Origin of the sequence: Bacillus sp. MUM 13, assembly GCF_001866725.1 — a bacterium.
GTDB lineage: Bacteria > Bacillota > Bacilli > Bacillales > DSM-1321 > Peribacillus.
Genome location: NZ_MLYQ01000083.1, coordinates 1 through 47,975, shown reverse-complemented (window position 1 = coordinate 47,975; position 47,975 = coordinate 1). Strand labels below are relative to the sequence as shown.

Below are 47,975 nucleotides of genomic sequence, written 5' to 3'. Positions count from 1 at the left end.
TACTGCAGATTAAAAAATAAACTAAAAGTAAGATATAAAAAATTTAAAGAAATACTTGAAAAGCGCTTACATTAACTATATAATTCAAATAAATCGATTTACTAAACCGGTTTATAAAAATGCAAAGGGGCAGATCAAATGAGCAATATTATTGTTCCGCTGAATGCATTTGAACAGTCAGATGTACAGAAGCTGGGACAGCAAGCTTTTATTGAATTTATTGCTGATGCAGGAGCAGATGGAGTGGAAATACGCAGAGAGTTATTGAATTTTGAAAAAGAACCACCTTTAAAAGAACTCCAGCAGGTAATAAACAAAAGAAAGCTGATTGCTGTTTATTCAGCTCCAACTTACTTATGGAATGAAGATCAGATGTTAAATAAGGAACTTTTGACACAAGTATTTAACGAAGCAGCTGACTTGAATGCAAAATTTTTAAAGGTTTCGCTGGGGCGTTTTAAACCAAGTACATCAGATTTTCAAAAATTAAATGAAGTGGCGTCAAAGTATAGTCCAATTCAACTGCTTATCGAAAATGATCAAACCCTTTATGGAGGGAGAAAGGATTTGTTAGTCCATTTTTTTGAAAGCGCTTCTCAATATAATGTTCCTGTCAGAATGACATTTGATACAGGAAATTGGCGTTACACGGGAGAAGATGCCGAAGCCGCGTTTAACGAGCTAGCCCCGTATGTGTCTTATCTGCATCTTAAATCGGTTGCAGAAAGAAATGGAATGCTGATAGCGGAACCAATTTCTTTGGAAGGAAAAGAATATTGGAATATCTTAAGGCAATTACCGCAAGACGTACCCATTGCCCTTGAATTTCCCATACAGCCAAAAGAAAGAACGAAGGTTTATGTAGATTTTATGAAAAAATCCAACAAAGAAAGCTGGTCATTAGCATGAAGGAATTAGATGTAGTTACCTTTGGAGAAGCTATGGCGATGTTTATAGCGGCAGAAAAAGGCCCATTGCATGAAGTAAAACAGTTTAATCGTGAACTGGCAGGAGCTGAGACAAATGTAGCTATAGGGCTTGCAAAGCTCGGCCTTCGTGCAGGATGGGCAAGCAAGGTGGGAAGAGATGCCTTCGGGGACTTTATCATTCAGAGGCTTAATAGTGAAAGCGTTGACATCAGCCGTGTACTGGCAGATAAAGATCATCCAACTGGATTTCAGATTAAATCCAAGGTTGATAAGGGAGATCCGGAAGTTCAATATTTTAGAAAAGGCTCTGCTGCCAGTTTTCTGGAAAAGTCCGACTTTTCCGAAGAGTACTTTAGCAAAGCCAGGCATTTGCATTTGACTGGAATACCGTTAGCCATATCACTAAGCGCCAGGGAATTTTCACATGAAGCTTTATCTTTTATGAAAAAAGAGAAAAATACCATTTCCTTTGATCCTAATCTTCGTCCTGGTTTGTGGAATTCAAAGCAGGAAATGATTGAAGAAATAAATAGGATGGCCGTACAAGCGGATTACTTTCTTCCGGGAATTGAAGAAGGGGAAGTATTGACAGGATTCAAGGATCCCTGCGATATTGCAAGCTTTTACTTAGAAAAAGGCGTTAAGCTTGTTGTCATTAAATTAGGCGAAAATGGGGCCTATTATGAATCACTGAAAGAAAAAGGGACCATCCCATCTTTCAAGGCTGATAAGGTGATAGATACAGTGGGTGCGGGAGATGGGTTTGCAGTCGGTGTAATTAGCGGCATTTTAGAAAATCTATCTGTTTATGAATCTGTATTAAGAGGCAATGCAATTGGCTCGCTTGCTGTGCAATCTCCTGGTGATAATGACGGATATCCCACAAAGGATGAGCTGCAGGATTTATTAAATAATTCATTAATAGGAGGAAGATGAAATGATGCAAAAACAGACTCTTTCTAAAAAAAGATGGCTGCGCCTTATTCCGATTGCTTTTATTACATACAGCCTGGCTTATTTGGATAGGGCCAATTATGGCTTCGGAGCTGCCTCTGGCCTGGCAGCAGATTTGCATATCACCCCAGGCATCTCGTCTTTATTGGGTTCTCTGTTTTTTCTGGGATATTTCTTTTTCCAGGTCCCAGGTGCCTATTATGCTGATAATAAAAGTGCAAAAAAACTTATCTTTTGGTCATTAATTTTATGGGGCGGATTAGCAACCGCAACAGGACTCATAACAAATATTAAGCTCTTATTCGGAATCCGTTTTATGCTGGGAGTGGTGGAAAGTGCGGTAATGCCTTCCATGCTCATATTTTTAAGCCATTGGTTTACAAAAGCAGAAAGATCGCGTGCTAATACGTTTTTGATTTTGGGTAATCCTGCAACTGTTTTATGGATGAGTATCTTATCCGGATATTTACTAAATTCCTTTGGCTGGAGATGGATGTTCATCTTCGAAGGGTTTCCAGCAATGATTTGGGCTTTTATATGGTGGAAGGTTGTCCAGGATGATCCGAAAGATGCAAAGTGGCTTTCAAGCCAAGAAAAACTGCACCTTGAAGAGGAGCTGTTAAAAGAACAGCAGGGAATGCAGGAAGTTAAAAATTACCGTGATGCATTCAAATCAAAAACGGTGATACTGCTCAGTCTGCAATATGCTTTGTGGAGCATTGGTGTTTATGGTTTTGTTATGTGGCTGCCGTCCATCATTAAAGCGGCTCCCAATATGGATATCGTCACAACCGGCTGGTTATCATCCATTCCTTATATCCTGGCTGTGTTATTAATGCTTGGAACATCTTATTTCTCTGACAAAACACTTAATCGCAAAGCTTTTGTATGGCCATTTTTATTAATCGGGGCAATTGCGTTTTATGGTTCTTATCTCATCGGAACAAGCAACTTCTGGCTTTCATTTATATTATTAATAATTGCAGGAGGTGCCATGTACGCTCCTTATGGCCCGTTTTTTGCCATCATTCCTGAAATTCTTCCGAGGAATGTTGCCGGAGGTGCTATGGCTTTAATCAACAGCATGGGTGCATTAGGCTCATTTCTTGGTTCTTATATTGTGGGATTTCTTAATGGAAGAACCGGGGGATTCGGAGCATCATATGTCTTTATGGCCGGCTCCTTGTTTTTATCGGCTTTGCTGACTATCTGGGCACTAAGGGAAGCTAAAACACCCTCAAAGAAGAAGGATTTTAAAGTAAGCGCTTAATATAAGCGATGCTGCAATATTTAAAATCAATAAGGAGGCGCAAGAAATGGGAGCAGAGGAAATACGTAAAAGAGCAGTAGTAGCAGTTATAAGAGGTGCTAAAACCGAAACCATTTTACCGATAGCTTCAGCATTGGAGGCTGGGGGAGTTACGGCTCTGGAAATCACAATGGAAATACCAAAAGCACTAAAAATAATTGAAAAGCTTTGTGAGGAATTCGGCAATAAGCTGCTGATAGGAGCGGGTACAGTCCTTGATGCTTATACAGCCAGAGAAGCCATTATGGCAGGGTCGCAATTTGTCTTTTCTCCTTCTTTAAAAAAAGAAACGATTGAAATGGCAAAAAGGTATGGAGTGATCAGTGTGCCAGGTGCATTTACTCCAACGGAAATTCTTAGCGCCTATGAATATGGGGCCGATTTAGTTAAGGTTTTCCCCGCAAATGTTGGGGGGCCAGAATATTTAAAGAGCCTTGCAGGCCCGCTTCCGCATATCCCGCTGATGCCTACAGGAGGGATAAATCTCCAAAATGCAAGTGAATTCATCAAAGCCGGGGCAGCTGCAATTGGAGCCGGCAGCACATTAGTGGATCCAAAAAATGAGATGACCGATAGATACTTAGAACAAATTTGCCTGAATGCCAAGAGATTTATGCAGGCTGCAAAAAGTGAACCAATTTTTCAGGAAGCTCCTCTAACTTAGGTTTCAATTTTTTAGTATCTTACTTTTTATGTCCGTTTTGCCGGTCAAGCCAGGAAAACGAGACAATTACCGGAATAAGTAAAAAGTGAAACTTCCAATGCGGGGGTTTCACTGCCGGTCAAAGTGGGATAAAATGTAACCAGGGATTAATGGAAGAGGAAGATGCAATGAAAAAATCTACCATGGCCGATGTTGCCAAAGAAGCTGGTGTTTCCAAAAGCACTGTTTCACAGTTTTTAAATAAGCGCTATGAATATATGGGAACTGAAACAAAGAAAAAAATTGAGCTGGCTATTGAAAAATTAGACTATCAGCCTAATTATTTAGCAAGGAGTCTCAAACAAAAAAGAACGTCTATGATCGGAATTATTGTTGCGAATATTGTACATCGTTTTTCTACGGAAGTGAGCCGTTCGATTGAAGATTATTTTCATGTACATGATATCCATGCAATAGTATGCAATGCAGATGATGATCCGGTAAAAGAAAAAAATTATATAGAAATGCTGCGCGCAAAACAAGTGGATGGGCTGATTATCTTTCCTACTGGACAAAATGCCGATCTTTACAAAACGATGGAGAAAGAAAGCTACCCGGTAGTCTTTATGGATAGATCAGCAGGAGAAATTAATGTGCCGGCTATTGTGACAGATAACAAAAAATCCTCGTATGAAGCAATCAGGCATTTTATACAAAGCGGACACCTTAAAATAGCTACAGCCTTTCAGCCATTAACAATCAGCCCGAGAATAGAGCGGCTGGCTGGTTATAAACAAGCCTTACTGGAAGCAGATATTGCTATTAAAGATGAATATATAATAAATGCTCCAGTACAGGAACTTAAGAAACATTTATCTCTAATGTTTGATCTGCCAGAACCGCCGACAGCTTTATTTGCCGGCAATGATTTAGTTTTCCTTGAAGTGCTTGAATTCCTTCAGGAAAGACGTATTAAAATAGGAAAGGATTTATCACTCATTGTTTTTGATAATATTCCATTTGCCCATTTGGCAGATCCTCCAGTAACAACAATTGCCCAGCCTGCTTATGAAATGGGAAAAAAGGCTGCAGAAATATTATATAAACAGATTAATAAGGAAGATGTAGATTCTGAAACCGTCATTTTCCCAAGCAACATTATATGGAGGGAATCATCTAAATAGGCAAATGATAGCATTTGCCTGTTTAGGAGCTTTAGGAACCTCCCTGCCTTTTTACTAAACCGGTTTACTTTAAAATCAAAGGGGTTATTGATAATGAAACTGCAACTGGCTTTAGACAGACTAACCATCCAGGAAGCTATCCGAATTACCAGGTTAGCAGAGGATTATGTCGATTGGATCGAGGTTGGCACATCTTTAATTAAGGAATTTGGAATGAACAGTGTAAAACAGCTGAAAGAAGCTTTCCCCCAGAAAATCATTGTTGCAGACTGTAAAACCATAGATAATGCCAGATATGAGTTTGAAATGTGTTTTGAGGCAGGTGCGGATGTGGCTACTGTAATGGGAGTATCGCCGCTGGTTACCCTTGATGCCTGCTTTGATGCAGCTGGAAAAATGAACAAGAGTGTAATGATTGACCTATTAAATACTTCCGCAGAACAAAAAGCAAATTTGATGAAATATCAAGATGGGATCTTCTGTCATCATACGAGCCGGGATGAGCTGGAAGAAGGCGCCATCATAAATCAGCGGCCACAGCTTGCAGAGTCTTCTGCTGTTACAATTGCTGCTGCAGGCGGCATTACCCCCGACTCGCTGCCAGCCTTAATGAGAAATCTGAATCCAGCAGTGGCCATTATTGGTTCTGCCATAACCAAGGCAGAAGATCCCGCAGCTGCTGCAAGACAGTTCAAACGCATTATTGAATCAATGGAGGGTAATGGAAATGAATAAAACAACTATCATATTAAATGAAATGGATGGAGTGCTTACACAGGTTGATCAGCATAATTTATCTGAAATTGCCCAACTATTAAAGCGCTCGAACCGGATTTTTGTCATTGGCGAAGGACGTTCGGGATTAATGGCAAAATCGTTTGCCATGAGATTAATGCATTTAGGCGCTTCTGCTTTTGTTGTTGGAGAAACGATTACACCTTCCATTGGTACAGGAGATACACTTGTAGCCGTTTCCGGTTCAGGCACTACTAAAAGTGTAGTATGGACTGCCGAAAAAGCAAAATCAATAAACTGCGAGGTTGTTGGCATATCAACCGAAAAAGAATCAGGATTAGGGTTATCTTCAAGCTATCTTGTCCATATCCCAGCTGCGACTAAATTCCGCCGTGAAGGTGAAACCGAAACCATACAGCCTCTTGGTTCATTGTTTGATCAATGTGCTCATATTGTGTTTGATACCATTTGCCTTTTGTATGCAGAATTAAATCACGTCGATAACAGTCAGGCTTTTAAACAGCACAGCAATTTGGAATAAAGGTTTTACATGATTAATATAAACGGGTTACAGGAGGGATGGAAATCATTCCTCTTTTTAAATTTTCAAGTCCATTTTCAGCTGTCCATCACTAATAGCCAGAGTGAAAACAATTTTAAAAGGAAAAAGAAAATATGAATCAGATGAATTAATTCTGGCAATGGTTTTTTTAAATAAATTTAGAGATAACAATCCATAGATAAAAGAGTTATTTAAATAGAAGAGTAAGTATTAAACTCACCAAAGGGCTTGTGAAAGGTGGGGGAGGTTCTCCGTTTTATTATCTTCGAAAAGATGAGATTCCAGCGCACGCCCCGCGGAAAGCGGAGCATCCTGTAGCGGAAATCAACCCCTTTTTTCCATAGCAAGAAAGTTTACGAAAACAGCCTAATTTTAAAAAAAGGAGGGCCTAGAATGGAAAACAGATGAAACGAAAGCTCTTGACAAATAAGGGATTGTAAATAGTAAAAAGTAAGGAATACTATTAAAAAAAGAACCAAGCCTGTGTACAAGTGTATGGTCATCTTCTAGAAAAATCAGAAGAATACGGTCTAGAACGATAAAATCCTACTTCCCTAAGTATGACAGGAAGTAGGATTTTTCGATTTTAATACCCTTAGTACAATAATTAAATCAAAACTTGAAGTAGTCTGGGGAAATCGCATAATGTAATTATGTTAAAAATACTTAAGGTGCGCCAACGCTTTATGATTCTATCAACTTCTTACCAGACCATGAGGATCGATAACGAATTTTTTTGATGCCCCGTTATCAAATTCCGCATAGCCGCTCGGTGCTTCATCCAAAGAGATTAATGTCGCGTTAACCGCTTTGGCGATCTGCGCCCTGCCGCTCAAAATGGAATTCATCAGTTCCCTGTGATAGCTCATGACAGGTGTCTGCCCGGTAACAAATGTATGAGCCTTTGCCCAGCCTAAACCCAAACGAATCTTTAAGGTTCCATGTTTGGCATCATCGTCAACCGCTCCCGGGTCTCCCGTTACATACAGTCCGGGAATTCCAAGTCTTCCGCCTGCTCTAGTGACATCCATTATAGAGTTCAATACGGCAGCTGGAGCCTCCTCGCCTGATCCTGCACCATGTCCATGTGCTTCGAAACCGACACAGTCCACAGCACAGTCCACTTCAGGTGCTCCCAGCAGCTGATCAATCTGCTCACCAAGATTGGCATGTTCACGTAAATTGACGGTTTCACAGCCAAAGCTGCGGGCCTGGGCCAAACGTTCTTCTATCAGATCCCCTACAATCACTCTGGATGCCCCTAATAGCTGGGCGGAATGGGCTGCTGCTAATCCAACAGGGCCGGCACCTGCTATGTAAACCGTAGATCCTGTCTTTACTCCAGCAGAAACCGCACCATGATAGCCTGTCGGGAATATATCAGACAGCATGGTCAAATCCAGGATCTTTTCCATAGCCTGATCTTTATCCGGAAACTTCAACAGCTGGAAATCTGCATATGGGACCATTACATATTCTGATTGTCCGCCAACCCAGCCTCCCATATCTACATATCCATAGGCTGAACCTGCCCGGTCCGGATTCACATTTTCACATACATGGGTATTCCGTTCTTTACAGCTTCTACAGCGTCCGCAAGCAATGTTAAAAGGAACAGAAACTAAATCTCCCTTTTTAATGAATTCAACATCACTTCCTACCTCAATTACTTCTCCCGTGATTTCATGGCCTAGTACCAAGCCGCTTGGTGCTGTCGTTCTTCCCCTAACCATGTGCTGGTCGCTTCCACAGATGTTTGTTGTAACGACCTTTAAAATAACACCATGATTACACTTCCTGCCCACGTTTAACGGGTTCACTCCGGGGCCGTCCTGCAGAACCAAATCCGGATAGCTTATATCCCTTACTCCCACCTCTCCTGGTTTCACATAGACTACCGCACGATTTCCAGCCATACAAAATCACACTCCCAAAATGTATTGGTAAAGCCACATTTGTAAACGCTATCATGTAGTCCCTATTATACTATTTATTTAGAGTTTATCAAATTAGAAGGTTTAGAACTGAATTGAGACATAGTCTATCATTTTAGGAGGAATTTAGAGTTTATATCAATAAAAAGGACCGTACATATTATCCATATCAAATATGTACGGTCCTTTTACTAAACAAAAATAATATGGCCCTGATATTGGCAGTTATTGATTTAAAGTACCTATTATTTGGTTGTCTTGCAGCCTTTGTTTTTTAGCTTTCCGAAAGTGGAACAATTCACAGAACGTTGGTATGGCAATCATCCCAGGCAAATTATCAAGCTTGCTGGCTTAAGCTTAAAAGAAAATACATCGGGCAAGCACAAAGGAAAAACGACCATCACAAAAAGAGGGCGGAAGAAACTGAGAGCTCTGTTCTTCAGGGTTTGTATGATTTTCTTTGCCAAGAATTCCGCATTTAAGGCGTTATATGCTTACTCAACGTCCAGACAATCCTTTAAAGAAGATGCAGTCTCTAATCGCTTTATGTAATAAACTGATTCGAATTTTCTTTAGTATAGGTAAAAAGCAATTTGTATTTAATGAAGAAAAGATGTTAAAGGACATCCCTCATTTGGCAGTAACAAAGAAGATGGAAATGGCAGATTAACTTTGGTATAGATTAGATAAGTAGTAGTTCTTGATTTTATAGTTTTGGAGACATTTGAAGCACGGATTAGTCGGCAAAGCACTAAATTACGGCTTGGACCCTATAATAAGTTAAAATAAAAAGTGGCTTATTTCTTATTAGAAGCGTAGATAGGAGGCGTGTTATGAAGAATAAACGGAATATAGTATTGTTTATTGCTCAAAGTCTGGATGGGTATATTGCAACAAAAGAAGACTCATTAGATTGGTTATTTAAGGTTGATGGTGAAGGGGATAATGGCTACTCGGAATTTTTTGAAACGATTGACACAATCTTAATTGGAAAAAGAACATATGATTGGATAATGAAATACGAAAAAGGTCAATTCCCATATAAAAATAAAGATTGTTACGTTTTTTCTAGGTCCCAATTTGAAGATACAAATGATGTTAAATTTGTAAATGAAGGCATTGTTAACTTTACTAATAACTTAAAAAAAGAAGAAGGAAAAAATATTTGGATAGTTGGTGGTGGAGACTTATTACATACGTTTTTAAAAGAAAAATTAGTCGATGAACTGTTTTTGACAATTGCTCCATCTATTATTGGTGAAGGAATTCCTTTATTTAAAGCTGGTGATTATCAGCTTGACCTATATCTAAAAGGAACCAGAACCTTTAATCAATTTGTTGAATTGCATTATATAGTAAAAAAATGACCAAAAATACTCTAAATCTGTAAGGTGTGATGCTTTAAGATTGCAACTCGTATTAATAAAGACTTTGGAAAAATAGCCTATCATCTAACGAAAACCATATAATCGTCTAAAATCAATTGGGAAATATGGAAAACCCATTAATCCATCGGAAACATACAAGAGCCTTCATAAGAATAATTTCAAAACATATAAAATTGCTGGTTTGTATTTATTTCCACTAGGAGATACACAAACAAGCAATGCTATGAACTTCAGTCAGAGGGGAAAAGGTGGAGATTACATCAAAGTCTTACCTATTGCTATGAAAGTAACTGAGTGCGTTTGTTAAGAAGATTGAGCTGATTTCGGCAACCTATTTTGTTTTATCCATACCAAATGCAGGCGGCTTTAATTTTATAATTAATATCATAATGCTATAATAATTCTGTTAAGTAAACCAAATATATTACAGGAGATTTTTAAATGAATCATAATACTAACATTAATATTGGCGGGCTAGACTTTGGCTGGGATTTAGATAAAGGGAAATTTATTTTTGAGGGAGAAGACGCGGTCTTATTTTGGATTTCAAGTGCAATGAAAACCTTTTTTGATACCATTGAGGAAATTTCGGGAGAAGAGGCTACACAACTTGTATTTGAGACTACTGGTTATCGCCAGGGGCTTGTGGTTGGTGAATATTTTGAAAAGATGAAGCAATTAAGCGTAATTGAAGCAGCAAAAAGGATTACCAATACATATGCGTCAGCAGGATGGGGAAGAACAGAAATCAGGGAACTTGATTTTCAATCCAAAACGCTTATTGCTGAGATTAAAGACAGCTGGGAATATAAGATTAACTTAGCTCAGGGGAAAAAACAGAGCGGTTTATATTTAGCGGCTCATTATGCGGGGATTTTCACTGGTTTATTTGGTACGAGAATCTGGTACAGAATTGTGCAAGACCAACTGGAGGGGCATGAATACAGCATAATTGAATATTACCCATCCGATATAAAAGTATCAGATAATATCCATGAATTATCGAGGAAGAAAGAATCAGAACAGATAAAGCAGCTTGAAGTAATGGTCGAACAAAAGACCAAGGAATTAAGGGATTTAGTTAAACAATTATCTTCACCGGTTATCCCTGTATTAGAAGGGATTGTGGTTGTTCCTCTTCTTGGGAAATATGATGAAGAACGATCTGAAGATTTAATAGCTAATACTCTGTTTAACCTCCCTCAACACCAAGCAAACTTTTTAGTACTAGATCTAACTGGTTTAGATATGGAAGTAAGTCAGTATACTGCCAACTTTATCGAAAAAATTGGAGCAGCTGCTTCTTTAATTGGTATTAAGACTATATTGGTAGGGATTTCTGCAGAATTGGGAATCACCCTAACTCAATCCGGAATTAACCTTTCAAAATTTGAATGCTTCAGAACCCTCCAGCATGGGATTCATCATGCTTTAGCTGAGGCAGGAAAATCTATTGTATAAAGTAATTAAGACAAGTGGAAACCTCTTGTTGCTTGTGGAGAAAGCCCTTATTTTTTTCTCCACAAGCTTTTTTATTCTGACTGTCTAAGGTGAGTTAGTGTGACGGTAAATGGAAAGAAGGCCAATCGAAGAACCGGCAAAAATAATGCTCTAGAAATATTACCAGATATTTTAAATAAATCGTTAGAATTAACACAATGAGTATATAGCTTAGTAAAGAATTGAACTTTGTCTATTAGATATTTACTTACAGTGTTTAGAGAAATCCCAAGTTTTTTCGCAATTTGCCTTTGGGATAGCCCTTCAACCTCTTTTTAAGAATTTGATATTGTAGAATGCGCCATTTTGATCATCCTGTTCTTTCTCCTCAAATGTAGGAAGTTTGGTCACTTCCAATCATAAGAGAGCTTAATAAAATTGGGAGAATCAGCTTGACCTGCAGAATTTCCTTTTAATCTATCTCCACAAGTGAACGAACCCTCACCCATTGGTACATTCAATGTTTCCTTTAGATGAAAAATATTAGGTACCGCTAAAGAGTGTCCTAAATCCTTATACTCTAAAAGACTATATTTATATCTATACTGGTGCTGCTTCAAGATATTTATATTTCAACACATGCATCGTAGGTATTACACACATTGTCCCTTTGACCTGAAATATATAATATATCAGCATGGTCATTTTCAATTTTTTATTGTTTGCTAATACCAGTCTCTTTTTATAAGTCGTAATATGCCGCTGATGCTCAAAAAAATGTTGTTATGAACCCTGATTAAAAGGCAATGATGTTTGACGGAAATTAAGCGATTAGCTGAGCAAAACTCGTAAAATAGGAAGCAGCTATTGGCTTGGATATTCACATCTTCCCACTTGTATAGATTTCTTTTTTTTGTCAAGTGAATATATAAGTGCAGACCCGAGTAGTACGTACAAAGTAATAAAGATTAAAATAAAAAAATTACCTTGACCTGAAACTGGTTCCATAAATTATGGTAAATACATAAAGGTTGTAAGCCTTTTCAATTATCGAAATATTATAAGAAAGGGAGTATTAATTATGAGTATGGATGTTAAAAACAAGGGTAATCATGATTCTTTGAAAATTACTCAGCCGCTAAACACTCGGCCGAACAACGAGCCGCTGCGCGTATTAAGCGAAGAGGACTGGAGATTTTGGAGAGAAAACGGATATGTTATTATTCGGAATGCGATTCCTAAAGAAAATATTGAAAGGTTAAAGAGCTTAATATGGGAGTTTGAGGAAAAGGATCCTAATGACCCATCCAGCTGGTATACCCCTCCACGTACAGAAATGAAAATGAAGGAACTTCAAGGGACTGGAATGGTAGAGTTATATAATCATCAATATTTATGGGATAACCGAATGTATACGCAAGTCTATGATGCTTTTGTAGACATCTGGGGAATCGAAGAGTTATGGACTAGCATTGATCGGTGTAACTTGAATATGCCCAAAAAAGATAAAAATTCATCCGGGGGTTTTATCCATTGGGATGTAGATACTAGCCAGACTCCACTTCCACAAAACGTTCAGGGAGTTTTATCCTTAGTGGATACCACAGAAGAAATGGGAGGGTTCCAATGTATTCCGGAACTGTACCGCGATTTTCCTGAATGGGTAAAATCTCAACCTGCGGATCGAGATCCTTATCACCCAGACATAGCTGGGTATGAGCCAACCAGAATCGTGCAAAAAGCCGGGGATTTGTTAATCTTTAATTCGATGCAGCCGCACGGTATACGTCCGAATTTTTCTGACAGGCCAAGAATAGCGCAATATATTTCAATGTTTCCCGCTCAAGAGGATAATGAAGAGCTTCGTGAAGAACGTATTGCTTCTTGGAGGGATCGTATACCGCCAAAAGGGGATGCCTTCCCAGGAGATCCTCGCAAGTTGGAACAGCTAAAATATCCAAGAGCCGAGCTGACTGAATTAGGTGAGAAGCTGCTTGGACTTAAGAAATGGTAATTTGAAGAATTTGTAGTATACAGTCTGGGTCTCTTACCGATATGACCCAAAATCGGTAAGAGATCGTAATCCAAAACAAAAGAAAGGTTATAACCGTATGGAAATATGTAATCCTTCGAAGGTCCCTGTTGATGGACGATAAACCCTGGTAAACCAATGCCACTGCTTTATTTGGTCCCCTGCTTGAGCCAATGATTTCGCGCTTAAAGAGATCAACAAAGGATGTACTGCCATGCCATTTCCCATTGACTCTTACATAGGTTAAATCACTTACTGCGACCGCCAAGTTCTTCTGCCTGGTCGAATTCCCGATTGACTTCGTTTTTTTGCTTGGATTCATTACAGATCTTGCTATGCGGTTTGAATTGGGCGACAGTGTACGCTGAGACAAGTCCCTGTGCTTCTAGAAAATCTGCAGGACTTTGCACATTGCTGATCGAGTATTTGTGCTGGTTATTTTTGATCACATTTACTTTCGTCCTAGTATTGCGCGGCTTGCTTTAAAATGTCTTTCTCCATATGAAAGAGCTGCTTGTTTTCCTGCGTAATTGAATCCGCTCTTTCATGTGGAGAAAGGTTGTCTTTTTCCTTGATTGAACCGGTATGTCGAAACCCATGAGGCATAATTGTTTTTAATCCTGTTTTTAGATGATTCGTTCGAAGTAATACTTTAATGTGTTTCCCCCATTAGGGCACATATAGACGGTATAGCACTACAGCAGATCAAAATTCACCGCCGTTTTTTTTACAGCGACGCCGTCATTAATCCTGCAGGAATCGAATCGGTAAAGTTGCACATGTTCGGTTTGCCCTTACTACAATTGGGAACAATAAATTGGCATGCTATTCGAATGGAGGGATTTAACATGGACAAAACAATTTTCATTACTGGTGCAGGCACCGGGCTGGGCAGAGGCGCAGCAATTGGTCTCGCCAAAAAAGGTCATCATGTAATTGCCACTACAGAGCTTACTTCTCAAAAAACAGACCTTCTGCGGGAAGCAAATGACCTAGAACTGGATATTGAGGTGATTAAAGTCGATATTACGAATCCTTTGGATCTGGAACAGATAGAGAAGTATGATTTTGACGTATTTGTCGCAAATGCTGCCATTAATGAACGGGGGCCACTCGGGGAAGTGCCGATGAACCGATTTCGGGCACTCTTTGAGGTAAATGTTTTCGCAACCTTGGAAACAGTACAGATAGCTGCACGTAAGATGGTTCAAAAGGGAAGCGGAAAAATCGTCTTTATGAGTTCAGAATCTGGAATTTTGGCATCTCCATATGGCGGTCCATATGCCGCTACAAAGCACGCGATTGAAGCAATTGCCCATACCCTTCAGTTGGAACTTCAAGGATTTGGAGTAAAAGTTGCCACCATTAACCCTGGTTCCTTCAAGACCGGTTTTAATGATCGCGCGGCAGAAGAGCTATGGAAATGGTACGATGAAGAGAAAAACTTCACGAGAAAAGAGGATATAAAAAAGGCGGAAGAGGGCTTAAACAACCAGTTTGACCCGGAAGATATGATTGCAAAAATGGTAGAAATCATCCCAGCTGACCATCATAAATTCCGGACCGCCTATCCAGAGCAAACCGAGAAACAGATGAAGCAAGAAGAACAAAAATGGTGGGAGATGGACATATAAGGCGCTTCATCCAGTTGTGGTTAAGCGGGGGCAGCTCCCAAAAGGCATCAACAGCATATCAGTTAGCAAAAATGGGTGCTGAGGTTCTAATTATTGATCGCAGAGATGAAGGACAAGCTACAGATGCAGCTGCAGCTAGTGCTGGGGGCAGTTCTCCTGAGTTATTTGAAATACCCCGAAGCATTGTAAAAGAGGGGGATGTAACTCATCCGGTATATCCCTGGTTTGAAAATCTCGGGCTGAAAGGGTATGGAGTCCGATCATTTCCGATTTGCGCCTTGAAAAAGGCGGCATTTCTTACCTGGCCGCTCCTTTTAATGGCTGGTACTTGGTAACGTAAATAGTGGCAAGTAATCTGGCTGACGAGGAGAGGTATAATTTGCTGCCTCGAGCCGCGGCTATTATAATGGTACTTGGCACAAAACGGAAAAGCTCTCTTTGGATGAATCGTGCCCTAATTGAATTGAATGAAGCTTTTTGCATTCTTATAAAAAATGCAGGAGTTTCAATCGTCAATCACCATACAGCGGCCAATCAGCTTTTTTGAAGAATGAGAAAAGGCGGAAGAAAGGGAAGTTACCGGAGACTGGACATGGCTCATTCCGCCGATTTCTCCTGCCGCAACCCACATTTTTCGTGATCATATAAAAATGAAATCAAAACACCAAAATATTTTTATCGAAGCAAACCTGATTTATAACATAAGGGCCTGCTTAGGATTGTATGTATGTAAACTTAGTGAAAATTCTGGATAAAAGGAGGGTCACCATGGCTTCAATTACGATTAATGCGATTTTAAAAGCAAAACCAGGAAAAGAACAGGTTCTTCGGGAAGAATTAGAAAAAGTGATTCAACCTACACGTGCCGAAAAAGGGTGTATTGAATATACGTTACATGAATCGCTGGAAGATAAGGGAGTATTCGTATTTTATGAAACATGGAAGGACGAAGAATCACTTAAGCTTCATATGGAATCGAATCATTATCAGGAATACCGACAAAACATAGCTCCTATAATTGATAAACGTGAAGTCTATCGCTTACAAAAGATCTTTCAATAAAGTAATTTGAGCACCGTTCAGCAAATGAGCGGTGCTTCATTTATCATTCATTTAGTAAGGAGAGATTGTATGATGAATTTTGGTTCAAATAACCGTTGTAACGACAACGACATTAAATTTTAATTCAAGATTCGTATTGGCGCACCTGCTGAGTATTTTGTTCAAAAAGTATTGGATATGTTTTGGGCAACGGGAACAAACATTGGGCTTACTAAGATGGAGGAAGCAACACAAGGAGTTTCTTATAGGTAAATGTTCACAGCCTCACAGTGGCGGTTAACTGAAGATGTCATGAAGATAGCCAAGCCGTTCTGGTAAATTTTCAGCATCAGTTAAGTTTGTCATCGTACTGGAGAGATGTACAACTATTTTTCGGTTTTTCAGTGACCAATTTTCTAGCTTCTATACGAAAGTGATTAACACCGACGCAAGAGATGCTGTACATGTTATAGGTGGTTTATTACATTTGATTTAAAAATTTGCTAATATCATCCACATGTTGATCTTTTAGATAGTTTCTGTATAAACTGCTGGATAATCGGATGGGATCACCAAAAAAGTATCTTTCATATTGAGTTTGCCTTGTACCAAATGAACTCATCGTAAGATCCCATGCCAAACGGAATAGTTTTACTCGTTCCTCAGCACTCATACCATATGCTTGAAGATATTGGTCTAGTTCTACCCTGATTTCAGAATCAAAGTCTCTTTCGGTTGGCAATGAAACCATTCCACTAGCTCCAATTAGTTGTATAATTTCGCAGAAACGGGGATAAATTCTCGGAAAAACGTTACTGGCAACTTGTAATGGTATCATACTAGGACGCATGCATCCCCATTCATCTAATACTGCATCATTTTCTGACTTCTCTAATAGTGCTTTCATAGTTTCAAGACCTATGATGATTTCTGAAAGTTTTTCTTGTATATGCTGATACTCTCCAACATTTATTGTCTCAACGATGAGTTGTGCAACCCCAAGCATAAATTCTGCTTTTACAATTTGTCTGTTCACTACTTGATGGTACGCAAAAGTGTAAAAAGAGCTCCGATTCATAAAGTCAGTAGCTGCTTCGACATTATTATAAAAAAATACACGGTCCCATGGCACTAATACGTTGTCAAAGACAACAATTGAATCCATCTCTTCATATCTTGAGCTTAGGGGATGATTAAAAGAAGATTCTCCTCCCACAAAGGATTCTCTACAAATAAATTTTATTCCTTTTGTGTTAGAAGGGATGGAAAAGGCGAACGCTTCATCTCTATCAAAGAGTCTTGGAGCAGAAATAACCAATACTTCATCCGTTAAACCGCCCTGAGTAGCGAGGAGGCGAGCACCTTTTATAATCAATCCTTTTTCATTTCGTTCAATAACCTTTGCGGAGATAGGGTTCTTAGCCATTTCCAAATAGAACTCAGAACGATTCACCTGGGGAGTAATAAATGTATGTGTAAACGAGAGGTCGTGCTCCATCGCCCTTCCGTATAAGGATTGAATATTTTCAGGGAAACAATTTTCCTTGCCGTTTAAAATGACGGAGGAAGAAGCAAAGCTCATTACTGCTGTATTCATATAGTCAGGACTTCTACCCATCAAACCATGAGTGAATCTTGCCCATTGTTCCATCATCTTTCTTCTTCTCTTTAAATCCTCTTTTGTTTTTGGCTGCATATATGATAGTCCGATAGGCTCCTCTATATCAGGTAAAAAGAAAGTCATCTCGTCTTTTAGAATGGGATCATTTTGTAAATCATATAGAGCAGCTTTTGCTTTAAGAATCCCTTTAAACGCTGGATGCTCAGAAATTTTCACCTTAATTTTTTCACCATCAAACCAAATTTCGTTTTCTAACTTATTTAAACGATCAATAAAATCTTTCCCGTTAATGATTCCCATTTTCACCCATTCCTTTTGTTGGAAAAATGCCGCAAGAAAATCGTACTAGTTCGGATAGTACATTGTATTGAAAAACTTATTTGCTTGTTCTAATTGGAAAAGCCTTGTTTCAAAATGAGAAAAATGCCAATCTAAATGAACTTTTCAATGTTCTTAATTTTAAACATTTTAAAGAGCTATCTATACGAGCAGATTGTAAAATTTTTCCATTAAAACAAAAGCTTGCGTGTGCTGCCTAGCCTAGGTCGTATCATATAGCGGGTGGGATTCCCGCCGAGTAATAAATAGCCATTCGCTCTTAGTGAGTCTTGTGATGATACGTTAGAGGGTGAATTCTTGTTAAAGAACGAGGAAGAATTAGTGGACAAGCCTTGGTAATTTTCAATTCTAACGAGGTTGAGTAAATGTTTTTTTATAAGCAATGTATTTTATGTAGTATGGTTTGATCCGAATCATTTAGTATAAATAGAGTTCAAAAGTAATATTTTTGAACTTATTATGGCTTTTATTTATACATAATCGAACCTTTGTATTGATATTAAAAGCGGACCCTAGCAATTGAAGAAGTGGTCATTGATAATTCTATCATAAGAAAAATTGCCGCCGCTTTTTTGAACGAATCAACCAGATGATAGACATCCCAAAACCTGCTCCAAGGTATAAAAGTGCAGCCATCATAGCTGGAGGAATTTCTGTTAAAAATATTTTAGAAAGGGGGATGCTTATAGCATATAGGGCACAGATAGAATCGCCCAAAATATTGCAGTATTTTGTTTCGTTTTCAAGTTAATATCACCTTAGTTAATTGAATAATATAGTTCTTACATAAAAAAACTATCTATAAACTAAAATTGCCTAATGCATCTAAGCGCAGCAAAGAGGAAGCTTAGGACAGTCCCGTCCATCAATAGCCATTTGTGCTCCTCTTACGTGTCCTTCAATTCAATGATATTCACGCCTAATAATTGAAACGAATTGAATATTCTGCTAGCGACTTCGTTATCAATATTAATTAATCTTGAAAAAAAGATAACAAGACAATTGATATAAAGTGAGCAAAAGTAATTTTCGTCCAGTTTGCCTTAAATAATACTGAAATAAAAAACGCCTCGAATCATTTGACTCGAGGGGTTTTGTAGATAATATTAAAACTCGCATTACAAAAATCTATACAGATTTCTTTTAAAAATTGGGGCGATTTCCAATGATTTATTTCCATTCCAAAATCCCATTTAAGTCGGTATAAATAGCGTGAGGTTTTAAATTTAATTCTTCTACAGGTAAATGGCTGCGATTAATCCATGCTGTCTTAAACCCAAAATTTTTCGCACCGGAAATATCCCATCCGTTAGAAGACATAAATAAGACCTCTTCACGTTGCAATCCTAATATTTTCAAACAATAACTATAAGAAGCAGGCGTTGGTTTGTATTGTTTTATATCATCAACGCTAATAATTTCATCAAATAAAGGAGTTAATCCAGAATTTTGGATAAGTGGTTCTAACATATCACGAGAGCCATTTGAAAAGACAGCCAGTTTTTTTGGTTTCATTTGTTTTAACACTTTTTCAACTTCTGGGTAGTAAGACAGATTTTTATATTTCTTAAGAAGTGCATATTCCTTTTCTTGGGTATAATCCAAATTTAGTTTGTTAACTGCATACTTTAAAGAATCCTTTGTTATATTAATGAATGTTTCGTATTGTCCCATTAATTGCCGCAAAAAGGAATATTCCAGTTGCTTTTGTCGCCATATTATACTGATTTCTTCCCCTTTCCCCGGGAAAAGTTCATTGCATTTTTCTTTTACTGAATATACATCAAATAATGTTCCATAAATATCAAAAACTAGTGCTTTGATTGAAGAGTTCATCCACTCATCCCTTACTGTCTTCAGTAATAAATGCCATCCTTGTTTATAATTTTCTCTCCTTCATTTTAAACATTCGCAGTTAAGATTTTAGATTCTTGCCTATATATTGTACAATCTTTCGAAGTTCCGTAGAAGTAGGTCGTCCAAATGGGCTTGTTTGTCTCTGTTGATACAGCAGATGTCCATTTTCATCTACAAGGAAATAAGCAGGTTCTCCATGAGTCCCATGATCCTCATAAGGGGCATCCTCACCATGATAGGAAACATCATAAGCTTTTAAAGCATCCAAATTTTCATCTGATAAAATCGGAAACGATAGATTGTTCTCCAATGACATCTTCCTTAAGTTTTCTAACTTATCTGTTGAAATCGTGATAAGATGTACATTCTTTCCTTCAAAGAAAGCCTTGTTTTCTTCAAGATCTTTAAGATCATGGACACATACAGGACACCAAGCTCCCCTAAAAAAAATAATTAGATTCCAGCTTTTATGATCCTTAAGATAAGATTCAAACGAAAAATCTTGTCCTGATATTTCAGGAAGTGCAAAATTTGGAACTTTTTCACCTAATTTAAATATAGCCATTTTATATCCTCCTTTTACTTCTCATTTAATTATTACCCAAATCCTATTATCTTAATTATAAATTTAATCTTCCTTTCATGCTTATGCTATATATAATTTCACTTAAGCAAACGGGTATTAGAGTTTAAGATGGAGGACCGTTGCGGCGTTCCTTTTTCTTTGTGCTAACGAGCAGCATACTTGTTAAAAAAGGTTTGGATAGGTTGTACAAAAATTTATATTGCGAACAAGTGTTCTTTAATGTATGATTAAATCATGGGTAATAATGGAAGTATTCTTTGTTTTGATGATGCACTGCTTTTAGTTATGGATTATAGGTAAAAAAACAGGAGATGATTATTAATGACACTGAAATTGATACCGTATTTAGTAATGAATGGAAATGCCAGAGAAGCGATTGATTTTTACCAAAAGGCTTTAAATGCTGATGTACTATTTACCCAGTCCTTTAGAGAAATGCCTGAAAACCCAGAATTCCAATTACCAGAAGAGGCAAAAAACTTAGTATCTCACGCTACAATTAAAGTCGGTGAAACAGAACTTATGCTCTCAGATACATTTCCAGGGCAGCCTCATTCAAGTGGAACCCAAGTTACTATTTGTATCACTACCGACAATGCTGAAAAGGCAAAACAAATGTTTGAGGCGTTGATTCAAGAGGGACAAGTTACAATGCCTTTGCAAGAAAACTTTTTCAGCCCAGCTTACGGCAGTGTAGTTGACAAATTTGGAGTTTCCTTTCAAATTTTCACTGAGGGTCAACAACAATAGGAATTTTAATAAAGGAATGCTGTTTTACAGTATTTCTTTATTTTCAACGGTGGATTGTGAAGTTACAATTAAACTATAGGGTGCATTCGTATTATAGAGTTAACCAGTTTTTACTGGTTGCTCTTTTTTTATAGGACCTATTATTTCAGTAGCCAGGGCAGAACGTACGGGTGCGTGGGACTAACATCTCGTGAACTAAACTGTTCGCCCCCTACTTGTAGAAAGATGTTTGAGGCTGGTTGGGACAAGATCTCGCATAACAAGCGGAGCTATGGAACTACAGGGAGGTATAGGGATTTACTGGCGAGTACATCGATGGGAGAGATGAAGATTGAATCCAGTAGTGGAGGACTTTACTTATTTTGATACGGATCTACTGAAGTCATAAAAACTAGTGAAATACAATATTGGATATACGTATGATGAGAATGAACGTCCACTTAATTCAACCATTAGTTATGCACAAGATAACGCATCATGGAAGGTGGAACAACCCCTCAAATATACAGATGATGGTAAAAAGGAAGACGAACTTGGAGAAGGCGAACAAGATTGGATGATGCTTGATTACGATTATGATCTAGTGAATAATCAAAGTAAAGTGACAGTCAATGAAAATCTATCTCAAAAAACCAATACTTTTATTCAAAGTAACCTATTAGAAAGTTTTGACTACACACAAGGAAATGACACAAGTATAAGATATGATTATAAGTATGATGGATCAGGTAACATCAAAGAAGAAAGTAGTGAACAAGGCGTTGTAAGTTTTACTGTTGATGCAGATAGCCAATTGACTCAAGAGGAACTACCAGATGGCACGATTAAAAAATATAGCTACGATGAAATTGGGAATCGCAAAGAAAGTACACATGGGGACAAAACAGATACCTTTACGTTTAACGCAGAAAATCAGATGGAAACTAAAAATGGTAAGGGCTAACAGTATGACGATGATGGCAACTTGCTTCAGGATGAAAAATTCAAATATGAGTACAATGCCTTTGGCTATCAAACAAGAGTTACTGATTTACAAGGGAAATAAGTGGCACGTTACGACTATGATGAAGCAGGATTACGGACGAAAAAAATCATCGGCAAAAAAAAACCATGAATATTATTGCGATGGAAATCAATTGTTATTAGAAGTTCTATGGAATGGTGAATCTCTCGAACAGTATCGTATTTATCAGTGGGAAGAATACACTCCTATAGGTATGATTATTCGTGAAAAAGATGAAAGTTCACAGAATTGGTATACGTATGCTGATAATAATCGGGTGAATTATATGATCCAGATGTAATGATGCTATATGGATTACCGCATCAAATGGAGCAAATGGTTTTGGACATACATCATTAGTTATCTATGGAAAAGGGAATAGCGGGAAAGGATGGTATTATTTTTTTTTTGGCAATGTTGGTTATATTGCTTGGTCAAACTTATGGCTCGTTATTTTTAATGAGAAGGATGAAAGAATGAAAAAATACTATGTTATTTTGATGATACTATTATTAATTGGGTGTGAAAATGAACCCAATAAAGAATTTGGGGAGAAAGGTACGCCTAATTTAACAGGGAATTCATATGGGAATTTAATCAATAACGGATTTGTCGCTAAGCAGGATAACCTTTTAATTTATATGAAGTATAATGATTCCCATATTCCTCTTATCAGCAATAATGATATTATGATTAAAGAAAAAGATGGGACAAATGAGGTAAAGCTCACGTCAAAAGGATTTGGGGATTTAAATGTATTGGGGGAATGGGTTTATTATACCGTAATGCCTTTCTCGGATATACCGATGTTATATCGAATAAAACTAAATGGGATAGATAAAGAAAAATTAGTCAAAGGTGCTGACTATGTACAAGTAAAAAATGATCAGATTTACTATTATGATTCGATTAAGAATGGTATTTATAAAATGAACTTGGACGGGACGGATAAGGTTCAAATATATTCACCAAAACAGGAAGTTACAATGAATTTCTACGTTGATCGTGAACATATTTACTTTTATAAACCTATAGATGAAGATGGTGAAGAAGGAAAACTATATTCGATGTCACTAAATGGAGAAAACGTAAAAAAACTAAATGATACAGTTTCATATTTACAGATAATCATTGATGCAGATGAGGAATATCTCTATTATACAGATACAGATGAGCACTTGTATAAAGTGGATAAACAAAAAGGTAAGGAAATGAAAATAACTGATCAAAAGTTTTCATCAATAATCGTAGATAAAGATTGGATTTATTACTTGAATGCAGGTGATCACTATTATTTATATAAAATGAAAAAGAATGGTGAAAATAATCAATTATTGATACAAAAAGAAATATCAGATATAAATGTATTGGATAATTGGATTTACTACAAATTAGATGGTCATGAAGACATATTCCGAGTTAAAACAGACGGGACAAAAAACAGATTATTTTCAAAGCATAAGTAACGTATGGTGCCTGTCACTCCTTGAATTTTGTAAAAGCATAATAAATTCGAAGAAAGCTCTGTGGAGGAGGATCTCTACAGAGCGTTTCTTTATACTTGAGGAGACGAGCTGCAGCTAGATCAAGTAGGCGGGAAGCCGTGTGAGCGTAGGGAAAAGGTTGTTTGTGAAGATTGACTTCAAGAATATTGTTATGATAAACAAGGAAGCAATACGGTGAAGTAAGTAGTAAAATATAAAAGACCTTGGAAATAATCAAGGTCTTTTATATTGTTTACCTTTAAAGAATTGACAAATAAGGATGCATATTTTTATGTTTTAGATTGGCATTATTGTTTATTACTGAGATTCGTTGTTTCATAGACTAGCAGTGACCCATGATCGTCATCAGGTACGGCATACATCCGCATCTGTTGTCCTGCTTTTTCCACAAAGACCGGATCACGCGTAATTACATGCCCGTCTGGAGAAAACTCAGTTACGGGTACTTCTCGAACCGTTTTCAGTGTTTTCATATCAACCAGGGATAAGCCACCCAACTCGTATGGTTTACCGTTTCCGGCTGCAGGATTTGGATATTCTGTAATTCCGCTCAATATCATTTTACCTTGGCCTATATAATGACCGTCTTGATAGTCTATAAAGAAACTAGAGTTTTTTTTCACAAGGAGCTGCTGACCATTTTGGTTCCACTCATAGAACTTGCGTGAACCCCAGCTGTTGCCGATAATATTTCCGCTTTGACCCTCGCGGACCAATCCACCGATATGATCATGCACACGGAATGCTTCTGTTGCTTTCATGGTCTTTGGATCGACTTTATAAATAATGGATTCACTGTTGGGACGATATTGAGCGACGGGCACCCAAATATTTTTACCATCGAAATCAATACCACCTGGATGATAAATATCCCCTTCACCCAGTCGGATATCCTTTACAAGCTTACCTTGTTTATCAAAGACGAATAGATGACCGATTCCTTTACCCGGGGTGCGATCATAGCCGCCTTGGGGGTGGTTATATTTCACAGGCGTTTCGTTAAGTTGAACAGAAGACATGTAAAAGAGGTCCCCAACGCGAACCATTCCTTGTGAATGATAGTTGTTAAATTGTAGATTAATCTTTTGTTTTTGTTGCCATTTGGTGTCGCGAGTAAGATCCTGGAATTGATCAGCCAAATTCTGCACTTTCGGTACAGCCTTAATCGTTTTAAATGTTGAGGAAGCTACTGGTCCGTTACCTTTAGACACGGCCATCGCGGTTGATCCGGTACTAGATGCAGTAAAAGCCATTAATCCAGTACTAATTGTTACAATTGCGGCAGCTGTTAGTGTTAGTTTTCGCATGATGCCCTCCTTATTTTGTATATACTTGCGAATAACTCCCTTTTTTCCACCATTCATGAAAATGGTGGCCGGTAGCTTATTTCTCTGTTGTCATTGGAATATATCCGCAAGAGAGAATATATATTCTTTCAATAACATATTACTTGTTCAAGAAGTCTAAAAAAGGTCTTTTACTCATTTTTTACAAGGAACATACATAAGTTTAACAACTTACTAAGAAACTTTATAAAATTCGTTCGGTTTCAAGAGATTAACTGGAGTCATCAACTCACAATTTTGAAGAAAAAAGCTTGAGTAACAATTAATCTTGTGGCAACTAGCTCAGAAGGAAAGATTTTGCATAAAGTGGAAATTGAACGTAATGACACCGATTGGATACATTGTTGAAACACTTTACTTTTGGCCATTAATTAGATCTAAAGGAAGATAACATTCCGATGATTTCTAGAACTGAATATATTGAACATATCCTTAAACCCATGGAGGCAGTATGAAAGTAATGAAAAGAGCTTCCTATAAAATTGGAAGTTTTTTCTCCCTTTTTAATTGCCAGTTGCCTTTGCCAATAGCATTCCGATATTCAGATATAACTGATATCCAAATATATTTCACACAAAAACTCAGTTCCAATAATAGCGAAAGAATGTTATAGAATTCCCATATACTGAATAGTGAGAAAAATATAGGGGTCGTTCTGCAAAAGCTATCTCAAATGCGTTTAACTCAAGATATTACAATTAAAGATTTTGAACAAATGTCAATAGGAGATTCAGGTGGAGCGGTCTTGCCAATCGTTGTAAAACTACCGCAAAAACAAGGTGAAAAAAAGAGCGAATCGATAACATATATAACGGGAACGGCTATTTTTAAAAAGTACAAAATGATCAGTCGCATCAACGACAGTGCATCAAGAGGATTATTGTGGGTAAGAAATCAAATTGATGTTCCTACTATTACGGCACACCCCATAAAAGGAAAAACGATTTCGTTAGATTCGATTAGAGAATCAACAAAGTTAATCCCAAAAATCGAGAAAGGAAAATGGAGCATTACTGTGCAAATCGAAAGCGACGGAATGATTGTCCAAAATGGAAGTGAACTCGATATTATGAACAAGAAAGTTTCGAGACGGGTAGAAAAGGCTTTTGAGGCGGAGATAAAAAAAAGTATTAATCAGGCACTAAAGCAGGTTAAGGATAAAAAGAGAATTGACGCTTTTGGATTTGGAGATGCATTTCACCGTAAATACCCAAAAGAATGGGGCAAAGTAAAAAATAATTGGGAGAGTTTCCTCCCGCGGGTTAATGTAAAAACAAATATAAAAGTGCATATTCGTGAAACGGGCTTAACTACTACACCAGTGGACCTATTGGACAAAGAGGTGAAAAAATAATGAAAGCAGCTATGGTCCTCGGGATAACGGTACTGGTGTCGCTTGTTACTTTTTTTCAATGGCCAAAAATGGATCGCAATCAGAGGAAAGAGAAAACTTCTTATATAGCCTTAGCAATCTTGGGTTGGATGCTTTGTATTCTTCTCGTCTTCTTTCCAGAAATGGATGGACCTACGGAAATGCTTAATAAGCTCTTTAAACCATTTGGACAAATGTTGAACATTAGGTAAACAAAACTATTTAGCGTGGAAGCACTCAAGCCAACGAATCGAAGAAGCCCTCTCAAAATACGGAGATAAGCACACCTCGAAAGTGCCCCCCTGGGTGTTGGCAGTTTAGCGAAAGTAAGGAGCGCCTGCCGTCGTGCTCTTATTTCGATCAGGAAGAGTCTTATTATGAAATAAGGGCTGGAAATGTGGCATTCCTTTTCTGAAGCCGTGTGAAAGAATGCACTTAAAATAATGGGTGGTGCGTGTGCGGCCGAGCAAAGGCCGTATCATATAGCGGGTGGGATTCCCGCGAGTAAGAATTAGCCATTCGCTCGTTGCGAGTCTTGGAGGGCTAAAGTTAACTTTAGTCTTTAAGCGTAGACAGTTAGGTGGCGGGCCGAAAGCCAAATGGTTGAAGGGATAGAGGTCCATAATGTTAGTAAACTGAGAGGGCTGATGCATTACGCACACCAGAAAGCTGCATTTTATCTTTTAAGCCGGACCTCTTTTGAATATGAAATACTGATTGGGGATTTTCACAGGGAATTGAGGATTATTTAATTAATATTCGAATATATCGGCTTAACAGCCTTATATTATTTTTGGGGGATTGTAATGGAACTTTATTTTATTCGTCACGCACAGGGGGAACACGTTTTAGATCCTCCTGATAGTCTACAGATATTAGACCCAGCATTATCTGATGCAGGAATTCAACAAGCTCGAAAATTGAAAGAACTCTTCCCTGTATTTGATGATGATTTGTTAATAATAAGCCCACTGAGACGCACACTTCAAACGGCAGAATATTGGTCGATAGATTCAGCTTGCAAAAAAGTTGTTCACCCTTTAGTTGGACCCAGGATGTTTCCATTATTACCGTCATACAAGGCTTACAATTGCGATACTGTACTAACAAAGGAGCGAATAATTAAAGACTTTCCTCTTTATGAAATTGAAGATAGTAATTCACTTTATTGGGGTAGTGGAATTAATACGGTACCAGAAGTAGAATTTGCAATGTTGGCTCATCAATTTATTAATTGGTGTAATGGGCTTAATACCAAAAGAACCTTTTTTGTTTCTCACGATGGAACAATTACTGCCTATAGACAGTTTCTCGGAGAAATAGTTACGCGCGACAACTTTTTAGGCGATGCTGGGTATTATAAAGTTATTTTATAATAAAAATGAGAGTTTGAAAGAATATTAACAGGTGCAATTGTTCAATAAGAGCAATTGCTTTTTTTCTAATGTTTCAGTATCAGAAGGAAATAAACCTAAATATTGAATTACCTGAATTAGGAAAAAGAGAGGTGATGACTATATGTGGAACCAGGAGTTTTTAGAAACAAACAGAGGTACTTTTGAAATTTTACTCAAGGTGAAGGTGATCCACTTCGTGTAACTCATTTATACAGAGAGTTTAATCGGTTAGGTATTTATTTTGCTGATACATTAGTAAATGGCTTTAAGGTATATTTAGTTAATTTGAAAGATGCCGGGAATTCGTGTAAAGCCATAAATGAAGAAGAATTAAGTATGAGGGAAACAGTTAAAGATTTAGAGGATTATAGGTAGTTTTGTTAAAGAAGGTTTTCGTTTAGCTATATAGAATTAATTTAAGATATATTATTTTTTAAGGGGAAACAGATATATGACGAAAACAATCGTTAATCTTAGTGATTATGATCCAAATTGGGGAAAACAATTTGAAAATGAACAAAAAAGAATTCTTGATGTTTTAGGTAATAAGGCTGTTGGAATTGAACATATTGGAAGTACCTCTATAAAGGGGTTAGAAGCCAAACCAATAATTGACATTATTGTAGGTGTACAAGATTTAGATGAAATAGAAAACTTTGTTAGTCCTTTGAGTGAAATAGAATATGAATATGTTCCTAAACAGGAGTTTAAAGATAGAAGGTTCTTTAGGAAGGGATTATGGGGACAGGGTACTTGCCATCTTCATATCTGTGAATTTAATAGTAGTGAGTGGGCTGAAAAATTATTATTTCGTGATTATCTTAGGCTATACCCCAAAGTAGCCGAGGAATATGCATCGTTAAAAAAAGAACTTGCCTCCAAATATCAGTTCGATAGACCTACCTATACAAAGAAAAAAGGACCTTTTATAAAAAAGATTATCGAAAAAGCCAGGAAGGAAATACATTGTAAATAACATTGCTTATTTAAGTAAGGGTGCCTTAGCCGAAGATCGGATGGGGGCACCATACCAGCAAAACGAGGATTTAAACGTAAAGGAAATTTTAGAACTATTATTGGTTTAAAAACTGCATGGAATCCAGTTGGTAACTTTTTTTAGATCGAATCAATCCTCCCACTGAAGTTGGTTGATATGTTCCCCTCCTAATGGAGATATACTTTAATAAATCCTCTGATAACATTTGTAACATTGATGGCACAAGAATTAGCGGATATCCTGAAGATTGAGGTCGATTTGGCCAATATCCGCACGGCATCCACAGTTTTTCAAGCCCAGATATATACTACCGGTCCCATTATATATTCAGCGAATGACACTTTGCTTAAGAACCTCCAAATGACAGCCCTCAGCATGTATGCAAAGTTGAATGAAGAACGCCAAGGGATCATTAAAAATATTGATGAAAACGGGACTATATATGAAAAATGATGTGATTTTAAATTAGATTAGCGTGATTGAGCACTGCATGAAACGAACCGGGATCTCTCAGTCAAAGGCTGTTTTTTTACAGGAAGCAGCCTTTGTTCTCTTATTAAAAAGGGAACGCATGTTATTTCTGAAACGAATATTTCTGTTTCTTCTATGTCACGATATTGGGCCATTATCTAAAACAATATCGTGCTTTGATTCTTTGTGTAAAAGAATCAAGGCCTTTATCCGTTAACCCATTTAATTGTGGTTATAATTGTGCCATTGGACTCGGATTCGATTTGGAATTCATCCATCAATTTTTTTACCCCTCCAAGGCCTGCCCCCAGCCCTCCAGAGGTTGAAAATCCTGTTTGCATGGCCTCTCGGATATCCCTGATTCCTGGACCTTTATCAATCGCTGTTATCTTAAGGCCGAACTTTGAATTTCTTATCACCTCTTCAAAGGTAAATAAGCCTGTTCCTGCGTAGCGATATATATTTCTTGCCAGTTCGGAAATGGCAGTAACAATCCTGGCTTGATCGACTGCATTATAATGATATGACGCTGAAAGCTCTCTTCCCGTTTTTCTCGCAAGTACGATGTCTCTTTCATCATTGATTTCTACTGTAATTTTTTTATTCATACGCTATCCTATCCCCAAAAACAAAACGCAAAAAGCATAAACTATTGATCCGCATTCCATTTTCTCTTTTTTCATAATTTCCTCCCTGGAAAGCTTATTGAGATCTGCCAATAAAAAAAAGCCAAAAAGAAGATGCTTGCCCTTCTTTTGGCTTATGCCTAGTTCTGTCGCCTAGTTCATTACTGCCTTAAGTTATTCGGTTTCAAGATAAAGATTGTACTGCTTTGGTCTAATTCAAAATCCCATGCAACGAATGCATTTTCTATCTTTGCATTAAGATAGTTCTCAAACGCAGGTTTATGCTTTAAAAGCAGTCTTTTTTCCAAATTTCTTTTAGCTATGATTAATGTTTCCTGGAAATTAAGAGAGATTAATTCTTTTTCGATGCTGACTAAAATTTTATCTCTTATGATAAGCAGGGTTCTGGGATTGATCAGGAAGGAAGATACCTTTTCTGGTGACCTTTCCGCTTCAATGCTCACTTTCGATATTTCAGAGTGAACCGAATCTTGATCTGTATAGGAATAGCCGGTATCGTTCAGTGTATTTTCTTCACCTATTCCGATAAACATACCCGATTGAGTGGAAAGGTTCCAATCATAATAAAACTTCTTTAACTTCATCCCAAAATGTTCAGAAATATAAGCCATAATATCTACTGTCAACGTTTCCATCAGCATATCCCTGATTTTTTGAACGTATGTATCTTGATCTCTATTCAAAAGCCTGCTTTCAACCGGAGTTAAAAAGTCCTTGATATATATGGTTATATAAGGTTTGGCGATAGTAGCATAAACTGTTCCGGGCCCTTTTCCGAAGTTCTCCCTGAGCAGCCGGCCGATATAGCTCCCCAGTTCTTTTTCTCCGCTTCTGCTTATCATTGGCGCCATCCTTTAAGAACATAGCTTTTTTGTCTAGTTCTCTTAAAATAAAAATTCAGTAGAAATTTCCCGGAATAATGATGTTCCCATTTACTCATACATTCTACAATTTCCTTCTTAACTCCTTCTATTATTAGAAATAAAAAATATATTCCTATCAGCTTCCCTGTTGATAAAAATAACTGTACAAAAAAAAAAGACCTTGAAATACGTTTTCTAATGATAGAACCAGGGAATTTATTCAGTAAGATCCTGCTATCATATACAAACATATATCTGTTTGAAAGGTGACCAGCTCTCACATCCAATTAAAAAATGTGCCAACTGGGTTTGTTTTTCGAAAGATTCTAAAAATAGAAGCGAAGAACCTTTTCAACTTATATAGAAAATGTTAAAATTTAGCTGGGAAAGAAGAAATGTTGCTTCTTTCTCTCAAGAGGGTGAAGATATGGATTATAAAGTGCAGCAGACCAAACTTGCCAATAATTTAGGGAAGCTATTGCGGGACAATTTCGGAAAAGGACCGCAAAGCATAAATGTGATTATTTCTATTCCTTATGTCTTGGTTTATGTGCGAGGATTTATTTCACCCATGGAACAGGTCCTGCTTGACCAGAATCAGGAATTGACTGTTAAAACAACCAGAGAATTTTTAATGAAAACCATTGATCCTGAAATCAGGGGGCAAATTCAGGGAATTACCGATATGGAAGTACAGCATATCTATTATGATTGGAATCTGGAAAAACAATCGGGCATTTTTGTAGGAGTTTGTAAGAATACCTCTCCTGATGATCTCCTTTCGCAATATGATTATAAAGCCAAGGATCGCATACACGAAGAAATCATACATATCAGCGAGCAAGCGGAAAAGGCGCCGCGATTTGTATCCTCTTATCTAATAAGCCCGCGGGCCTTAATTGTCTTCAGGGAAGGAATCCTGGTACCGATCGAGCAGCAGTTGATTTCACTTGGATTTAATGAAACCCTTCGTGTTGCAAAAAGACATCTTGAGGGAGAAATGCTCCAAAATAACATTCACTTTCCTTTAATTCTGCAGTCAAAGGTTATTGATACTTTTGTAGATTGGGATTTTGATCTTGACAATAGCGTGATTACGTTGATTTTAAAGCCTGAAGAATAAAACGGCAGTAATGAATTGGACAAAGCACTGTGCCAATCATAAGCCGGAAGATCAGGGACTCCTCTTCTTTCGGTTTTTTTGTTTTTCCGAAAGCTGAGGTAACGCATATTTCTCATATACTGCATTAGAAAGGATTTATTCGATGAGAAATGAACTAGAGATTTTCTTAAATGAACTCCGTCTCTTACTTCATGATTATGCAGCTTGCGCCAACGCCTCAGTAAAACATGAAATCTTGAAAGACATTCGATTATTAATTCATTGTCTGGATTTATTAGTTGAAACAACCGAAAGGAAAGCATCGGATTCTGCGATGCAGATTTAAAACAAAATAGGGTGTTTTAAAAATAGTCAAACCGGCTGCAGATCATTCTATCTGCAGCTTTTATTTTCTGTTTAGAACAGCTGCCCTGCTTCATATATTTTTTTATTACACTGGTGAAAATAAAAAAGACTCCAAAAAGAAGCCCAAAGATTGCCGCATAAAAATCTTTAAATATCTTTGCTATAGCAGATTGTGAAGGAAAGAACATAAGCTAACGGGTGCGTTAGGCGGTTAAGGCAGCTTTTTTGTTGTTTTACTAAAGGTAGTTTTGTTAAAGAAGGTTTTCGGTTAGCTATATAGAATTATAAGATATATTATTTTTTAAGGTGGAACAGGCATATGCCGAAACCAATCGTTAATCTTAGTGATTATGATCCAAAATGGGGAAAACAATTTGAATATGAACAAAAAAGAATTCTTAAAGTTTTAGGTGATAAGGCTTTTGGAATTGAACATATTGGAAGTACTTCGATAAAGGGGTTAGAAGCCAAACCAATAATTGACATTATTGTAGGTGTACAAGATCTAGATGAAATATCTAACTTTGTTAGTCCTTTAAGTGAAATAGAATATGCATCTTTAAAAAAAGAACTTGCCTCCAAATATCGGTTCGATTATTGAAAACTGGCTAGTTTAATTTAAGATGGAATAACTTATGTATTGTAGAGCTAAATTTAACTGGTGAAAAAAAGGAGAATTTTTTGTATGAGTGAATGGAAAGTGGAACTGAATAAAGGAGATATAAATGTGGAAATCAGAGATGCAACTTTAAATGATATCAATGAATTAACTTTTCTGATGGAACAACTTGGTTATCCTACTACCATTGAAAATATGGAAACCCGTTTCAAAAATATTGAATTAAATCCAGATTATAAGACCTTATTAGCTACTTTTGATGGAAAAGTAGTTGGGATGATTGGACTTTTAAAGGGATACTACTACGAAATGGACGGTTGTTATGTTCGCATAGTAGCCCTTGTTGTAAATTCAAGTTATCATAGTAAGGGGATAGGAAAAAAACTGATTGCGGAAGCAGAGAATTGGTCAAGAAAAATTGGAGCTACTGGTATTGGACTAAACAGTGGAAACCGACCAGAGAGAGTTAAGGCACATAAGTTTTACAAAAATAGAGGTTATGTAGAAAAAAGTATAGGGTTTGCAAAAGGGCTTATCTAAAGATTTTTGTTACCGTTTGTGAAATATTGTACATAAACTATAGGGTGCTTGAGTTCAAGAAGGATTGCTGCAGCAATCCTTTTTTGTTGTTGTACAAACGTGCATGTTTAGCTTAATGAAATAGTTTGATAATTAAAAAATATTGTATAATTGGTTATATTACAATGTGGATATGGAGGAACTTTATGAAAACTATAGGTCTAATTGGTGGAATGAGTTGGGAGTCTTCGGTTGAATATTATCGAATCATAAATGAAGAGTAAAAAACAGATTGGGTGGATTACATTCTGCAAAATGTCTTTTATATAGCGTTGATATTGCCGAGATTGAACGCTTTTAATCGGAAGGTGACTGGGAAAGAGCAGGTAAAACATTAGGAGAAGTTGCATCATCTTTAGAAAATGCAGGTGCAGAATTAATAGTAATTTGTACAAATACGATGCATAAAATAATTGATTATATAGAAGTAAAGATAACAATTCCTATTTTACACATGGCTGATGCAACTGCCAATCAAATAAAAAATCAAATATTACAACGGTGGGACTAATAGGCACTAAGTACACTATGGAGCAAGATTTTTATAATTCCAGAATAGTATCTAACGGAATTAGAGTTTTAGTTCCAAATGATACTGAAAGAGAAATGATTAACAAGGATATATATGATGAGTGGTGTTTAGGTAACATCAAGCAATCATCAAGGGATTATTACAAAGAAGTTATCAAAGACTTAGTTGCAAATGGTGCTGAAGGAATCATATTAGGATGTACGGAAATTGGATTATTAGTCAAACAGACTATTCAGAAGTTCCTTTATTCGATACAGCAGAAATACATGCAATTGAATCAGTTAATAAAGCATTAGAATATTAAGTGGTATAGACAACTTTCAATAACTATCATGAAATCTTATTAAACAAACGGGTGCTTTACTTCAATAAGGGAGGTCGCTTAAGCTGACTTTTTCTTATGGCACTAACAGGGCAATTTGAAGAAGAATTAGTCTTCTTTTTGCTGAATCTAATAAAAGAACTCGAAAGAAAGGAGAACAAAATGTTGGATAATAGATATCAAAAATTAATTACATGGGTTGAAGATATAAAGGAGCAAAATCACAGCTCTGCAGCGGCTTTGCTTATACTTAAGAATGATGAAATGGTATTAGAACATTACAGCGGAAGCCACTCCAATACAGAATGTTCATCGCCTATTACTCAATTCTCACAGTTTAATGTTGCATCAGCGAGAAAAAGTTATTTAGGGTTAGCTGTTGCATATGCAATCTATGAAGGTAAAATTAAAAGTCTTGATGATTATGCAGTAAATTACTTTGAAGAATTCGATAAAGAACTACTTGGCGAAACGACCATTAGAAATTTAATTACTCATTCTCATGGTTTAAATGAGGATGAGAATGGAACGGTTTATAGAGAGTTCGATCCAGGTCAAGGATGGGCGTACAGAGGGATTAATGTGTTAATGATGACACAACTTATTAAACGATTATACAACCAAAATTTTCCTGAATTGTTACATAAAAGAGTCTTTTCACCTTTAGGTTATAAGGAAACGGATTGGCAAACAAAAAAAAATGAGAAATTAGTTAAAGTCATTGTAAATCCTAACGAAGAGGCGACATCTATACTGGGGAATTCAAATGATGGAACTGAGTCTAACCTTTATGTATCTGCTCGGGAATTTGCATCTTGGGGGAATCTTCATTTAAGAAGAGGAAATATAAATGGAGTACAAATTGTTCCAAAAGAAGTAATAGAAATTGCAACACAAGTTCAAAGCCCTGAATACAAAAGTGAAGAAACACCATTGAATGGTGCGTTTTGGTATGTCCAAGGAACTCCATCATTAAAAAGTGAGATTGGAGACCGAGTACCAAAAGGTGCTTTTCAAATAATAGGTGTAACAGGTCCAACTTTATTAGTAATTCCTGAATATAATGTTGTTGTTGCAAAGATGTATAACAAAAGATATAACTATGAAGGAATTGATGGAAAAAATTATCTCTATTATTTAAGAGAATTTAGTAACTTAGTGGCTGATACATTCTCTAAATAATTTTTGAACGGGTGGTTAGTTTAAAATCAATTGGCTCCTAAGGCACCCTTTTGGTGTTTCATTTAACGGGCAGGGTATTTGCGCAAAATAGAATGGTAACAGATTAAAAATTCAAATATTTCAGAACAACAATTGTTGGATATTTCCATTAATACAATTATGATTAGTTATAGAGATGTTGTGAGAGGGGAATTAAGAATCAACATGTGGCAAACCCTGTAATGAATAATTAATAACAATAAATAGAGCTTTCTCCATAGTTTTTGCATGGGGGTAGTATGTCTAATTATTGGTTTAAATCATTCTAGGGGATGCGTGGTGTGGAGTTATAAAAATCCATTAGCTAATCAGATCCTTTGTGGATCTGCTTTTGTTTTATAGAAAAAAACATCTCTTATACCCCTTATCGCAGTACTCCCCAATAATTAGGAGGAAATATAATGACTCATTTTCAAAATAAAAATGCTCTAATTACAGGAGCAAGTCACCAAAGAGATATAGGTACAGCAATTTGCCGTAAGTTAGCTTCTCAGGAATTAATATTTTCTTTACGCATTGGAATTCTGATACTAGTTGGATAGAAAAATTCCAACAAGAGATTACAAACACAGGAGTCCTTTGTGAAAACCTAAAAATTGATCTATCAAATGAAAATGCTGCATTCAATATACTTGATACAATGCAAACGAAACTAGGATTCCCTTCAATCTTGGTCAATAATGCAGCCCATTCAATAAAAAGTAATTATTTAGAGTTAGATGCAAGAACACTTGATCAACATTATTCAGTTAATATGAGGTCCACTTTCCTTCTCTGTTCAGAATTTGCTCGCCGTTTCAAAAAATTTGATTTAGATGGAGGAAGAATAATAAATATGACATCAGGGCAAGAAATAGGACCTATGCCCGGTAATCTAGCTTATGTTGCAACTAAGGGGGCTATTTCAGCTTTTACTAGGTCATTATCTCAAGAACTTGCACCAATTGGAATTACGGTTAATGCTGTAAACCCTGGACCAACCGATTCAACTTGGATGAATGATAAATTAGGGAGTACCTTTTGCAGAAATTCCCTATGGGTCGTATTGGGTTACCAGAAGATGTCGCACGTACTATTGCCTTTCTTGGTAGTGATGAAGCAAATTGGATAACTGGTCAGATAATACATTCAGAAGGAGGATTTATTCGAGGCTAAAACAGGTCCAGAGCGATATTTAAATACGAACCTGAATCAATGATATAGACAATGTTAGGGGGATTTTAATGAAAAGTCAGTACGAAAACGAAGAGATGCTAACAGGAGGGAATGTTTCAAGCGTATTTCGTTCGGGAGATACTGTTCGGCGAGAATTAAAACCTGATAGTGCTAAAATTCATAAGTTATTGCAGCATTTGGAAAGTAAAGGTTTTGAATATGCACCGAAGTTTTTAGGTATCGATGAAAAAAATAGAGAAATATTATCGTATATTGAAGGAGAAACTGGTAATTATCCTTTAAAACAATACATGTGGTCGGATGATGTTTTAACAGAAATAGCAAAAATGCTCCGTCTATACCATGATTCAATAAGTGATTTTTCATTTGATGATAGCTGGCAATCGATAGATAACACCCCGCAACCGTTTGAGGTTATATGCCATAATGATTTTGCAATATACAACATCATTTTTAAAAATAAGAGACCAGTAGGTATTATTGATTTTGATGTTGCTGGGCCTGGTCCAAGACTTTGGGACATTGCCTATACTCTTTACACTTGTGTCCCCTTGAGTAAATTTTCTGTACTAAATGCTAACCAAGTAAAACAAAGAATTAAATTGTTTTTTAGGTCTTACGGTGAGGAAGTTAATGAGTACTGGTTAAAAATGGTTTTACTAAGATTAGAAGGATTATGTAAACTAATGACAAGAAAAGCCAATGAAGGTGATGTTGCTTTTCAAAAGATGGTGGATGAAGGGCATCTTGAACACTACCAAAAGGAACTTCAATTCATTCGTGAACATGAAGAAGAATGGATTTAAGGGTAAGGTTTTATTGAACAAATAAGTGCTTGATCAAAAATAGGGAATGTCAATTGACGATCCCTTTTTTGTACCAGTAATCATAGGTATCAAAATTTTAACTTGCAGAAAAGATCGTAAAAGAATCTACTTAACCTATAGGGTGCTTTACTTCATAAAAGGGTTGCTTTGGCAGCTCTTTTTCTTATGGATTAAACGGGGTGCGATTCTACAGTAAGAAGTATGGTTTGCAGATTAGTGTATAAAGGAGTCTGTCATACATTAGAGAATTAATTAAGATATCATAGTTTTTTGGGGGATACAAAGTGAGGAATAATGCTACCTTTTTAAAAAGTGTAAATACTTTAGTACAAATGCACCAAAATGGACTTTTAGGCGGAGAAATAATGCCTGAAGATGTTTTGATTGGTGTTGTTACAGAAGAAGAATTGATGAATGTATTAACATTGCCAATGGCGTTAAATTATCAAAGAAATTCATACACGTTATGGGAATCTGTAGTAAAAGCGTATCAGGATTCAAATATCAAATGGATTTTTGATCCGACTCTTGCAGCTAATAGCAATACAGAGCGACTTCGAGAAGCATTACTCCTTCATCGTGTAGGATTGCAACCAAACCGCCATCCTGAAATTTGGCAACGTGTAGCCAAAGGCCTTGTGGAATCTTCGGAAAAAGGAGATGTGCAAGGATTGATTGAGTTTGTTCAATCTGATATCGCTCATCTAAAGGCAATGATGCAAGGAACAAGAAAATCAGATTTTCCTTATCTCTCTGGACCGAAAATTTTTAATTATTGGCTATATGTTTTGGAAAGTTATACAAATGTTTCTTGGAAATCTCGTGAATTAATCACAATTGCACCAGATACACACATTTTAAAAGCTTCGGTTAAATTAGGTTTATGTGCAGAGGAAGTTTTAAATGGCGGAGCAGATGATAGACAAGTGGTTGCTACTGCTTGGGAAATGGCACTTGCTGGAAGTGGCTTAGCACCAATTGATGTACATACTCCATTATGGTTATGGAGCCGAGCTGGGTTTCCACCACTTCTTGCATCTCCTTCAAGCCGTTTATTTATTGACAGCAAAAATATATAAAAGTTAAGAGTCTCAAAACTGATTTTTTACACTCTTAATTTTTTTGATTTGTTCACTATAAGTACACTTATAGTGAACTATAGAGTGAAGAGTGAATAAAATTAATTGCTATGATACCTAGTCATAAAAAGCCTTATAGCAAGTTAGAAAAAAATTCATTTAGACTTGTTATTCAGCGATACAAAGAATCTTGGTTCCTATGCAAAAAACAATAAACATAAAGACAGTGATATCGATGTTGCTTTCTACAGTGAAAATCAAAATCTTACTATATAAGTTTTTCAGATAGCACAAGAATTAGCGGATACCCTGAAGATTGAGGTCGATTTGGTCAATATCCGCACGGTATCCACAGTTTTTCAAGCCCAGATATATACTACCGGTACTATTATATATTCAGCGAATGACACTTTTCTTAAAAAACTCCAAATGACAGCCCTCAGACTGTATGCAAAGTTGAACAAAGAACGCCAAGGTATCATTAAAATATTGATGAAGGGCGGGACTATATATGAAAAATGATGTGATTTTAAATAAGATTAGTGTGATTGAGCGCTGCATGAAACGCATTCAAGAAGTTTATGGAAACGATGCTGGCAGCCTAAAAGACTTCACTAAACAAGACTCCATCATACTCAATATACAGAGAACCTGTGAAGCATCCATAGCTTTAAGGCGTTTGACTGTATGTTCATCAATAATTAAGGCAGCGTGAAGCATATCAAACGCATCTCTGCTGGTTTGAGGCAATCCCAATCTCTGTTCAGCCACAATATACATAGCCAAGTCGAAGTGGGTTTTAGGAACATAGCCGTTCATGACTATCAGACAGACCCCTAATATAGACATACTGCAGCAAATTGTTGAAAATCACCTCGGAGATTTTACTGACTATACAAAGCGGATCCTAAAATTCTGAAAAAGGGGTTTTATGAAAATACAAAATCCGAGTTTATGACTTACATACAAATAAAGAAACAATCAAGCTAGATGAGGTTTTTGAAACTAAAGATGAGGCTGAAGCTGCGATTGAGAAACTGGAACTTCAGTATCCAGAAAAGTATGAGTATGTGAAGGTTCCTGTGAAAAATTAATAATTGCAGACCCTTCCCTGGCTATATTTTAGCTGCTACGCTAACAGGTTAATAAAACATAATATAATTATGTAAACAACTATTAATTTTACGTATAATTGACATTGTTCGACAATCAGGAGTGTTATTATGGCCAACACTAGGCAACACCAAGTGCATGAACATAAGTTAGAGAAATTAGTCAAATCCATGCCATTCTATATAACAGAATACGTGGATAATAAATTAGATACGAGATCCCCCTCGACCCTTTTGAATTATGTACTAGATTATAAATTGTTTTTAGAATGGCTAATAGCCGAAGGAATTACAACAGTCTCCACCATTCGTGAAATTCCTCTCTCTGTTTTAGAGAATTTAAAATTGGTAGAAGCCCGTTCATTCATTGAATTCCTTGAGCGGAGAAACATTCCCATTAACAAAAAGGAAACAAAAAAGGCAGAAAAAGTATCAATTAATCGTAAAATCTCAGCCCTTCGTTCTCTCTATAAGTACCTGACTATCCAAACAGAAAATGATGAGGGTGAACCTTATTTTTATAGAAATGTGATGCTGAAAATAGAAGTAAACAAGCTTAAAGAAACGTTAAGCGCCAGGGCATCCAAAATATCTGAAAAAATTTTTCATAACGATGATGATGCCCGGTTCCTTGATTTCGTTAAAAATGATTATGTGAACGAGATACCTGAGAATTCCAGGAAAATTATATACTTTAAAAGAGACAAAGAAAGAGATTTAGCTGTTTTATCGCTATTTTTAGGCAGCGGGATTCGTGTCAATGAACTTTCAAATCTTCGTCTGCGCGACCTGGATTTTGAAGGAAATCAGATTCATGTATTGCGTAAAGGCGGCAAACATGATGTAGTAGCTGTTGCACCTCCTTCCATGCAAGATGTAAAGAACTTTTTAAATATCCGTGTAAGTCGTTATAATGGCTCTTCTGAAGAATTAGATTGTATTCCTTACAAGGATTAATAATGCGGCTAATCCCCTATCTAACAGGGCTATTGAAGCACTTTTCAAAAAGTATACACAAGCATTTAACACCAATAAAGCTATGTCTCCTCATAAATTAAGACATACTTATGGGACAGACTTAATGGAGCAATCGGGTGATATTCACCTCCTGATGACGCAACTTGGATATACTTCAACAAATACTGTTGCTTTATATACAAAACCAGAGCAGGAAAAATCAAAAATGGCAGCTGAAAATAGGGTACTTCGAAGAAATAATGTAAAATAGTAAGTTCTTTATTATTTTACCCTCAGCTAATATTTGAAAATAAGAAGAGGCTTTCAAAACCACGCCTGACAAACAATTGTGAAAAATTAAAATTTTGTTTTGCTTTTATTTTTATTTTTATTCTAATCTTAGAGTGTCTTTGCAGAATATTATATGATACAAAGCCAGTTTGACGAGTGAACGAATCCGCAAAAGAGCCACTAAGTATATATCTATACTTTAGAGGCACCATGAGAATGTGGAAGCAAAGGAAAAAAGTATTCGTTTTCCCTTGTGATATGTTCAGCCATTGTATGAAAATAGCGTGTATGGTGCATGTTAAAGGTAAAATGCATTTCTGTGGCATGACTCCGTTTCATGACTGGCTGGTGATTAACAAGTGAATAAATGTATTGTGTATTTCCTATACCTTGCAGCGGGATTTTTCCTTTTCTTTTCATATTCAGGATTTGCAGAAAATGAACTGTCAGGGTCTATAGAAAAAGACTATGTAGATAAAAAAACAAAAAAAATTGTAACAGAAGAAATGGGCATGAATGTTGTGGAAAAAACAAATTACGAAATTTTGCTTTCCTCGGGATACAAGATTTCCGTCCCTAAAGAATATTATGATAGTTTATCAAAAGGTGAACCGGTGACAATTTTAAAGAAAAACCATGAAGCAAGGTTACTTTCTAACAAATATTGATAATAAAAAAATACTGTTCTCTAGCACCCCCAGAATAACTTGCTGAAAACAAGGAAATCTGGGGGTGCTGCCGTATTATCTGCCATCATTATTTGTGTTACAATTGTTCAGGATATAAACGGCAAGAATTGTCTAGTTAATAAGCATTTGGTTGTTTTTTCATTTCTCTATCTTAAAACAGGTATTGTATCATTAATTTAGGTTTTTGTTACAGAAACTCACCGGAAGGAGCAAATCTCTTGAATATAAAAATAACAAAGAAAATCATCAAAGAATTATGCGGAACAGTCTCCTTCAAACGAGGTGAGGCTTTTTACACAGCAAAAAAAGTTAGATTTGAAACAATCAATACCGATCGCTGTGAAGCAACGGTGACTGGCAAAGAAGAGTTCAGGGTAATTGTCCAAAGAGAGGACAGTGGAGGTTTCCGCACATCCTGTACTTGTCCCTCGCTTGTTTCCTTTCAAAGGAAGTGTCAGCATGTTGCCGCTGTTTTGCTGGCGATATTTGAACATAAACATTCCCTTTCTACACTTTCAAATCCAAAGCATGCTGGATTAGCTGGGAGTGAAGAAGGAGAAAACGGCTGGCTTGATTTATTCAGCGAAAAACCAATACCACAAACCAGGCACCAGCTGCACTTTGAAACCAGGCAAGTGATCCATACGGAATTTATATGCAAACTCCTCGATGTAGATAAAAAGATTGCAATTGGTATAGAAATGAAACTGAATTCAAAAAAAATCGATCATATCTATGGTTTTTTGGAAGATATAAAAAGGCGAGAAAGGGATTACTCATCATATTCTTTCATATATAATCCTTCCCTTCATTGCTTTTCGGAAGAGGCAGACACTGTATTACAGCACTTGGTTCAAGTGATTTCCGATAAGGTAGTATACAGCAATTCTCCTTCAGATCGACCTATTCATTCAAGCAGTGAGGAAGTATTGCTGATTCCTCCATCAGCATGGAAACTGCTTGCTCCCGTGCTGGCGAATTTTTCTTCGGTCAAATTCGAAGATCAACTGAATGTCTATAATCGACTTGTCATAACTAAAGAATTACTTCCTTTGCAATTTGCCTTTGCAGAAAGCGCGGGAAATGATTATCAGCTCAAGATAAATGGCATGCAGAAAGTCCAAATTTTGGATGACTATCATTCTGTTTTTTGTGAAGGGAAATTGTTTCAGCTGACAGATGAGGACTTCAAACGTCTCCGTGAATTACAGCAAATGCAAAAGAAATCCAGACACCATGTCATTCCGATTTCAGGCAGTCAGGCAGGTTTTTTTCTTGAGAAAGTAGTTCCCGGCTTAAAAAAATTAGGTCAGGTCCAAATTTCAAAGGCCATTACATCACAGGTTATGAAAACGCCGCTGATTGCAAAGCTATATTTGGATCGGGTGAAGAATCGCCTGCTTGCCGGGCTTGAGTTCCATTATGGCGGGATAGTGATTAATCCTTTAGAAAGCATGGAATCACCGGGTTCCCTCCTTGCTAGAGATATAGAAAAAGAAGAATCCATTTTGGAAGTAATGGAGAACAGTTCGTTTGCCAAAACAGATGGCGGCTATTTTATGCAAAACGAAGAGCTGGAATATGAGTTTTTATATCATACAGTGCCAAAACTTCAAAAGCTTGTGCAGATCTATGCGACAACGGCAGTCAGAAACCGTATTTTCAAGGGGACATCAAGACCTCAAATCAGTGTGAGGATAAAGAAAGAACGGACAGATTGGCTGGAGTTTACATTTGAAATGGATGGAATTCCTGAAAAAGAAATACGCGACCTTTTATTCGCCTTAGAAGAAAAAAGAAAATATTACAGAATGAGAAATGGGTCACTATTCTCCCTGGAAACAAGGGAAATAGAAGAAATAAACAGGTTTTTGAATGCTGCTCCAAAACAGAGGCAGGATCTCGGAAGCTCATGGGAGATGCCCATTGTAAAAAGCCTGGCTTTTCTTGACGCTTCTGGAGAAAGCAATATTTTTTTGCTTGAAGAGTCGTTTCGGCAATTTCTTGAAAAAATCAGCAATCCCGCTTTGCTCGATGCTAAGATCCCACAGAGTCTTAAGCCCATTCTCCGGGATTACCAGGTACATGGCTACAAATGGATGAAAGCATTGGCAGGATACGGTTTTGGCGGGGTTTTAGCAGATGATATGGGACTCGGCAAAACACTTCAGAGCATATCCTATCTCGTGTCAGAGCTCCCTGTAATCCGAAAAAAGAAGCAGCGGGCACTTGTTGTCTGTCCTTCATCGTTAACATATAACTGGCTCAGTGAAATGATGAAATTTGCTCCCGACATTCAAGCTGCAGTATCAGATGGCAGCCAAGCGGAAAGAATCCAGCTTCAAAACAATATAAGTGAACTGGATGTAATTATTACCTCATATCCTCTTCTCAGAAGAGATATCCAGTGGTTTGAGAAGCAAAGCTTTCATACCGTATTTTTTGATGAGGCGCAGGCCTTTAAAAATCCTGCTACCCAAACCGCCAGGGCAGTAAAAAAAATCCAGGCAGATCACCGTTTTGCACTGACTGGGACGCCTGTGGAAAATGCAAGTGAGGAGCTGTGGTCCATTTTTCATGTTGTATTTCCGGAATTATTCCTGGGTTTAAAAGAGTATAGTAATCTTACTAGAAAAACGATTGCGAGGAGAATCCGCCCATTTATGCTCAGAAGGCTCAAAAAGGATATCCTCGAAGAGCTGCCCGGAAAAATGGAGCTTATAGAAACAGCAGACCTGCTTCCGGAACAAAGAAAGCTATATGCTGCCTATCTGGCTAAGCTTCGGCATGATACATTAAAGCATCTTGATAAAGATACACTTCGAAAAAATCGGATAAAAATCCTGGCAGGCTTGACAAGGCTGCGCCAAATTTGCTGCCACCCTGCATTATTTGTGGATGGGTATGAAGGAAGCTCTGCTAAATTCAACCAGCTGCTTCAGATTATAGAAGAATCCAGACTCACAGGCAGAAGAGTGCTGATTTTTTCCCAATTCACGAAAATGCTGGAGCTGATAGGAAAGGAATTTTCAGGTAAAGGCTATCCTTTTTTCTATCTAGACGGCCACACACGCCCGGATGAGAGATTGGACATCTGCAGCAGGTTTAACTCTGGAGAACGTGACTTTTTCCTGATTTCCCTGAAAGCTGGGGGGACAGGACTCAATCTTACCGGAGCGGATACTGTCATTTTATATGATAACTGGTGGAACCCGGCAGTAGAGATGCAGGCTGCAGACCGGGCGCACCGTATTGGCCAAAAAAACATTGTCCAGGTAATTAAGCTCGTGGCCCGCGGTACTATTGAAGAAAAAATGAATGAACTTCAGGAGAAAAAAAAGCATCTTATTGAAGATATTATTGATTCTGAAGAAAATAAAAAAAATGCGGCACTTACAGAGGAAGACATCCGGAGTATTTTATTGATTTAAAGGGCTATCCAATGGCCGAATTCAAATGTAAAAGAACACTCACCTGAAGCCAGCAAAATAATATTTGCTGGCATGTTTATTTGGAAAGCAGGTTTGCTTAGTGTGTTTGGCAGAATAAAATCTTTCAATAGAAGCATACTATCTCTCGCTATCAATTCGTTTTTCGTAAAGGAGAAATAGGGGTGCAGGGATCAATGGAAATAATAATCAGGACCTTTACATCCTTTCTTCTGCTTTGGATTTTTATCTCTCTGATCGGCAAACAGGCAATCGCCCACAGGTCGAATCATTTATATGTGGCATCGATTACAATGGGTACGATTGGAGGAAATCTTGCTTTTAATATAAAAATTAAATTTTTGTATTTTATTATCGCTCTTATTTTAATGGGGGCCATTGTTTATATATTGAATATCCTTGCCGCCAGGAACTTCAAGTATCGAAAATGGATTGCTGGTGAGCCTTCAGTTTTAATAAAGGATGGAAAGCTGCATGAAAACACGATGAAAAAGATTGATTACTCATTGGAAACTCTCATGCAGGATCTGCGCGGAAAAGATATATTCGATGTGGAGGAAGCAGATTGCGCAATACTTGAGGTAAATGGAACATTGTCCGTTAAAAAAAAGTCTCAGTTCCAGCCGCTGTCAAGGCAGGATTTGGATGGAGTGCTTAGAAGTGGTCCTATTGAATTAATCATGGATGGTGTGTTGCTCCCGGGAAATCTTACGATGAGCAGATTCAGCGAAGAGTGGCTTATGGCTGAATTGAAAAAGAAAAACCTTTCTGTATCTGATATTTCCTATGCGGTGGCAGGATCGAAGGGCGATCTATATGTTGAACAATACGGGAAAGATTCAAAATAACAGATCAATTTCTATTTAAAAAATATGTCATAGATAGTATGATGAAAAATAGAATAATTTTCCTATGAAAGGGGATTTTTCTATTTATTATCTTAATGACAAAACAGCTATCATTACAGGTGTGAGCCATGATAAAGGAATAGGGGCAGAGATTTGCAGGAGGTTTGCTAAAGAAGGCGCGGATATTTTTTTCACTCATTGGTCTGCAGACATAGACTGGCCAGAAAGCTTTCAAAAAGAAATAAAGAATTATGGTGTACGCTGTAATCATGCGGAAATAGACTTGTCTCATCCTGATGCTGCTGCCCATATTATGGATAGGGTGTCTGCTGTGATGAATTTCCCCCAAATTCTAATAAACAATGCGGCCCATTCTGTAAGAGACAGTTATAAGGAATTAAACGCAAAAATCTTGGATGATACATATGCTGTAAATATGAGGTCAACCTTTTTGCTATGTACAGAATTTGCCCGCAGATTAAAGGATATGAAAAATGCTTCTGGCAGGATTATAAATATGACTTCGGGACAGGCTTTAGGGCCTATGGTTAATGAACTGGCTTATGCAGCAACTAAAGGAGCAATTTCAGCCTTTACGGTTTCTTTGTCTGCAGAACTTGCGCCTTTAGGCATTACTGTGAATGCTATCAATCCAGGGCCGACGGATACTGGCTGGATGACAGGAGAAATAAAGGAGCAGCTTCTGCCTAAGTTTCTTTCTGGACGCATGGGAAAACCTGAGGATGCGGCGCGTTTAGCTGCATTTCTTGCAAGTGAAGAAGCCCAGTGGATCACAGGGCAGATCTTGAACTCTGAAGGCGGATTCTTGCGAAGCTAAAGGCAAGATTTTTTATAATGATGCACATTAAATGCCCACCAAGAATTTATCTGGACAGTAAAACGGCAGCGGCACCGCTGCCGTTTTATGCTTTTAGAAAGAGTCAACTTAATTTTTAATCCATTTAGTAAGCGAATATCCTTGAAGCATGCCACCCAAATTAATAATAGGACTTGAAGAATCAATAAAATCAAGTTATTATATCGGTATTCTTTAAAAAGAGAAGTACAACTTGCAGTCTGCCTTCGATTCTAATTTGATGAGATTTAAATGGGAAGATGTGCAAGCCAAATCGGCTTTATTTAAAATAATGAGTTCAGAACCGAGTAATGAAAGGGAATATTTTATATGCTGCTGCTCAAAAGTTTTATTTTAGGATTTTCTGTATCAGCTCCAATAGGGCCGATAGGTTTATTATGCATTCAAAGGGTTCTCTTAAAAGGGAGATCTGCAGGGTTCCTGACAGGATTAGGTGCCGCCACAGCCAATATTATTTATGCTGGCATCGCTGCTTTCGGTTTTTCTGCCATTTCATTCTTTTTAGTTGAAAAGCAATTATACCTTAAAATCATTGGAAGTCTTTTTTTGCTATACTTAGGCATAAAAACATTTTTAAAAAAATCAACTAACAAGGCAGCTGACTTGGATGGCAGCAGTTTGTTCCGTATGTATGCTTCAACGCTCTTATTAATGATTACGAATCCTGTTACCATCCTGAATTTTGCAGGAATGTTTGCAGGACTTGGCTTTGAACAAAATTCAAGTCCCGTGCAGACAAGCACCCTTTTGATCAGCGGCGTTTTTTTGGGTGCCATCTCCTGGTGGATCATTTTAAGCTTTGCTGTCAGCATTCTTAGAACAAAAATTACTCCATATATGGAGTATGTGAATAAAATAGCCGGATTATTGATCGTTATTCTGGCTTTATTGAATTTCATACATTCTACTTAGTTAATATTCATATTAAAAGTACGCAGCTTCGGGATTTACATGCTTATATGAATACTTGCAATTACCCATTTATACTAATACTTGTGATACGTAATGGAGCTTGCTGGGCTAATCTCTCCAGCTTCATAAACTCTGCCTAAAAATAAAACAGGCGGAGTTTTTGTCTGTTGATGGACATTGTGTGCATCTATCAATAATTTCGATAGATGGAAAGAGAGGAACATCTGTTTTACACTGTGGTTCCAAAGGTATACAGCCTTTCAGTTACCCATCTCATTATAGATTTTTCCGCATTCCCAGCAAACATACCGGCCGCTAAAAGCAAATTAATTTTACAATGGTAAAAGCCTATACTAATTAAGAATCTGATAATCAAAATAACTATTTTGATTTAAAATATATAATTTCAGGGTCTCCATCGTCTAAATTTTCAACTATCCCACTTTGAATAAATCCATTTGAATTAAATACTTTATGC

Annotated in this window: 45 protein-coding genes and 9 pseudogenes; 44 read left to right on the top strand and 10 right to left on the bottom strand. The window is 37.1% G+C overall.

All coding sequences use genetic code 11. The features are described 5' to 3' along the window. Positions 1 to 138 precede the first annotated feature (138 nt). The 7 genes from BIV59_RS17615 to hxlB all read left to right on the top strand — a co-directional run bounded on the left by BIV59_RS17615 (position 139) and on the right by hxlB (position 6,295). Complete coding sequence (locus BIV59_RS17615; RefSeq protein ID WP_071352760.1) at positions 139 to 909, top strand: sugar phosphate isomerase/epimerase family protein; 771 nt, start codon at positions 139 to 141, stop codon at positions 907 to 909. Next, on the top strand, positions 906 to 1,865 hold the full coding sequence (locus BIV59_RS17610) for a sugar kinase (RefSeq protein WP_071352759.1): 960 nt from the start codon (positions 906 to 908) through the stop codon (positions 1,863 to 1,865). The genes BIV59_RS17615 and BIV59_RS17610 overlap by 4 nt, the downstream gene beginning before the upstream one ends. 4 nt (positions 1,866 to 1,869) lie before the next feature. Next, positions 1,870 to 3,153, top strand: a complete 1,284-nt coding sequence (locus BIV59_RS17605) for an MFS transporter (RefSeq protein ID WP_071352766.1) — start codon at positions 1,870 to 1,872, stop codon at positions 3,151 to 3,153. A 46-nt stretch (positions 3,154 to 3,199) separates the two neighbouring features. Then, positions 3,200 to 3,856, top strand: a complete 657-nt coding sequence (locus BIV59_RS17600) for a bifunctional 4-hydroxy-2-oxoglutarate aldolase/2-dehydro-3-deoxy-phosphogluconate aldolase (protein ID WP_071352758.1) — start codon at positions 3,200 to 3,202, stop codon at positions 3,854 to 3,856. A gap of 167 nt (positions 3,857 to 4,023) precedes the next feature. Next, positions 4,024 to 5,019, top strand: coding sequence for a LacI family DNA-binding transcriptional regulator (locus BIV59_RS17595; protein ID WP_071352757.1), 996 nt, complete (start codon positions 4,024 to 4,026; stop codon positions 5,017 to 5,019). 93 nt (positions 5,020 to 5,112) lie between these two features. Further along, the gene (hxlA, locus tag BIV59_RS17590; RefSeq protein ID WP_071352756.1) at positions 5,113 to 5,754 is read left to right on the top strand and encodes a 3-hexulose-6-phosphate synthase; all 642 of its coding nucleotides are present in this window, start codon (positions 5,113 to 5,115) and stop codon (positions 5,752 to 5,754) included. Continuing rightward, positions 5,747 to 6,295 carry a 6-phospho-3-hexuloisomerase gene (gene hxlB / locus BIV59_RS17585; RefSeq protein ID WP_071352755.1) on the top strand — a complete coding sequence of 183 codons (549 nt, stop codon included), beginning with the start codon at positions 5,747 to 5,749 and terminating at the stop codon, positions 6,293 to 6,295. The genes hxlA and hxlB overlap by 8 nt, the downstream gene beginning before the upstream one ends. A gap of 716 nt (positions 6,296 to 7,011) precedes the next feature. Here the strand turns inward: hxlB and fdhA are convergent. After that, positions 7,012 to 8,232 (bottom strand): formaldehyde dehydrogenase, glutathione-independent, encoded by a 1,221-nt coding sequence (fdhA, locus tag BIV59_RS17580; protein ID WP_071352754.1) that lies wholly within the window; start codon positions 8,230 to 8,232, stop codon positions 7,012 to 7,014. Between the two features lie 339 nt (positions 8,233 to 8,571). Between fdhA and BIV59_RS22960 the strand changes: the two are divergent. From BIV59_RS22960 to BIV59_RS17565, 3 genes and pseudogenes are all read left to right on the top strand, one after another. Next, a pseudogene (locus tag BIV59_RS22960) lies at positions 8,572 to 8,920 on the top strand (transposase); the annotation flags it as partial. Between the two features lie 163 nt (positions 8,921 to 9,083). Continuing rightward, entirely contained in the window at positions 9,084 to 9,617 is a 534-nt protein-coding gene (locus BIV59_RS17570; RefSeq protein WP_071352752.1) for a dihydrofolate reductase family protein, read from the top strand. A 462-nt stretch (positions 9,618 to 10,079) separates the two neighbouring features. Further along, positions 10,080 to 11,099, top strand: coding sequence for an STAS domain-containing protein (locus BIV59_RS17565; RefSeq protein ID WP_071352751.1), 1,020 nt, complete (start codon positions 10,080 to 10,082; stop codon positions 11,097 to 11,099). 71 nt (positions 11,100 to 11,170) lie between these two features. Here BIV59_RS17565 and BIV59_RS24115 read toward each other — a convergent pair. Then, positions 11,171 to 11,401, bottom strand: a pseudogene (locus BIV59_RS24115) (helix-turn-helix domain-containing protein); the annotation flags it as partial. A gap of 758 nt (positions 11,402 to 12,159) precedes the next feature. Between BIV59_RS24115 and BIV59_RS17560 the strand changes: the two are divergent. Further along, complete coding sequence (locus BIV59_RS17560) at positions 12,160 to 13,092, top strand: phytanoyl-CoA dioxygenase family protein (protein ID WP_139194410.1); 933 nt, start codon at positions 12,160 to 12,162, stop codon at positions 13,090 to 13,092. Here BIV59_RS17560 and BIV59_RS23305 read toward each other — a convergent pair. Further along, on the bottom strand, positions 13,079 to 13,432 hold the full coding sequence (locus BIV59_RS23305; protein ID WP_139194409.1) for a hypothetical protein: 354 nt from the start codon (positions 13,430 to 13,432) through the stop codon (positions 13,079 to 13,081). The two genes, BIV59_RS17560 and BIV59_RS23305, sit on opposite strands and share 14 nt — an antisense overlap. 526 nt (positions 13,433 to 13,958) lie before the next feature. Between BIV59_RS23305 and BIV59_RS17550 the strand changes: the two genes are divergently transcribed. From BIV59_RS17550 to BIV59_RS22950, 6 genes and pseudogenes are all read left to right on the top strand, one after another. Then, complete coding sequence (locus BIV59_RS17550; RefSeq protein ID WP_071352749.1) at positions 13,959 to 14,744, top strand: SDR family oxidoreductase; 786 nt, start codon at positions 13,959 to 13,961, stop codon at positions 14,742 to 14,744. Between the two features lie 8 nt (positions 14,745 to 14,752). Beyond that, positions 14,753 to 14,878 (top strand): annotated as a pseudogene (locus BIV59_RS23805) (FAD-dependent oxidoreductase); the annotation flags it as partial. Positions 14,879 to 14,914: 36 nt separating this feature from the next. Beyond that, positions 14,915 to 15,291: pseudogene (locus tag BIV59_RS24530) on the top strand (nitric oxide synthase oxygenase). 52 nt (positions 15,292 to 15,343) lie between these two features. Further along, positions 15,344 to 15,499: a hypothetical protein gene (locus BIV59_RS24270; RefSeq protein WP_346417411.1), complete on the top strand. Its 156-nt coding sequence runs from the start codon at positions 15,344 to 15,346 to the stop codon at positions 15,497 to 15,499. A gap of 13 nt (positions 15,500 to 15,512) precedes the next feature. After that, positions 15,513 to 15,806, top strand: coding sequence for a putative quinol monooxygenase (locus BIV59_RS17540; RefSeq protein ID WP_071352747.1), 294 nt, complete (start codon positions 15,513 to 15,515; stop codon positions 15,804 to 15,806). 186 nt (positions 15,807 to 15,992) lie between these two features. Beyond that, positions 15,993 to 16,272, top strand: a pseudogene (locus tag BIV59_RS22950) (Tn3 family transposase); the annotation flags it as partial. On the opposite strand, the gene hpaB reads toward BIV59_RS22950, so the two are convergent. The 3 genes from hpaB to BIV59_RS17525 form a co-directional block, all read right to left on the bottom strand. After that, positions 16,267 to 17,706: a 4-hydroxyphenylacetate 3-monooxygenase, oxygenase component gene (gene hpaB, locus BIV59_RS17535; protein ID WP_071352746.1), complete on the bottom strand. Its 1,440-nt coding sequence runs from the start codon at positions 17,704 to 17,706 to the stop codon at positions 16,267 to 16,269. The pseudogene BIV59_RS22950 and the gene hpaB sit on opposite strands and share 6 nt — an antisense overlap. A gap of 1,209 nt (positions 17,707 to 18,915) precedes the next feature. After that, entirely contained in the window at positions 18,916 to 19,581 is a 666-nt protein-coding gene (locus tag BIV59_RS17530) for a haloacid dehalogenase type II (RefSeq protein ID WP_071352745.1), read from the bottom strand. 79 nt (positions 19,582 to 19,660) lie between these two features. After that, complete coding sequence (locus tag BIV59_RS17525; RefSeq protein ID WP_071352744.1) at positions 19,661 to 20,167, bottom strand: peroxiredoxin family protein; 507 nt, start codon at positions 20,165 to 20,167, stop codon at positions 19,661 to 19,663. A 342-nt stretch (positions 20,168 to 20,509) separates the two neighbouring features. On the opposite strand from BIV59_RS17525, the gene BIV59_RS17520 reads away from it, so the two are divergent. From BIV59_RS17520 to BIV59_RS17505, 4 genes are all read left to right on the top strand, one after another. Beyond that, positions 20,510 to 20,938 (top strand): VOC family protein, encoded by a 429-nt coding sequence (locus tag BIV59_RS17520; protein WP_071352743.1) that lies wholly within the window; start codon positions 20,510 to 20,512, stop codon positions 20,936 to 20,938. A 394-nt stretch (positions 20,939 to 21,332) separates the two neighbouring features. Beyond that, positions 21,333 to 21,881 carry a hypothetical protein gene (locus BIV59_RS17515; RefSeq protein WP_071352742.1) on the top strand — a complete coding sequence of 183 codons (549 nt, stop codon included), beginning with the start codon at positions 21,333 to 21,335 and terminating at the stop codon, positions 21,879 to 21,881. Positions 21,882 to 21,885: 4 nt separating this feature from the next. Further along, entirely contained in the window at positions 21,886 to 22,242 is a 357-nt protein-coding gene (locus BIV59_RS17510) for a hypothetical protein (RefSeq protein WP_139194408.1), read from the top strand. 175 nt (positions 22,243 to 22,417) lie between these two features. After that, positions 22,418 to 23,407: a DUF5050 domain-containing protein gene (locus tag BIV59_RS17505; RefSeq protein ID WP_071352740.1), complete on the top strand. Its 990-nt coding sequence runs from the start codon at positions 22,418 to 22,420 to the stop codon at positions 23,405 to 23,407. Positions 23,408 to 23,733: 326 nt separating this feature from the next. Here the strand turns inward: BIV59_RS17505 and BIV59_RS17500 are convergent, their stop codons facing one another. Next, positions 23,734 to 24,753, bottom strand: coding sequence for a DUF6454 family protein (locus tag BIV59_RS17500; protein ID WP_071352739.1), 1,020 nt, complete (start codon positions 24,751 to 24,753; stop codon positions 23,734 to 23,736). A gap of 712 nt (positions 24,754 to 25,465) precedes the next feature. On the opposite strand from BIV59_RS17500, the gene BIV59_RS17495 reads away from it, so the two are divergent. From BIV59_RS17495 to BIV59_RS17475, 5 genes are all read left to right on the top strand, one after another. Continuing rightward, complete coding sequence (locus BIV59_RS17495; RefSeq protein WP_071352738.1) at positions 25,466 to 26,146, top strand: Ger(x)C family spore germination C-terminal domain-containing protein; 681 nt, start codon at positions 25,466 to 25,468, stop codon at positions 26,144 to 26,146. Next, positions 26,146 to 26,376 carry a hypothetical protein gene (locus tag BIV59_RS17490; RefSeq protein WP_071352737.1) on the top strand — a complete coding sequence of 77 codons (231 nt, stop codon included), beginning with the start codon at positions 26,146 to 26,148 and terminating at the stop codon, positions 26,374 to 26,376. Before BIV59_RS17495 ends, BIV59_RS17490 begins: the two co-directional genes overlap by 1 nt. 594 nt (positions 26,377 to 26,970) lie before the next feature. After that, complete coding sequence (locus BIV59_RS17485) at positions 26,971 to 27,540, top strand: histidine phosphatase family protein (RefSeq protein WP_071352736.1); 570 nt, start codon at positions 26,971 to 26,973, stop codon at positions 27,538 to 27,540. 472 nt (positions 27,541 to 28,012) lie between these two features. After that, positions 28,013 to 28,537 carry a GrpB family protein gene (locus BIV59_RS17480; protein ID WP_071352735.1) on the top strand — a complete coding sequence of 175 codons (525 nt, stop codon included), beginning with the start codon at positions 28,013 to 28,015 and terminating at the stop codon, positions 28,535 to 28,537. A gap of 237 nt (positions 28,538 to 28,774) precedes the next feature. Next, positions 28,775 to 29,011: a nucleotidyltransferase domain-containing protein gene (locus BIV59_RS17475; protein WP_071352734.1), complete on the top strand. Its 237-nt coding sequence runs from the start codon at positions 28,775 to 28,777 to the stop codon at positions 29,009 to 29,011. Positions 29,012 to 29,235: 224 nt separating this feature from the next. On the opposite strand, the gene BIV59_RS17470 is transcribed toward BIV59_RS17475, so the two are convergent. Continuing rightward, positions 29,236 to 29,637 carry an anti-sigma regulatory factor gene (locus BIV59_RS17470; protein WP_071352733.1) on the bottom strand — a complete coding sequence of 134 codons (402 nt, stop codon included), beginning with the start codon at positions 29,635 to 29,637 and terminating at the stop codon, positions 29,236 to 29,238. Positions 29,638 to 29,816: 179 nt separating this feature from the next. Beyond that, positions 29,817 to 30,518, bottom strand: a complete 702-nt coding sequence (locus BIV59_RS17465) for a Na-translocating system protein MpsC family protein (protein WP_071352732.1) — start codon at positions 30,516 to 30,518, stop codon at positions 29,817 to 29,819. Between the two features lie 448 nt (positions 30,519 to 30,966). Here BIV59_RS17465 and BIV59_RS17455 point away from each other — a divergent pair, with 448 nt between their 5' ends. The 18 genes and pseudogenes from BIV59_RS17455 (at position 30,967) to BIV59_RS17375 (ending at position 47,497) form a co-directional block, all read left to right on the top strand. Then, entirely contained in the window at positions 30,967 to 31,662 is a 696-nt protein-coding gene (locus BIV59_RS17455) for a Na-translocating system protein MpsC family protein (RefSeq protein WP_071352730.1), read from the top strand. A 664-nt stretch (positions 31,663 to 32,326) separates the two neighbouring features. Beyond that, a complete protein-coding gene (locus BIV59_RS17445) occupies positions 32,327 to 32,608 on the top strand; it encodes a GrpB family protein (RefSeq protein WP_071352728.1) in 282 nt (93 codons plus the stop codon). Positions 32,609 to 32,692: 84 nt separating this feature from the next. After that, positions 32,693 to 33,166, top strand: coding sequence for a GNAT family N-acetyltransferase (locus tag BIV59_RS17440; RefSeq protein ID WP_240501940.1), 474 nt, complete (start codon positions 32,693 to 32,695; stop codon positions 33,164 to 33,166). A gap of 185 nt (positions 33,167 to 33,351) precedes the next feature. Then, positions 33,352 to 34,041: pseudogene (locus tag BIV59_RS17435) on the top strand (aspartate/glutamate racemase family protein). 180 nt (positions 34,042 to 34,221) lie between these two features. Beyond that, positions 34,222 to 35,241, top strand: a complete 1,020-nt coding sequence (locus tag BIV59_RS17430) for a serine hydrolase domain-containing protein (protein ID WP_071352763.1) — start codon at positions 34,222 to 34,224, stop codon at positions 35,239 to 35,241. A gap of 440 nt (positions 35,242 to 35,681) precedes the next feature. After that, positions 35,682 to 36,435, top strand: a pseudogene (locus BIV59_RS17425) (SDR family oxidoreductase). Positions 36,436 to 36,503: 68 nt separating this feature from the next. Next, positions 36,504 to 37,262, top strand: a complete 759-nt coding sequence (locus BIV59_RS17420) for a phosphotransferase (RefSeq protein WP_071352727.1) — start codon at positions 36,504 to 36,506, stop codon at positions 37,260 to 37,262. Between the two features lie 305 nt (positions 37,263 to 37,567). Next, complete coding sequence (locus BIV59_RS17415) at positions 37,568 to 38,362, top strand: hypothetical protein (RefSeq protein ID WP_240501939.1); 795 nt, start codon at positions 37,568 to 37,570, stop codon at positions 38,360 to 38,362. Between the two features lie 165 nt (positions 38,363 to 38,527). Continuing rightward, positions 38,528 to 38,638 carry a nucleotidyltransferase domain-containing protein gene (locus BIV59_RS24525; RefSeq protein WP_170846187.1) on the top strand — a complete coding sequence of 37 codons (111 nt, stop codon included), beginning with the start codon at positions 38,528 to 38,530 and terminating at the stop codon, positions 38,636 to 38,638. A 9-nt stretch (positions 38,639 to 38,647) separates the two neighbouring features. Then, positions 38,648 to 38,884 carry a nucleotidyltransferase domain-containing protein gene (locus tag BIV59_RS24520; protein WP_170846188.1) on the top strand — a complete coding sequence of 79 codons (237 nt, stop codon included), beginning with the start codon at positions 38,648 to 38,650 and terminating at the stop codon, positions 38,882 to 38,884. After that, positions 38,874 to 39,281: pseudogene (gene hepT / locus BIV59_RS24515) on the top strand (type VII toxin-antitoxin system HepT family RNase toxin). The gene BIV59_RS24520 and the pseudogene hepT overlap by 11 nt, the downstream one beginning before the upstream one ends. A 304-nt stretch (positions 39,282 to 39,585) precedes the next feature. Next, on the top strand, positions 39,586 to 40,431 hold the full coding sequence (gene xerS / locus BIV59_RS17400; protein ID WP_481747448.1) for a tyrosine recombinase XerS: 846 nt from the start codon (positions 39,586 to 39,588) through the stop codon (positions 40,429 to 40,431). Then, positions 40,409 to 40,702, top strand: coding sequence for a tyrosine-type recombinase/integrase (locus BIV59_RS24510; protein ID WP_481747449.1), 294 nt, complete (start codon positions 40,409 to 40,411; stop codon positions 40,700 to 40,702). The genes xerS and BIV59_RS24510 overlap by 23 nt, the downstream gene beginning before the upstream one ends. 379 nt (positions 40,703 to 41,081) lie before the next feature. After that, positions 41,082 to 41,390, top strand: a complete 309-nt coding sequence (locus BIV59_RS17395; protein WP_071352724.1) for a hypothetical protein — start codon at positions 41,082 to 41,084, stop codon at positions 41,388 to 41,390. A 239-nt stretch (positions 41,391 to 41,629) separates the two neighbouring features. Beyond that, positions 41,630 to 44,842 carry a DEAD/DEAH box helicase gene (locus BIV59_RS17390; RefSeq protein WP_071352723.1) on the top strand — a complete coding sequence of 1,071 codons (3,213 nt, stop codon included), beginning with the start codon at positions 41,630 to 41,632 and terminating at the stop codon, positions 44,840 to 44,842. A gap of 194 nt (positions 44,843 to 45,036) precedes the next feature. Next, positions 45,037 to 45,708, top strand: coding sequence for a DUF421 domain-containing protein (locus BIV59_RS17385; protein ID WP_139194407.1), 672 nt, complete (start codon positions 45,037 to 45,039; stop codon positions 45,706 to 45,708). An 82-nt stretch (positions 45,709 to 45,790) separates the two neighbouring features. Next, a complete protein-coding gene (locus BIV59_RS17380; protein ID WP_071352761.1) occupies positions 45,791 to 46,546 on the top strand; it encodes an SDR family oxidoreductase in 756 nt (251 codons plus the stop codon). A gap of 348 nt (positions 46,547 to 46,894) precedes the next feature. Beyond that, positions 46,895 to 47,497, top strand: a complete 603-nt coding sequence (locus BIV59_RS17375) for a LysE family translocator (RefSeq protein ID WP_071352721.1) — start codon at positions 46,895 to 46,897, stop codon at positions 47,495 to 47,497. Between the two features lie 381 nt (positions 47,498 to 47,878). Here the strand turns inward: BIV59_RS17375 and BIV59_RS24335 are convergent. Continuing rightward, positions 47,879 to 47,975: pseudogene (locus tag BIV59_RS24335) on the bottom strand (GNAT family N-acetyltransferase); the annotation flags it as partial.

Bases quoted from the DNA above. Each gene is read 5' to 3' on its own strand.
- BIV59_RS17615 (WP_071352760.1), top strand. From the start codon at position 139: ATGAGCAATATTATTGTTCCGCTGAATGCATTTGAACAGTCAGATGTA.
- BIV59_RS17610 (WP_071352759.1), top strand. From the start codon at position 906: ATGAAGGAATTAGATGTAGTTACCTTTGGAGAAGCTATGGCGATGTTT.
- BIV59_RS17605 (WP_071352766.1), top strand. From the start codon at position 1,870: ATGCAAAAACAGACTCTTTCTAAAAAAAGATGGCTGCGCCTTATTCCG.
- BIV59_RS17600 (WP_071352758.1), top strand. From the start codon at position 3,200: ATGGGAGCAGAGGAAATACGTAAAAGAGCAGTAGTAGCAGTTATAAGA.
- BIV59_RS17595 (WP_071352757.1), top strand. From the start codon at position 4,024: ATGAAAAAATCTACCATGGCCGATGTTGCCAAAGAAGCTGGTGTTTCC.
- hxlA (WP_071352756.1), top strand. From the start codon at position 5,113: ATGAAACTGCAACTGGCTTTAGACAGACTAACCATCCAGGAAGCTATC.
- hxlB (WP_071352755.1), top strand. From the start codon at position 5,747: ATGAATAAAACAACTATCATATTAAATGAAATGGATGGAGTGCTTACA.
- fdhA (WP_071352754.1), bottom strand. From the start codon at position 8,232: ATGGCTGGAAATCGTGCGGTAGTCTATGTGAAACCAGGAGAGGTGGGA.
- BIV59_RS17570 (WP_071352752.1), top strand. From the start codon at position 9,084: ATGAAGAATAAACGGAATATAGTATTGTTTATTGCTCAAAGTCTGGAT.
- BIV59_RS17565 (WP_071352751.1), top strand. From the start codon at position 10,080: ATGAATCATAATACTAACATTAATATTGGCGGGCTAGACTTTGGCTGG.
- BIV59_RS17560 (WP_139194410.1), top strand. From the start codon at position 12,160: ATGAGTATGGATGTTAAAAACAAGGGTAATCATGATTCTTTGAAAATT.
- BIV59_RS23305 (WP_139194409.1), bottom strand. From the start codon at position 13,432: ATGAATCCAAGCAAAAAAACGAAGTCAATCGGGAATTCGACCAGGCAG.
- BIV59_RS17550 (WP_071352749.1), top strand. From the start codon at position 13,959: ATGGACAAAACAATTTTCATTACTGGTGCAGGCACCGGGCTGGGCAGA.
- BIV59_RS17540 (WP_071352747.1), top strand. From the start codon at position 15,513: ATGGCTTCAATTACGATTAATGCGATTTTAAAAGCAAAACCAGGAAAA.
- hpaB (WP_071352746.1), bottom strand. From the start codon at position 17,706: ATGGGAATCATTAACGGGAAAGATTTTATTGATCGTTTAAATAAGTTA.
- BIV59_RS17530 (WP_071352745.1), bottom strand. From the start codon at position 19,581: ATGAACTCTTCAATCAAAGCACTAGTTTTTGATATTTATGGAACATTA.
- BIV59_RS17525 (WP_071352744.1), bottom strand. From the start codon at position 20,167: ATGGCTATATTTAAATTAGGTGAAAAAGTTCCAAATTTTGCACTTCCT.
- BIV59_RS17520 (WP_071352743.1), top strand. From the start codon at position 20,510: ATGACACTGAAATTGATACCGTATTTAGTAATGAATGGAAATGCCAGA.
- BIV59_RS17510 (WP_139194408.1), top strand. From the start codon at position 21,886: ATGACGATGATGGCAACTTGCTTCAGGATGAAAAATTCAAATATGAGT.
- BIV59_RS17505 (WP_071352740.1), top strand. From the start codon at position 22,418: ATGAAAAAATACTATGTTATTTTGATGATACTATTATTAATTGGGTGT.
- BIV59_RS17500 (WP_071352739.1), bottom strand. From the start codon at position 24,753: ATGCGAAAACTAACACTAACAGCTGCCGCAATTGTAACAATTAGTACT.
- BIV59_RS17495 (WP_071352738.1), top strand. From the start codon at position 25,466: ATGCGTTTAACTCAAGATATTACAATTAAAGATTTTGAACAAATGTCA.
- BIV59_RS17490 (WP_071352737.1), top strand. From the start codon at position 26,146: ATGAAAGCAGCTATGGTCCTCGGGATAACGGTACTGGTGTCGCTTGTT.
- BIV59_RS17485 (WP_071352736.1), top strand. From the start codon at position 26,971: ATGGAACTTTATTTTATTCGTCACGCACAGGGGGAACACGTTTTAGAT.
- BIV59_RS17480 (WP_071352735.1), top strand. From the start codon at position 28,013: ATGACGAAAACAATCGTTAATCTTAGTGATTATGATCCAAATTGGGGA.
- BIV59_RS17475 (WP_071352734.1), top strand. From the start codon at position 28,775: ATGGCACAAGAATTAGCGGATATCCTGAAGATTGAGGTCGATTTGGCC.
- BIV59_RS17470 (WP_071352733.1), bottom strand. From the start codon at position 29,637: ATGAATAAAAAAATTACAGTAGAAATCAATGATGAAAGAGACATCGTA.
- BIV59_RS17465 (WP_071352732.1), bottom strand. From the start codon at position 30,518: ATGATAAGCAGAAGCGGAGAAAAAGAACTGGGGAGCTATATCGGCCGG.
- BIV59_RS17455 (WP_071352730.1), top strand. From the start codon at position 30,967: ATGGATTATAAAGTGCAGCAGACCAAACTTGCCAATAATTTAGGGAAG.
- BIV59_RS17445 (WP_071352728.1), top strand. From the start codon at position 32,327: ATGCCGAAACCAATCGTTAATCTTAGTGATTATGATCCAAAATGGGGA.
- BIV59_RS17440 (WP_240501940.1), top strand. From the start codon at position 32,693: ATGAGTGAATGGAAAGTGGAACTGAATAAAGGAGATATAAATGTGGAA.
- BIV59_RS17430 (WP_071352763.1), top strand. From the start codon at position 34,222: ATGTTGGATAATAGATATCAAAAATTAATTACATGGGTTGAAGATATA.
- BIV59_RS17420 (WP_071352727.1), top strand. From the start codon at position 36,504: ATGAAAAGTCAGTACGAAAACGAAGAGATGCTAACAGGAGGGAATGTT.
- xerS (WP_481747448.1), top strand. From the start codon at position 39,586: ATGGCCAACACTAGGCAACACCAAGTGCATGAACATAAGTTAGAGAAA.
- BIV59_RS17385 (WP_139194407.1), top strand. From the start codon at position 45,037: ATGGAAATAATAATCAGGACCTTTACATCCTTTCTTCTGCTTTGGATT.
- BIV59_RS17375 (WP_071352721.1), top strand. From the start codon at position 46,895: ATGCTGCTGCTCAAAAGTTTTATTTTAGGATTTTCTGTATCAGCTCCA.